The organism is Streptomyces sp. ADI95-16 (genome assembly GCF_003721495.1).
Classification (GTDB): domain Bacteria; phylum Actinomycetota; class Actinomycetes; order Streptomycetales; family Streptomycetaceae; genus Streptomyces; species Streptomyces goshikiensis.
The window spans coordinates 2,908,300-2,964,269 of record NZ_CP033581.1; the positions used below are offsets into that span (position 1 = coordinate 2,908,300).

Here is a 55,970-nt window from a genome sequence, read left to right on the forward strand (position 1 = left end):
ACGAAGAACAGCCCGCCCATGAACGCGAAGGCCATCAGCACCATCAGCACGGTGCCCGCGGACAGCGGCAGCGAGCGGAACATGCCGAGCGGGATCAGGGGTTCGCCGACGCGGGTCTCCCAGAAAGCGAAGAGCGCGAAGCACAGCACGGACAGGGCGAGGAAGAGCACCGTCCTGGAGTCGCCCCAGCCCCATTCGGCGGCCTTGATGAGCGCCCAGATCAGGGAGAACATCGCCCCGGACAGCAGGAGGACGCCGAGGATGTCGAAGGAGCGCGGGGCGTTCTCGGCGCGGTGGTCGACGAGGATCACCAGGCCGAAGACGAGCGCGATGACACCGACGGGCACGTTGATGAAGAAGACGGACTGCCAGCTGACGTGCTCGACGAGCAGGCCGCCGACGATCGGCCCGGCGGCGGTCGAGGCGCCGATGACCATGCCCCAGATGCCGATGGCCATGTTGAGCTTCTCGGCGGGGAAGGTGGCGCGCAGCAGGCCGAGGGCGGCGGGCATCAGCAGCGCGCCGAAGAGGCCCTGCGCGACGCGGAAGCCGATGACGAGCTCGACGCTGCCGGAGATGCCGATGGCGGCGGAGGAGGCGGCGAAGCCGGCGATGCCGATGAGGAAGGTCTGGCGGTGCCCGAAGCGGTCGCCGAGCTTGCCTGCGGTGATCAGGGAGACCGCGAGGGCGAGGAGGTAGCCGTTGGTGATCCACTGGACGTCGGCGAGGGAGGCGCCGAGGTCCTTTTGGATCGCCGGGTTGGCGACGGCGACGATCGTGCCGTCGAGGGTGACCATCATGACGCCGATCGCCACGGCGAAGAGGGTCAGCCACGGATGGCCACGCAGCCCGGAGGCCGGCGCCGGCGCCGGGCCTGATTCCTTGCTGAGCGACGTGCTGCCGACGGTGGTCTGACTAGTCATGCGAACAGGCTAGTGACAGCCGCTGACACTTCACAAACGGCTTAACGGGACAGCTGCTGTCACGTCGGTCACAGGTACCCTGACCGCTTGCCCAGCGCTTACCCAGCGTCAGAATTCAGCGTCAAAGGGGACCTCGCGGTGATGACCGACCAGCGGCCCGCACCGGCTGCGCCGGCGGCCGGGCTGCGCGAGCGCAAGAAGCGGCGCACCCGTGACGCGCTGCTGCGCGCCGCTCTCCTGCTGTTCGTCTCGCAGGGCTACGAGAAGACGACCGTCGACGAGATCACCGACGCCGTGGACGTGTCCCAGCGCACCTTCTTCCGCTACTTCGCGAACAAGGAGGAGGTCGCCTTCGCCGTCCAGGACCTGGTGGAGTCGCACTTCGTGGCGGCGCTGCGGGCCCGGCCGGGCGCCGAGGGGCCGCTGGAGGCCATGCGGAACGCGGTGCTCGCGTCCTGGGACACCATCGGCGAGGCGATCGCCGAGGTGGTCCCCGTCGACCTCTACATGCGCACCTACCGGCTCATCGAGTCGACCCCGGCCCTGCTCGCCGTCCACCTGCGCCGCTCCACCGAGCTGGAGGAGCGGATCTCCCTGCTGATCGCCGCCCGCGAGGGCCTGGACGTGGACGCCGATCCGCGCCCCCGCGTCGCGGTCGCCGCGTTCTCCGGGGTGATGAGGGTCACCGGCCGGCTCTGGGGGCAGGGCGAGGACGCCAGCGTGGCCGCCATCCGGCGGATGACCGAGGCCTACCTCGACCAGATCGGCCCGGCCCTGGCCTCCGACTGGCGGTGACTCCCGTCACGCGGAGCGCCATGGCCCGAAAGGGTCTCTTACGCTGGTCCCAGTGAACGTGCCCGGCCTCGCCCAACTCCCCCCCGCGCCCAGCCGCGCCCCGGCCCTCACCGCCCTGCGCATGCTGCTCGCGCTGGCGGTGGTGTTCGTGATGCTGGCGATCACCGGCTGGACCGCCGTGCACCGGCCCGAGGCCGGTGTCGCCCCGCGGCGCGCCGCCCTGGCCTCCTGGGCCGCCGCCCGGATCGACGGTCACCCGCTGCCCCCGGCCGATGCGCCCGTCCGTACGGTGAAGCGTTTCTTCGCCGGTCTCGACGGAGCCCAGCGAGCCCGGCTCGCCGATGGCTACCCCCTCGTCGTGGGCAACCTCGACGGGGCCCCCGCCACCACCCGCTACCGGGCCAACCTGCGCTCCCTCGCACAGGCCCAGCAGGTCGAGGAGGCCCGCGCCGCCGATGTCGCGCTGACCCCCGCCGACCGCGCCACGGCCCTGCGGCGCGCCCACCGCTTCGCCTCGCTCGCGGAGCCCGGCCGCCAGATCCTCTCCTTCGACCCCACCGGCGGCGGCCTCGTCTCCGAGGTCTTCGGCGACCTCGACCGGGCCCGCCGGGTCTCGGTGGTCGTCCCGGGCGTCGATTCCGACCTGCTCACCTTCGAGCGCTCGCAGCGCCGCTTCACCGCGCCGGTCGGCATGGCCGGCTCGCTGTACGAGGCGGAGCGCGCGGCCGCGCCGGGCACCCCGACCGCCGTCATCGCCTGGGCCGGCTACACCTCGCCCACCGGGGTCGGCGTGGACGCCGCCACCGGGCGGCTGGCCGTGGAGGGCGCCGAACGCCTGGAGTCGCTGACGGCCGCCCTGCCCGGGGACGCCGGCGTCGCCCTGTTCTGCCACAGCTACGGATCGGTGGTCTGCGGGGTCGCCGCGCACGACCTGCCGCGCCGGGTGACCGACCTGGTCGTGGCCGGCAGCCCGGGCATGCGCGTCGAGAACGCCGCCGAGCTGAACACCTCGGCGCGCGTGTGGGCGATGCGGGACTCCGGCGACTGGATCGCGGACGTACCGCACATGGAGCTCGGCGGAGTGGGCCACGGGGCGGACCCGGTGGCGCCGGAGTTCGGCGCGCGGCTGCTGTCCTCGGCCGGAGCCAAGACCCACACCGGCTACTTCCAGCCAGGTACGGGTTCCCTGGACAACTTCGCCAAAATCGGAACCGGCGCGTTCGGTTCGATCGTGTGCGCCACCGGCAACGATGCCTGCCGCCGCGGAATTTCCGGGACGGGCGGGGCCTGACACGTGTAGAGGTCCGGAGAACGGGCTTCGTGTCGAGGAGGACGCATCGGGGCGGATCCCTTTACGATGGGCCGTATGGGTGACGTACTGGCCGGAAACCATGCCGTCTGGGAGTTCGACTCGGACTCGGTGCTCATCCGCTTCGCACGGGGGATGCGAACTCCACGCCTCTGGCAGGCCCTTGGGTCGCGCCGCATCCCCCTCGAAGCGCTGTCCGAGGTGACCGTGACCGCCGGCAAGCGGAACACGGTGATCCTGCGTGCCGTCCCGAGACCCGGCGCGGATCCCCTGATGGAGGCCGCCGCCGGGCAGCTTCGCGAGGCCCGCGACCCGTACCGGCTGGTGCTGCCGGGCGAGCGGAACCCGCTGGCGAACGCCTTCGCGGACGCCGTTCGGGGGCAGTTGGGGCCCGATGCCGCCGAGCCGGCGCCGGGCTTCCTGGTGGACGTGCCCGAACCGCAGCGGAACCTGAAGGCCTCCGACGCCCGGGTGGGCTTCGACGGCTCGGCCGTCACCTTCCACTGGTCCCGCACGGGCGCCACCGGCACCAAGTGGAAGGCCGGCGACCAGCGTTACCCGCTCTGCGAACTCGTCGGCGTCGAATGGCGCTCCCCCGAGGGACCGGGCGACGGCCACCTGCGGCTGCTGCCCCTGGTCCCCCGGGACGGCGGCCACGAGACCCGGGCCGACCACGACCTCGCGGCCGCCGTCCTCGGCACCGGGCACGGGGCCGTCCACGAGTCGCTGCCGCTCGCAGCCGCCGTGCTCGCCGCCCTGCCGCGCGGCCGCCGCCTGACCTCCGCCCGGGGCCTGCTCCCCGCACCGCCGTCCCCGCACTGAACACAACGGGGGCCGGCCGGGCCCCGGCTCACTCCTCGCGGGCCACCGCCGTGAAGGTCATGTCCGGGTAGCGGTCCCCCGCGACCCGCGCGGCGATCGGCTCCAGCAGGGCCAGCTCCGCCTCGCTCAGCGTGATCCGCGCCGCCGCCGCGTTCTCCTCGACGCGGCCCGGCCTGCGCGTGCCCGGGATCGGAACCACCGTCAGGCCGTGCACCGCAGCCCGCCGGTGCACCCAGGCCAGCGCGATCTGCGCCGGGCTGGCCCCGTGGGCCCGCGCGATCTCCCGTACCGGCGCGAGCAGTTCCGCGTTGGCCCTGGCGTTGTCCCCGGTGAAGCGCGGCTGGTCCTTGCGGTAGTCCCCGGCCTCCAGGTCCTTGCCCGCGTCGGCGAACGCGCCGGTCAGGAACCCGCGCCCCAGCGGGGAGTACGGCACGAAGGCCACTCCCAGTTCGGCCGCCGCGCCCACCGCGCTGTCCTCCACGTCCCGGCTGAACAGGGACCACTCCGACTGGAGCGCCGCGATCGGGTGCACCGCGTACGCCTCGCGCAGCTCCGCGCCCGTGACCTCACTGAGCCCCAAGTGGCGCACCTTGCCCTCGCGCACCAGCTCCGCCATGGCGCCCACCGACTCCGCCAGCGGCACGGCCGGGTCGCGCCGGTGCATGTAGTAGAGGTCGATCACCTCGGTGCCGAGCCGCCGCAGGCTGTCCTCCACGGCCCGCCGGATGTACGGCGGGTCGTTGCGGATGCCCCGGTGGCGCGGGTCGTCGCCGCGTTCGAGCGCGAACTTCGTGGCGAGGGTGATCTCGTCCCGGTGCGCGGCCACGAACGGGGCCAGGAACTCCTCGTTCGCGCCGCGCCCGTAGGCGTCCGCCGTGTCGAAGAGCGTGACCCCGGCGGCCAGCGCCGCGTCGAGGGTCGCGCGGGCGGCGCTCTCGTCCGTCTCCCCGTAGAACTCGCTCATGCCCATGCATCCCAGGCCCTGGACGCCGACGACCGGTCCGCCCCTGCCGAGTTCCACCCGCTCCAACGTTCCGTGTCCGCTCACTGCTCCGCCTTCCCCGCGACCGTGCTCATCGCATACGTTCCGATCTTGAAGTCCAGTACGGCGAGCGCGTCCGTCAGCTCCGCGATCCGCGAACGCACCTCGTGACGGGTGCGTTCCAGCAGTTCCCGGCGCTCGTCGAAGGTGCCCTCGCCCGCGCGGACCAGTTCCGCGTACCGGACCATGTCCGCCACCGACATCCCGGTGGTGCGCAGTTTGCCCACGAAGGCCAGCCAGTCGAGGTCCCGTTCGCTGAACCGCCGCTGCCCCGAATGGGAGCGGTCCACGTGCGGCATCAGGCCGATCCGCTCGTACCAGCGCAGTGTGTGCTGGGTCAGACCGGTCCGGGCCTCGACCTCGCTGATCGTGTAGCGCGTCTCCGTCAGGCTCATGACGACCACGCTAAAACCTTGGAGTGCACTCCAGGCAAGTAGGCTCGGCCGCATGGAGAGCGTCGAGGGTACGGAGAGCGTGAACACCATGGACAGCCTGCGGATCATCGAGAGCTGGCCCGCGGCGACCGCCGCCGCGGCCGTCGTGCGCGCCGACGGGAGCCTCGCCGGCTCCCACGGGCCCGTCGACCACCGCTTCCCGCTCGCCTCGGTCACCAAGCCGCTCGCCGCGTACGCCGCTCTCGTCGCTTACGAGGAAGGGGCGATCGAGCTGGACGAGCCCGCCGGACCGGAGGGTTCCACCGTCCGCCACCTGCTCGCGCACACCAGCGGCCTCGCCTTCGACGACCACCGCCCGACCGCTCCGCCCGGGACCCGCCGGCTGTACTCCAACGCCGGTTTCGAGGTCCTCGGCGACCACATCGCCAAGGCCACCGGGATCCCCTTCGCGGACTACCTGCACCAGGCCGTCTTCGAGCCGCTGGGCATGACCTCCTCCGCCCTCCTCGGCTCGCCCGCCAAGGACGGCGTCTCCACCGTCCGCGACCTGGTCCGGTTCGCCGCCGAGCTGCAGGCGCCCCGGCTGCTCGACGTCCGGACCGTCGCCGAGGCCGTCACCGTCGTCCAGCCGGGCCTGGGGGGCGTCCTGCCGGGCTTCGGCCACCAGGCGCCCAACGACTGGGGCCTCGGCCTGGAGATCCGCGACGGGAAGTCCCCGCACTGGACGGGCTCCGCGTCCTCCCCGCGCACCTACGGGCACTTCGGGCAGTCCGGCACCTTCCTGTGGGTGGACCCGGACGCGCGCGCCGCCTGCGTGGCGCTGACGGACCGCGCCTTCGGCCCGTGGGCCGTGGCGGCCTGGCCCCCGTTCACCGACGCGGTCCTCGCCGAGCTCGCCGCCCGCTGAGGTCGGCGCCCCGCGCCGCGCCGGGCTACGGCAGCTCCCAGAGCAGCAGCTCCCCGGGCGACCCGGCGACGATCTCCAGGTCCGGCTCCCCGGTGATCCGCGCCGAGTCCCCGGGCCCGAGTTCCTCGCCGTCGAGCCGCAGGTCACCGCGGACGACGTGCAGGTAGACCCGCTCCGCCGCCGGTACGGGGATCCGCTCGCCGGCGCCCGGCCGCAGGACCCGCAGGACGGCCCCGGCCGCGGGGACCTCGTACGGCCTGCCGTTCCCGATCCCCCGGACGAGTTCGTACGAGGGATCCCCGCCGGAGGTCAGCGGCGCGAGCCACATCTGCACGAAGCGCAGCGGCTCGGCGGAGTCGTTGCGCTCCACATGCCGCGCCCCGGAGCCGGCGCCGAGCCGCTGCAGGTCCCCGGGGCGGACCACGGAGGTCTCGCCGGTGGTGCTGCCCTTGTGGGTGAGCTCGCCCTCCACCACCCAGGTGACGATCTCGGTCTGGCTGTGCGGGTGCTCGTCGAACCCGGCTCCGGGGGCGAGCCGCTCCTCGTTGCAGGCCAGCAGCGGGCCGAAACGGATGTTGTCCGGGTCGTAGAACTGCCCGAAGGAGAAGGCGTGCCGGGTGGTGATCCCGGCGGCCCGGTCCCCGCCCTCGTAACGGTCGGCGGCACGGCGTACATCAATCATGGGGGCCACGGTAGACCCCGCGTGCGAGACCGGAGTCCGCGGCGGCGCCCTGATAAGGCAGTCTTGTCCCGTGTCCGAACCCGAACGTGAGCAGTCCCCCGCGACCCATCCCGCTCATCCCGCCCATCCGCACGCCGCGACGCTGCGCCGACTGGAGAAGTCCTCCGGCCGGCTCGCCGCCAACGCGATCACGCGGATGGACGAGACCCTGCCGTGGTACCGGGCGATGCCTCCGGAGAACCGGTCCTGGATCGGCCTGGTGGCCCAGGCCGGCATCGCCGCGTTCACGGAGTGGTTCCGGCATCCCGAGACCCCGCAGGCGATCTCCACCGACGTGTTCGGGACGGCTCCGCGCGAGCTGACCCGGGCGATCACGCTGCGCCAGACGGTCGAAATGGTCCGGACCACGATCGAGGTCATGGAGACCGCGATCGAGGAGGTGGCGGCCCCGGGCGACGAGTCGATCCTGCGCGAGGCGCTGCTGGTGTACGCCCGGGAGATCGCCTTCGCGACCGCCCAGGTGTACGCGCAGGCCGCCGAGGCGCGCGGGGCGTGGGACGCCCGCCTGGAGTCCCTCGTCGTCAACGCGGTGCTGTCCGGCGAGGCGGACGAGGGCGCGCTGTCGCGGGCCGCGGCGCTGGGCTGGAACTCCCCGGAGCACGTGTGCGTGGTGCTCGGCACGGCCCCGGACGGGGACAGCGAGCTGACGGTCGAGGCGATCCGGCGGGCCGCCCGGCACCACAAGCTCCAGGTCCTGACGGGGGTGCTCGGCGACCGCCTGGTCGTGATCGCGGGCGGCAGCGACAATCCCCTCCAGGTCGCGAAGTCCCTGATCGGCCCGTTCGCGGCCGGTGCGGTGGTGGCGGGTCCGGTGGTCTCGGACCTGCTGAACGCGACCAAGTCCGCGCAGGCGGCGGCCGCCGGCCTGAAGGCCTGTACGGCCTGGCAGGACGCCCCGCGGCCGGTCCTGGCGGACGATCTCCTGCCGGAGCGCGCGATCGCCTCGGACCCTTCCGCGCGCGAGCAGTTGGTGGAGGAGATCTACAGACCGCTGGAGGAGGCGGGGTCGGCGCTGCTGGAGACGCTGAGCGTCTATCTGGAGCAGGCGAGCAGCCTGGAAGGCGCGGCGCGGATGCTGTTCGTTCACCCCAACACGGTGCGCTACCGGCTCCGACGTGTGACCGACGTCACCGGCTGGTCACCCTCTGATGTCCGTTCGGCGTTCACGCTGCGAATCGCCCTGATTCTGGGACGTCTGGCCGACGGCGATCTTCAGTCCTAGACTTTTGTCGGACATCAACAATTACCCCGACGGTTCTTGGTCCCTGTCCCCACGGGCGGCGGGGACCCACCACAAGAGAGAGTGTGAGGGTGCTCGTACTCGTCGCTCCCGGCCAAGGCGCACAGACGCCCGGCTTCTTGACTCCCTGGCTCGACCTCCCCGGCGCCGCCGACCGCGTCGGCGCGTGGTCGGACGCCATCGAGCTCGATCTTGCCCACTACGGCACGAAGGCCGACGCGGACGAGATCCGCGACACGGCCGTGGCCCAGCCGCTGCTCGTCGCCGCGGGGCTCCTGTCGGCTTCCGCGCTGGCCACGACCCAGGCGAACGGCCGTACGGCCTTCGGTGCCGTCGCGGGCCACAGCGTCGGCGAGATCACCGCCGCCGCGTACGCCGGCGTGATCTCCGAGGCCGAGGCGCTGTCGTTCGTACGGACGCGCGGGCTCGCGATGGCCGAGGCCTCCGCCGTCACCGAGACCGGCATGGCCGCGGTCCTGGGCGGCGAGACCGACGTGGTCGTCGCCCACCTGGAGAAGCTGGGCCTGACCCCGGCCAACATCAACGGCGCGGGCCAGATCGTGGCCGCCGGCACCATGGAGCAGATCGCCGCTCTGGCGGCCGAGAAGCCCGAGGGTTCCATGAAGGTCGTCGCCCTCAAGGTCGCGGGCGCCTTCCACACGCACCACATGACTCCCGCGGTCGCCACGCTCGCGAAGGCCGCGCAGGCCCTCACCCCGGCCGACCCGGAGCTGAAGTACGTCTCGAACAAGGACGGCCTCGTCGTCGCCACGGGCGCCGACGTCGTCGCCCGCCTGGTCGGCCAGGTCGCGAACCCGGTCCGCTGGGACCTGTGCATGGAGACGTTCGCCGAACTGGGCGTCACGGGGATCATCGAGCTCTGCCCCGGCGGCACCCTGACGGGTCTGGCCAAGCGCGCGCTGAAGGGCGTACCGAGCGTGGCCCTGAAGACCCCGGACGATCTCGAAAAGGCCGCCGCGCTCATCGCCGAGCACGCGGCCTGAGAGAAGGAGCCCACACAGCATGTCGAAGATCAAGCCTGCCAAGGGCTCCCCGTACGCCCGCATCCTCGGGGTGGGCGGCTACCGCCCGACCCGCGTGGTGCCCAACGAGGTCATCCTGGAGACGATCGACTCGTCCGACGAGTGGATCCGCTCGCGCTCCGGCATCGCGACCCGGCACTGGGCCTCGCCGCAGGAGACGGTCGCGGCGATGTCGGTGGAGGCCTCGGGCAAGGCGCTCGCCGACGCCGGGATCGCCCCGGAGCAGGTCGGCGCCGTGATCGTCTCGACGGTCTCGCACTTCAAGCAGACCCCGGCGATCGCGACCGAGATCGCGCACCGGATCGGCGCGGGCAAGCCCGCCGCGTTCGACATCTCCGCGGGCTGCGCCGGCTTCGGCTACGGCCTGACGCTCGCCAAGGGTCTGGTGGTGGAAGGTTCCGCCGAGTACGTCCTCGTCATCGGCGTGGAGCGGCTCTCGGACCTGACCGACCTGGAGGACCGCGCGACGGCCTTCCTGTTCGGTGACGGCGCCGGCGCCGTCGTCGTCGGTCCCTCGAACGTTCCGGCCATCGGCCCCACGGTGTGGGGTTCGGAGGGCGACAAGTCCGAGACCATCAAGCAGACCGTGCCGTGGGACGAGTACCTCGGCAAGGACGGCGGCGAGAAGTTCCCGGCCATCACCCAGGAGGGTCAGGCGGTCTTCCGCTGGGCCGTCTTCGAGATGGCCAAGGTGGCCCAGCAGGCGCTCGACGCGGCCGGGATCACCCCTGAGGACCTGGACGTCTTCATTCCGCACCAGGCGAATATGCGGATCATCGATTCGATGGTGAAGACTCTGAAGCTGCCGGAACACGTCACGGTCGCCCGTGACATCGAGACCACCGGCAACACCTCGGCCGCCTCGATCCCGCTCGCTATGGAGCGGCTCCTGGCGACCGGAGCGGCGAAGAGCGGCGACACCGCGCTCGTCATCGGCTTCGGGGCGGGACTCGTCTACGCCGCGACGGTCGTTACCCTCCCCTAGGGCCGGGACACACGTCCCGCCCCGATCCATCAGTTAGCTACAGAAGGAGCGCCACATGGCCGCCACGCAGGAAGAGATCGTCGAGGGTCTCGCGGAGATCGTCAACGAGATCGCCGGCATCCCCACCGAGGACGTCGAGATCCACAAGTCCTTCACGGACGACCTGGACGTCGACTCGCTGTCCATGGTCGAGGTCGTCGTCGCCGCCGAAGAGCGCTTCGACGTCAAGATCCCCGACGAGGACGTCAAGAACCTCAAGACGGTCGGCGACGCCGCTGACTACATCCTGAAGCACCAGGCCTGAGCCTGACGAGCGTTTGTCGCCACCTGGCGGTGGCGCCGTGACAATTCAGCACCCCCTTACACGTGGAGAAAGAATTCCTGTGAGCCCGACCAATCGCACCGTGGTCGTCACCGGTATCGGCGCAACCACTCCGCTGGGTGGCGACAGCGCTTCGACCTGGGAAGGTCTGCTTGCCGGCCGTTCCGGCGTCAAGCCCCTGGAGGGCGAGCGCTTCGCCGAACTCCCGGTTCGCATCGCCGCCCCGGTCGCTGTCGACCCGAGCGAGGTCCTGCCCCGGCCGCTGGCCCGCAAGCTGGACCGCTCGGCGCAGTTCGCCATCATCGCCGCCCGCGAGGCCTGGGCCGACGCCGGCTACACGGCGCCCGCGGGCGAGGACGAGTCCATCGTTCCCGAGCGTCTGGGCACCGTCATCGCCTCCGGCATCGGTGGTGTCACCACGCTGCTGGACCAGTACGACGTCCTCAAGGAGAAGGGTGTGCGCCGCGTCTCGCCGCACACCGTCCCCATGCTCATGCCGAACGGCCCCTCGGCCAACGTCGGCCTTGAGGTCAACGCCCGCGCGGGTGTGCACACCCCGGTCAGCGCCTGCGCGTCCGGCGCCGAGGCCATCGGCTACGCCGTCGAGATGATCCGTACCGGCCGTGCCGACGTGGTCGTCGCGGGCGGCACCGAGGCGGCGATCCACCCGCTGCCGATCGCCGCGTTCGCCAACATGATGGCGATGTCCAAGAACAACGAGAACCCCGAGCAGGCCTCGCGTCCGTACGACAAGGCCCGCGACGGCTTCGTCCTCGGCGAGGGCGCCGGCGTCGTGATCCTGGAGTCCGCCGAGCACGCCGCCGCGCGCGGCGCCCGGGTCTACTGCGAGGTGCTGGGCCAGGGCCTGTCCGCGGACAGCCACCACATCGCGCAGCCCGAGCCGACCGGCCGCGGTGTCGCTGCCGCCGTGCAGAACCTGCTCGACAACACGGGCCTGGACCCGGCCGAGCTGGTCCACCTGAACGCGCACGCCACGTCCACCCCGCAGGGTGACACGGCCGAGCTGAAGGCCCTGCGCAAGGTCCTGGGCGACGACCTCGACCACATCGCGATCTCCGCGACCAAGTCGATGACCGGCCACCTGCTGGGCGGCGCGGGCGGCATCGAGACCGTCGCGACCGTGCTCGCGCTCTACCACCGGATCGCCCCGGCGACGATCAACGTCGACGAGCTGGACGACGACATCGACGCGGACATCGTCGTCGGCGAGCCGCGCAAGCTGCCGGCCGACGGCCCTATCTCCGCGATCAACAACTCGTTCGGTTTCGGCGGCCACAACGTCACGCTGGCGTTCCGCACCGTCTAGCCGACGGCACTGCGTACGAAGGGGCCCGCCCGGCAGTCGCCGGGCGGGCCCCTTCGCGTCGTGCGGCCGGCCTCTTCGCGCGGCTCAGACCACCTGGTGGAGCCAGCGGACCGGGGCGCCCTCGCCCGCGTACCGGAAGGGCTCCAGCTCGTCGTCCCAGGGCTTGCCGAGCAGCCTGGCGATCTCCGCCTCCAGGTCGCTCTCGCCGTGCGCCGAGCGGGCCAGGGCGGCGCGCAGCCGGTCCTCGGGGATGAGGATGTCGCCGTGCATTCCGGTGACGGCGTGGAAGATGCCGAGCTCCGGGGTGGAGCTGTAGCGCTCGCCCTCGGCGGTGGCGCAGGGTTCCGCGGTCACTTCGAAACGCAGCAGGTGCCAGCCGCGCAGCGCGGAGGCGAGCTTCGAGGCGGTGCCCGCTTCGGCCTGCCAGGAGAACTCGGATCTCCAGGTGCCGGGGGAGGCGGGCTGCCTGATCCAGTCGAGGTTCACCCGCACCCCGAGCACCCCCGCAACAGCCCATTCCACGTGCGGGCAGAGCGCGCGCGGTGCGGAATGCACGTACAGAACTCCACGTGTCGTCACCGGGACCTCCAGTGTGGGACGAGGTCGGGAATAAACTCCAGAAAACGGACAGTATGTGACGTGATGTAATTTAGCGGAAATGATCTGACATTGCGTCGCGGGACCTGCGGCCGAAACGCCACGGGAAAAAGCTACCGTGCGCCAGGGGTCCTGGTGTGACGTACGGTCGCTCCAGGCCCGGTAAACGCGGAGCTTTCACTCAGCAGGACGCCCCCGAAGGACGCGGGGCGACGAAGGAGGGGACCCACCCGATGCGCACCACCACGCCGTACCGCCGCGCGCGTCGCTCCCTCGTGGGAGCGGTCGCGGCGGCAGCCGTCCTGGCCGGGACGGTGACGGGGTGCAGCTCGGGCGAGTCGAGCTCCGGGGGCGAGCGCGGGGCGCGGGCCGCGCCGCGCTGGAACACCGCCCCCACGTCGATCGCCGCTGTGGGTGACTCCATCACACGCGGTTTCGATGCCTGTTCGGTGCTGGCGGACTGCCCCGAGGTCTCCTGGGCCACCGGCGACGACCCGGAGGTGGACTCCCTGGCCACCCGGCTGCTCGGCGCGGCCCAGGCGCCGTCGCACAGCTGGAACTACGCGGTGACCGGCTCGCGGATGGCGGACCTGCCGGGACAGCTGGCCTCGGCCGCCGAACACAAGCCCGACCTGGTCACGGTGATGGTGGGCTCGAACGACGCCTGCCGGCCGTTGGCTTCGTCGATGACCCCGGTCGCCGATTTCCGGGCCGGTTTCGAACAGGCGCTCGCCGGGCTGCGGGCGGCCTCGCCCCATTCCCAGGTGTACGTGTCCTCCGTGCCCGACCTCCAGCGGCTGTGGGAGCAGGGCAAGGACAGCCCGATGGTGCGGCAGATCTGGAAGCTGGGCATCTGCCAGTCGATGCTGGCCGACCCGCTGTCGGCGATCGCCGGGTCGACGGCCCGGCGCGAGCAGGTGCGGGCGCGGGTGGTCGAGTACAACGAGGTGCTGCGCGAGGTCTGCGCGAAGGACGAACTGTGCCGCTACGACGGCGGCGCGGTGTTCCAGTACCCCTTCGCGGCGGATCAGTTGAGCCGCTGGGACTGGTTCCACCCGGGCAAGGACGGACAGGCCCGGCTGGCGGAGCTGGCGCACCGCCAGGTGACCTCGGTGCGGCCGCCGCGCTGAGCGCGGGCAGGAGCCGGGGCGGCGGCAGGGCCGCCCACGGCACGGTTCGCGGGTGATTTCCGGCCATTTCGCCGGCGCCGCCGATCCGGCGCCGGCCCGGGGCCTGACGGCCGGGCTCAGGCCGCGAGCAGCGGGTCGTGGACCGGGCAGCGCGGACGCCGGGCCGCCGAGGGCACGCGGTAGTACGCGCGGTCGCGCAGGCGGCCCGTCCAGGGGTCGGCCGCCGAGGCGCGCCTGACGAGCAGGTGGCGGCTGCTGCCGGTCCTCAGGTGGCCCCGGTACTCGTCGAGCAGCGGGTCCGCCTCGCCGAGGAAGTCCCGGATCTGGTCCTCCAGCAGGCAGAACGGGCAGTCCTGTCCGGGCAGGACGTGGAACTGCATGCCCTCGGGGTGCTCGTCGTCGGTGAAGGCGGTGAGCACGACGATTCCGCTGAACAGCACGCAGACGCCCATGACCTGCGGGCCCCGCGCGTCCGCCACCCGCCGCACCAGGGTGCGGAACACCGGGACGCCGATCCGCTGGATCCGTCCCATCGTGGTGCGTACGGCGGCGAGCAGGTTGTAGACCGCGGCCACCAGGGAGACGGCGCCCACCACCGGCAGCGACCAGGACGGCCCGTTCTTCCACACCACCCACAGCAGCAGCGCGTTCATCACGACCACATAGAGGACGGCGAGGCGCAGGCCGGCGCCGCTGACCCGGATCGACCGGGTGCACAGCACCACGGCCGCGGCCGCGAGGACGACAAAGAGCCAGTCGGGCATCGGGCCGCCTCCATCAACTCCCCTGAAAAAACGGGCAGTTGAAGCATCGCCCGGGGCGCACCGGTACGTCGACCCCCCTGCCCGGACGGCCCCGGCGGCCGGGCTGGCATCCTGAGCCGGTGAAGATCGCCGCAGCCCAGCTGACCTGTGTCCCGGCCGATGTCCCCGCGAACACCGCGCTGGCGGCCGCCCTGGCCGGCCGGGCCCGCGAGCAGGGCGCCGAACTGGTCGTGTTCCCCGAGCTCACGCTCACCGGGTACGAGCTGGAGGCGCTGACGGCCGACCCCGGCCTGTGGATCGCCGGCGCCGACGACCCGCGCCTCGACCCGCTCCGCTCGGCCGGCATCGCCACCGCCGTGAACGTCGCCCTGCGCACCGGGGGCCCGAGCCCCGCCATCGCGACGCTGGTCTACGGGGCGGACGGCGCGCATGTGACCACGTACGCGAAACGGCACCTCTTCCGCCACGAGCGGGGCGCCTTCGCGGCCGGTGACACCGACGGCCGCTTCGAACTCGGCGGGATCCGCTTCTCCCTGGGCGTCTGCTACGACAACCACTTCCCCGCGCTGACCGGCCGGGCCGCGGCGGACGGCTGCCGGGTCCACCTGGCGAGCTCGCTCTACGGGACGGGCGAGGGGATCGGGGAGCGGGCCACCGTGTATCCCGGGATCGCGCGGGAGCAGGGGCTGTACGTCGTCCTCGCCAACCACGTGGGCCCGGCGGGCCCGTGGACGGGCTGCGGGCGCGCCGCGGTATGGGCCCCGGGCGGGGCGCCGCTCGCCGAGGCGGACGACCGTACGCCGTCGGTGGTGACGGCGGACGTCGGCTAGCCGGGCGCGCCCGCGGCACCCCGCCGCGGCCGCTACATGCGCGGCGGCGGCCCGAAACCCCCGCCGGCGGGCGGCTGGGACTGCTGGGGCTGCGGCTGGAACCGCTGCGGGCGCGCGCCATCGGCGTCCGGCCCGGCAGCCGCCTCATCCGCGCTGTCGTCCTCCCCCAGCAGCTCCCGCGCCATCAGCGTGGCCCCCGCCACCGCCCCCGGCATCAGGAACACCGCCACCAGCGGCACCAGGAACGCCAGCACCAGCGGCACCCCGAACCCGAGCACCAGCATCCGCCGCGACCGCAGCAGCACCAGCCGCTCGGCCAGCTCCGTCCTGCGCCGCTGGAGCGCGACGGCGGTGAGCTCCTCGGTGAGGAAGTACCCGGAGACGCAGAACCCGATGGCCGGGACCACCGTCTGCCCGACGACCGGGATGAACCCGAGGGCGAACAGCAGGATCCCGTACAGGGCCACCCGGCCGAGCACCTTCAGGCTGTCCCGGGCCGAGATCCACAGCTCCCGTCCCAGCGAGAGCCCGGACTCGGGGACCGCGCCGCCCTCGGTGCGGTCGACCTGCTCCGAGAGGGACTCGTAGAAGGGCTGGCCGATGAGCAGGGTCACCGCGGTGAAGGTGATCACCGCGAGGAAGAGGCCGAGGCAGAAGACCAGGCCGGTCAGGAAGCCCCGGAAGAGCCCGAGCCACGGCGCGGACCAGCCGTCGGCGAAGGGCGTGGCCCAGGCGGTGAGGTCGTCGGCGCCGTAGCCGAGCCCGATGAGGGCGCCCGTGTACAGCACCAGCGACACCAGCCCCGGCAGCAGGCCGAAGCCCAGCCAGCGGCCGTGCCGGAACACCCATCGCTGACCGGCCAGCAGATGGCCGAATCCTCCCGCAAGATCACGCATGGGTCCAGCTTAAGACCGCGTACGGCGCAGGCCGCACCCCGGTGCGGGGTGCGGCCTGCGGCGGGCGAGGTGCCGGATCAGACGGCGAGCTCGACGGTGATGTTGCCACGGGTCGCCTTGGAGTACGGGCAGACCTGGTGGGCCTTCCCGATGAGGTCCTTGGCGGTGGCGGCGTCCACGTTCGGGATCGAGGCCGTGATCTTGACGATCAGGCCGAAGCCGTCGTCGTTCTTGCCGATGCCGACCTCGGCGGTGACGGTGGAACCGGAGACGTCCGCGTTCTCGTTGCGCGCGACGACGCCGAGCGCGCCCTGGAAGCAGGCGCTGTAGCCGGCGGCGAACAGCTGCTCCGGGTTGGTGCCGGCGCCACTGCCACCCATCTGCTTGGGCGGGTTCACCACGACGTCGAGCTGACCGTCGCTGGTCGCGACGCGACCGTCACGGCCGTTCTCGGCGGTGGCGACGGCGGTGTACAGAACGTCGGACTGCTGGATGGACATGTAAGGGGATCCTCCTGGTGTTCGCCGCGACTCGCGCCCACGATCGCGACGGTGTGGAGTGAGCCTAGCCGGTGAAAGAAACGATCATCTTTCCGGTGTTGTCCCCGCGCAGCATTCCGAGGAACGCGTCGGTCGCGTTCTCCACGCCCTCGACGACCGTCTCGTCGGCCACGAGCTCGCCCGAGCGCAGCCAGCCGGCCACGTCCTGGACGAACTGCTCCTGGATGCCGGCGTGGTCGCTGACCAGTACGCCCTGGAGGCGCAGCCGCTTGCCGATGACCTGCATCAGGTTGCGCGGGCCGGGGGCGGCCTCGGTGTCGTTGTAGTGGGCGATGGCCCCGCACAGGGTGGCGCGGCCGTGCACCTTCATCGAGGAGATGGCGGCCTCCAGGTGGTCACCGCCGACGTTGTCGAAGTAGACGTCGATGCCCTCGGGGGCGGCCTCGGGCAGTTGCTGCGCGACGGGGCCGCTCTTGTAGTTGAAGGCGGCGTCGAAGCCGTACTTCTCCGTGAGGAGCTTCACCTTCTCGTCCGAGCCGGCGGAGCCGATCACCCGGGAGGCGCCCTTGATCCTGGCGAACTGGCCGACGAGGCTGCCGACGGCACCGGCGGCGCCGGAGACGAAGACGGAGTCGCCCTCCTTGAAGGAGGCGACCTCGAAGAGGCCGGCGTAGGCGGTCAGGCCCGGCATGCCGAGGACGCCGAGGTAGGCGGAGAGCGGGGCGAGGGCGGCGTCGACCTTGGTGGCGTGCGCGGCGTCGAGCTCCGCGTACTCGCGCCAGCCGAGGTGGTGCAGGACGTGGTCACCGACCGCGAAGCGCTCGTCGGCGGAGGCGACGACCTCGCCGACCGCCCCGCCCTGCATGGGCTCGTCCAGCTGGAACGGCGGGACGTAGGACTTCGCGTCGTTCATCCGGCCGCGCATGTAGGGGTCCACGGACATGTGGAGGTTGCGCACGAGGATCCGGCCGGCGGCGGGCTCGGCGTTCACCGGGGCCTCGCGCAGGGCGAAGTCCTCGGCGACGGGCCAGCCCTGCGGGCGACGGACGAGGTGCCACTCACGGCTGACGGCGGGGATCTCGAAAGACATGCGGAGCTCCTGAGGAAGGAAGGCGGACCGGCGAAGAAATACTTCACTAGGTGAAACAACCATGCGCCTGGATATTTCATGTTGTCAAGTAAATGGGTACGCTGGCTCCATGCCCAGTCGTCGCGCAGACCCCCTGACCCTTGAGGTCGTCGAACTCATCGGCGATGTCGTGGCCCGCTACCACGTGGAGTACGAGCACGCGGCCGGCCGGCACCAGCTCACCGGAGCCCAGGCCAGGGTGCTGACCATGCTGTCGCTGGAGCCCACGCCCATGCCGATGCGCAAGATCGCGCAGAAGCTGCGGTGCGAGCCCTCGAACATCACCGGCATCGTGGACCGGCTGGAGACCCGCGGGCTGGTGGAGCGGCTGCCGGATCCGGCCGACCGCAGGGTGAAGCTGGCCGCGCCGACGGAGGAGGGCCTGCAGACGGCGGACCGGCTGCGCGAGTCGCTGGACTTCGCGCGGGAGCCGCTGGGCGGGCTGTCGACGGCCGAGCGGACGGCGCTGCGGGACCTGCTCAGGCGGATGCTGGGCTGATCCGGCGGGCCCGGCCGGACCGGCGGGCCCGGCCGGACGCGCCGGGCCTCAGCAGAAGATCCAGAGCACGCAGCCCTTGGTCTTGGTCGGGCTCGGCTGCGGGGAGGGCGTAGCGGGCCCCGGGGTGGGCGCGGTCGCGCTCGTGCTCGTACTCGTGCTCGCGGAACCGCTCGGCGACGGCTGTCCGGACCTCGACGGCTTTACGTTGGACCCGCCCCCGGCGGCGCCCTGCGACGGCCCCGGCTGCCCGGAGGCGGAGGCGCTTCCACCCGGCCCGGGCTGCGCGCCGCCGTCCGGGGACTGCCCCGGGGAGGCCGGCTTCGAAGCCCCGGCGGCGGCCTTCGAGGCCGCGTGGCCCTTCGCCGACGGCAGCGCCGAGGGCGCGGCGGGCGCCCGGCTCGGCAGCGGAGCCGGCTGGTCCGGCCCGGCGTCGTCGGTCAGCATCACCTTGGAGGCCCGGTCGGAACCCTCCGCGTCGGTCGCCATCCGGGCCACCGCCACCGAGCCCCCGACGGCCAGCACCAGGCCGAGCCCGATGCTCATCCCGGTCCGGCCGCGCCGGCGGTTCGCGCTCCGGCGGCGGGCCCCCGGGCGGCGCTCGTTCGCCGCCGACAGCGTGACGACCCAGTCCCCCTCGGGCTCACCCCCGGGCGGCACCGGCCCGGCGGACGCGGCGTCGTACCCGGTCGGGGCGTCGTACCCGTTGCGGGCAGCCTCGTACCCGGTCGGGGCCTCGTACCCGGTCGGCGCGGCCTCGTACCCCGTCGGAGCGGCGTACCCCGGCGGAATTCCGGGCGCGGCGGGGGCGCCCGGGGCGGCGGGTGTCAGGTACTCGGCCGGGGTTCCGCACCCGGCGCACGCCAGTGCGCCGTTGAGGTGCCTCCGGCAGGCGTGGCAGTAGTTCATGGCGCCCGCAGGCTACGTGGTCCCGCACAACATCCATGTCGCGGGAACGTAAGGATCCTGTGTGGAATCGTGGCCTCCATGACAGCGTCACCTCCCCCGGGCCGCTTCGGGCCGGGCTCCTTCCAGCTGGTTCTGCTGCGCCGGATGGCCGACTTCCGGCCCGAACTCGCGGAGGCGGCCCGGCTGCGGCTGGGCGCCTCCCTCGCCAAGCAGCGGGAGGCCAACAAGCGCTGGCAGGCGATGGTCCGCTCACGGCGTTCGCGCGGGGCGCTGGCCCGCTACCGCTCGGTGCTCGGCCCGCCGGAGTCGGTGTCCGCCCGCACCATCGGGGACCTGGAGTGCGAGGCCCTGCTGTGGCCGGTGCCGCTCTGGCCGGACCTGCGCTTCGAGGTGCTGGCCGGGCCGGACGGCGCCGTCTGGAACGAGTGGCTGGTGCGGGCCCCGGGCGCGCCGGGACCCGTACTGGAGGGGCCGCAGGACCTGCGGCCCTGGTCGGCCACGGTGGACGAGGTGGCCCGCGCCTTCGCTCCCGTACGCCCCATGGAGGGCACCGCGCCGACCCGGTGGCGGCTGGCGTTCGCCGCGCGCGGGCGGCCGTGCGTGGCGGAGTTCACGTACGGCCTGCTCCAGCGGGTCCTCGTCGACGGGGTGGAGGCGGACCCGCCGGGATCGCCCGGCGGGTCCTAGGCCCTGTCGTCAAAGTGGCGCCGGGCCCGCGACGCCCGGCGCCACTTTGACGACAGGGCCTAGGAGGCGAGGAAGGCGCGGACGCCGGCCGAGGTGGCTTCGTCGCCGAGCAGGTCGTTGTGCTTCAGGCAGCCGACCGGTGTGTTGACGGCCCCGGTGAGGGGGACGCTGGCGTCCGGGTTGACGACCTCGTCGCAGTTCGACCAGAAGGTCGCGTACTTGACCGCGCCGGGGGTCTCGTCCCCGCCCGCCAGGCTCTTCACCACGTACGAACCGGGGGTCATGTCCCGGCACGCCTGGTCCCACAGGGCGCACGCCCAGGCGGTGGAGGTGCCGTGGTTGGGTCCGGCCAGCGAGACCAGGTGGTTCACGGTCGCCGTGCCGCCGCCGAAGCCGACGTACCAGCGGCCGACGAGGGAGCCGAACGAGTGCGCCACGATGTCGACCCGGGCGGCGCCGGTCCGCCGGCGGACCTGCTCGACGTACGCGCCGAGCTGCCCGGCGAGCACCTCGTTGACGGACCGGTGGGTGTCGTAACCCCATGAGAAGAGCTCCGAGTCGGCGTACCCGGCGGCCTTCAGGTCCTCGCGCAGGGCGCCCCAGACGCCCGGGTCGGCGTTGTACCCGTGCACAAGGACCACCGGAACGCGGAGCGCGGCCCGCCCGGGGGCTTGGGCGGCCGACCAGTGCGGGGTCCGGCCCGCCGCCTGGGCCGGGAAGGGCGCGAGCAGGGCCAGGCAGAGCGTCAGGAGCGCCAGGATTCGCTGGCGGGGCGTCAGCATCGGGTCCCCTTTACCTTGTTACGCGCGAGTAGCGCGGGCGGTGTGCGCATGCTGCTGCCTGTCGGTACAGAAATCCACCCCCGTGCAGCACCGGAGCCACCCCCTCGGCGCACCCGACCGGAGCACCACAACGGGCGAGATGACCGAATAACCCGAGAAGATATGAATTACGACCGGCATTCACCGGTCTTCTTGCGCCAGCGCTCTCGGGAGGATCTGCCGTGACCGTCAGTCTTGAGCAGTTGCGTCGCTGCCACGTCGCCGTCGACCTGGGCGCGGCCAGGACCCGCGTGTACGTCAAGGGCGCCGGCCTCGTCGTCGACGAGCCCAGCGTCGCCGCGGTGAATACCCGCACCGGCGCGCTCATCGCCGTCGGGAGCTTCGCCGAGCGGATGACCGGCCGCACGCCCGACTACATCCGGGTCGTACGCCCCGTCTCCGGCGGCACCGTCGTCGACATCGAGATGGCCCAGCGGATGCTGCGTCACCTCCTCGGCGAGAAGCTGCGGCGCGCCCTGCGCCGCAAGCCCCGGCTGCGGGCCGCCGCCTGCACCCCGCACGACGCCGACCCGCTCGCGCAGCGCGCGACCGTGGAGACGATGGTCGGGCTCGGCGCCCGGCGCGTCGAGCTGGTCGACACCCTGATCGCGGCGGCCGTCGGCTGCGGCCTGCCCGTGGAGCAGCCGACCGCGACGATGATCATGGTGTGCGGGGCGGCGGCCACCCAGGTTGCGGTGCTCTCGCTCGGCTCGATCGTCACGGCCGAGCGGATCCCGGTCGGCGGCGAGGCCATCGACCACGCCGTCGTCCAGCACCTGCGCCACGCGCACGAGCTGATGCTGCCCAGCCAGGCCGTCCGGCCGCTCCAGCTGGCCCTGCACGGCAACGGCCTCACCGCCGAGGGCCCGGCGTCCACCCTGATCCACGGCCGCGACGTGGCCACCGGACTGGCGCGCTCCGTCCACGTGGACACCGCGGCCGTACGGGACGCCATCCACACCCCGCTGACGGCCGTCCTCGACGGCATCGGCAAGGTGCTGCGCGACTGCCCGCCCGACCTGGTCGCCGACCTGACGGACCGGGGGATCATGATGGTGGGAGGCAGCGCCCTGCTGCCGGGGCTCGACCAGATGCTGCGGGACGCCACCGGAATGCCCGTCGCCATCGCGGAACGCCCCGACGTGTGCGCCGTCCTCGGGCTCGGCGCGATGCTCGAAGGGAAGATCTCCCCCATGGTCCTCAACCCGCTGGCCGAATGACGCTCGCCGATCCGGAGCCCGGCCGGCCGTCCACCCTCCCCTACCTGCTGGAGGCGGTCCTCAGCGTCGGCTCCGAGCTGGAGCTGAACACCACCCTCCAGCACATCGTGGATTCGGCGGCCGAGCTCTGCGAGGCCCGCTACGGCGCGCTCGGGGTCATCGACCCCGAGCGCGTCCGGCTGACCGCGCTCATCACCACCGGGTTCACCGAGGAGGAGCGGGCCGCGATCCCCTGGCCTCCCGACGGACACACCGGCGTGCTCGGCGCGCTCGTCTCCGACGGCCGCCCGCTGCTGCTGGACGATCTGACGGCGGACCCTCGCTTCGAGGGCTTCCCGCCCGGCCACCCGCGGATGCGCAGCTTCCTCGGCGTCCCCATCCGGGTGCACACCGAGGTGTTCGGGAACCTCTACCTGACCGAGAAGCGCGGCGGCGAGGGCTTCACGGAGGAGGACCTCGCGCTGCTGCGGGTCCTCGCCTCGCAGGCGGGCATAGCGATCGGCAACGCCCGGCTGTACGAGACCGCGCGCCGCCGGGAGCGCTGGATCGAGGGCGCCGCCGCCGTGACCACCGCCCTGCTGGCCGGGCGCCCGGCGGCGGACGCCCTGAGGTGCGTGGCCGAACGGGCCCGGCTGCTGGCGGACGCGGCGGCCGGGGTGGTCCTCCAGCCGACCCCCGAGGGCGGCATGGAGATCGTGGCCGCCTCCGCCCAGGGGGACCCCGGGGACCTGGTCGGCACGTCCATCGCCCCGGGTTCGGCGGTCCTGGAGCAGCTGCTCGGCGGCGAGCCCGTCTTCATCGAGGACTCGGCGACGGACCCCCGGATGACGACCCACGTGCGGGAACGTTTCGGCCCGAGCATGATGCTGCCGCTCCAGAGCGGCGGCCAGCTGATCGGCACCCTCGCCCTGCCGCGCCACCGGGGCGGGCCCCCGTACGACGCGGTGGACCGGCTGCTCGCCTCCCAGTTCGCCTCGCAGGCCGCGCTGGCCCTCGTCCTGGCGGACGCCCAGCACGACCGGGAACAGCTCGCGGTGTACGAGGACCGCGACCGGATCGCGCGGGACCTGCACGACCTGGTGGTCCAGCGGCTGTTCGCGACGGAGATGATGCTGGAGAGCACCCGGCGCCGCTCCTCGAACGCGCCCGTCCGGGACACGGTCGAGGACGAACTCGGCCGCGCGGTCGACGAACTGGACTCCACGATCCAGGAGGTCCGCACCGCCATCTTCGCCCTCCAGCAGCCCCCGACGGACGCCCCGACGACCTTCCGGGGCCGGGTCCTGCGCGAGACGGGCGGCGCGGCGGTGCTGCTGGGCTTCCAGCCGTCGGTCCACTTCACGGGGGCCGTGGACGCGCTGCTCCCGGAGCCGGTCGCGGCCGATCTGCTGGCGGCGCTGCGCGGCGCGCTGGCGGCGGCCCACCGGCGCAGCAGCGTCACCTCGATCGAGGTCGGGGTCGACGCGAACCCGGCCCGGGCCCGCCTGACCGTCTCCGACGACGGCCGCGCGGAATCGGGCACCCGGGGCACGACGGTGACGTGGGAGTCGCCGCTGTAGGAACCGGCCGCCTCGGGGCCCTCCGGGCCGCTACGGCCGTACGGACCCGGGCCGGGTGGCGGCCCGCAGGGCGATGCGGGTGCTGGACTGGGCCACTCCGGCCTCCCGCTTGAGCCGGCGCAGCAGCGCGTCGAGGGCGGCCGGGTCGGCGGCCCGGGCCCGTACGAGGTAGTCGTACTCCCCCGTGACGTGCACGACCTCCGTGATCCCGGGCAGGTGGGCGACCCGCCGCTCGAACTCCTCGTTGGTGGTGTCCTGGCGCAGCGTGAGGTCGATGAAGACGACCAGCCCGCCGCGCGTGTCGGCCGCCGGGTCCACGAGGACGGTGAACCCGCGGATCACCCCGTCCCGGCGCATCCGCCGCACCCGGTCGGCGGACGCGTTGGCGCTGAGGCCGACCCGGACGCCGAGATCGCGGTACGAGATCCGCGCATCCTCCCGCAGGATGCCGAGGATTTCCCTGTCGAGGCGGTCCATGCCGCGATTCTCGCAGCCGGAGCCGGTATGCGCCGCCGCGTTCCGGGGCGGACCGCGCAGGCTCGCCGGCATGAGCGAACTGTTGGCGCCGGCCCTGTCGGGTGCGGCGGCGGGCCTGGGCGTGGCGATGCCGATGGGTGCGATGAGCGTGCTGCTGCTCCAGGAGGCGGTCCGGGAGCGCCGCGCGGCGGTGGCGGCGGCCGCTGGGGTCGCGGCCGTCGACCTCGGCTACGCGGCCCTGGCCACCGCGCTCGGCCCCTGGGTCGCCGCGCACGTCACCCCGGCGGAAGCCTGGATCCGCCTCGCCGCGTCCGCGATCCTCCTGACCATCGCAACCCGAGGCCTGCTGCCCACCCGCCCGGCGCCCCCGCCCACGAACGCGTCCCCGGGCGCAGGCGCGAGCGCGGGCCCGGCCACGGAGCTGGGCACAGAACCAGGGCCGAGCGCAGGCGCGAGACCAGAGCCGGGGCCCGGCTCGGGCGCGAGCGCGGGGCCGAGCACAGGTGCGGGCGCGGGGGCGGGGCGGACTTTTGCGCGGTACGTCGGTCTGACCGCCGTGAACCCCACCACCGCGCTGTACTTCGCCGCGCTCACCACCGCCCAGGGGGCCGCCCTCAGGGCGGGGGCGGCGGGGGCGGCGTTCGTCACCGGCGTCGCGCTCGCCTCGCTCCTGTGGCAGCAGGCCCTCGTCGCCCTCGGCGCCCTCGCCGGCAGCCGGATCTCCCCGGCGGCCCGGACCTGGACCTTCCGGCTCGGCTACGGCCTGGTGGCGGCGTACGCCGTGAAGATCGCCTTCCCCCTGCCGTAGACCTGCCGCAGCCGCGGGGGCGGCCAAGGGAGCGCCTAGGGTGGAGGCGTGACGACCCGTCTCCCGGCCCGCGCGGCCATCGCCTCCGTGACCGACACCGGCAGCTTCGCGGAACTCCCCGCGCCCCACCGGGATTCACCCCCCGACGGCCCGCTCGGCTGGGCCGGGTACGACGAATCCCGCGCCCGCGCCGCACGGCGGACCGGCGAGGAGGAGTCCGTCGTCATCGGCACGGCCCGCGTCGGCGGCCGCGAAGCCGTCCTGGTCTCCTTCGAGTTCGGCTTCCTCGGCGGGTCCCTCGGCGAACGCACCGGGGACCGGCTCGAAGCCGCCTACGCCCACGCCCGCGCGCACCGGCTGCCCCTCGTCTCCCTCATCGCCACCGGCGGCTCGCGGATGCAGGAGGGCATGCTCGCCCTGACGCAGCTCCAGCGCGTGGCCCGGCAGTCCGTGCTCACCCGGGCCGCCGGGCTCCCGCAGATCGCCGTCCTGCGCGACCCCACCACCGGCGGCGGCTGGGCCACCCTCGGGGCGGGGGCCGACGTCGTCCTCGCGCTGCCCGGGGCGCAGGTCGGCTTCGCCGGCTCACGGGTGCGCCCGGCGGACGCGGATCCGGCGGCCTACACCGCCGAGGGCCAGTACGCCGCCGGGCAGGTCGACGCCGTCGTCGCGGCCGCGGAGTTCCCCGGGGTGCTGGCGGACTGGCTCCGGCTGCTGGCCGGGCCCCGCGCCGGAGGGCCGGTCGAGCCGGCCGACCCCCCGGCGGCGCTGGGCTCCGCGGGCGACGGGCGGGCCCCGGAGACGGGCTGGGAGGCCGTCTCCCAGGCCCGCCACCCGGACCGCCCGCGGGCCGACGCGTACCTCGACGCGTACTTCGACCTGCGCCGCCCGCTCTCCGGCGACCGGGCCGGCGGCACGGACCCCGGGATGCTGTGCGGGTTCGGGCTGCGGGAGGGGCGGGCGATCGCGTACGCCGCCCAGTGCGGCACCGCGACCCGCCCGGCGGGCTACCGTACGGCCGCCCGCGTCATCCGGCTCGCGGACCGGCTCGGCATCCCGGTGCTCACCCTGGTGGACACCCCGGGCGCGGCCAACGACGCCGCGGCGGAACACGCGGGCGCCGGCGCGGCCATCGCGGACACCTTCGCGGCCGTCGCGGCGGCCGGGGTGCCGGTGACGACGCTCCTGATCGGCGAGGGCGGCTCCGGCGGGGCCCTCGCGCTGGCCGCGCCCGGGAACACGTGGGTCACGCCGGACAGCTACTTCTCGGTGATCGCCCCGGAGCTGGCGGCGGCCATCTTGAAGCGCCCCCCGTCGGACGCCCCCGCCACGGCGGACCAGCTCCGCATCCGCCCCCAGGACCTGGTGGCCCTGGGCGTGGCCCGCGGCGTCGTCGCCCCCCACCGCCCCGGTCCGGCCCGATGAGCCGCCGCCCTCGCGGAGACGGCCCGCGCGGCTTCCGGTAGGTACCGCCAGGACCCGCCTGGCGGCCCGTCCCCGGAGCCGTCCATGTCACGCACCGCCCACCACATCCGCTCCCGCCGCGGACCGGCGCCCGACGCCGCGCTCCGCGACGAGCACGTCCGCGCCGAGCTCGTCCACACCGTGCTCGTCCGCGACTTGCGGTTCAGCACCCGCTGCCTCGCCGAGGCCTCGCGGGCCGGCCGCCGCGCCCGGCCGCAGGCCCTCCGGCGCCACGTCACGGTCCGCCGGCTGCCGCGCTACCTCCGCGACTCCTCGGTGGCCGTCATGGCCGCGCAGGCGGAGCGCCGCGCCCGGCAGCGGCTGCGCGCGGACGTCCGCTCCGTTCTGCTCCTCGGCCGTGCCGAGGACGCGGACGTCCTGCCCGCACGTCACCGGCACGGTGCGCTCTGGCTCGCCTGAGCGCCGCCCCGTCCCGGCGCCGCCTCACGCCTCCGGCGACCTCGCGTCGTACCGCGCGAAGCCCCGCCACCGCAGCGCGAGCAGCACCAGGACCAGCACGCACGCCAGCCCCCCGCCCGTGATCGCCACGCGCGGGGAGGTCAGGTCGGCCGCGGTGCCGGCGAGGAAGTCGCCGAGCCGGGGTCCGCCCGCGACGACCACGATGAACACGCCCTGGAGCCGTCCCCGCATCTCGTCCGGGGTCGCGGCCTGGAGCATGGTGGTGCGGAACACCATCGAGACGGTGTCGGCGCAGCCCGCCAGGGCCAGGAAGAACAGCCCGAGCCACAGGTTCCGGGTCACCCCGAAGACGGCCACGGCCAGCCCCCAGCCCGCCACCGACAGCAGGATCGCCAGCCCGTGGCGGCGGATGCGCCCCTGCCAGCCGGAGAACAGGCCGCCCAGCAGCGCCCCGAAGGCGGGCGCGGCCATCATCAGGCCGACGGTCTTGGCGTCGCCGCCGTACCAGAGCCCGGCGACGGCCGGGAACAGCGCCCTCGGGTGGGCCAGCACCATCGCGGCCAGGTCGGAGAAGAAGGTCATCCGGATGTTGGGGCGGGTGCCGAGGAAGCGCAGCCCGTCGAGGACGGAGGCCCTGCCCCGCTTGCCCTCCGCGCGGTCCGGCTTCATCGAGGGCAGCCGCCACATCGCGTAGAGCGCGGCCGCGAAGGTCACGGCGTCGATCAGGTACGCCGCCTGGTAGCTCCACCAGCCGACGATGACCCCGCCGAGCACCGGGCCGAGCATGGTCCCGGAGGTCATGGTGACGGAGTTCAGCGCGTTCGCGGCGGGCAGCTGCTCGGGCGGCAGCAGGCGCGGGATCATCGCGGACCGGGCCGGTCCGTTGAGCGCCCCGCAGACCGCCTGGAGCGCGACGACCCCGTACAGCAGCCAGACCCGGTGGTAGTCCATGAGCGCGGCCCCGGCCAGCACGACCGACAAGGCGGCGAGGCCGGTGGAGCTGTAGAGGCCGAGCTTGCGCCGGTCCACGGTGTCGGCGATCGCCCCGCCGTACAGCCCGAAGGCGACGAGCGGGACGAGCGAGAAGAGGCCGACCAGTCCGACGGAGAAGCTGGAGCCGGTGATCTCGTAGACCTGGAGCGAGACCGCGAGGGCGGTCATCGCCTGGCCCATCCAGGAGATGGTGCCGCCGAACCACAGCCGCCGGTAGTGCGGCGAGGAACGGAGCGGGGTCAGGTCCGCGAATATGCGCGGCCTGGGGCGGGGTTCCGTGGAGGTACCAGTCACAACGGATGATAACCAGCGGCCCGTCCGGGCCCGGGCCCGGCCCGGTCCCCGTTCACGCACCCGCAACAGCCGACCCTCGCGGACCGGCGGCCCCAGCGCGGCGAGCCGCTTGCCGCTAACTCGCCATTATCACCTGACATTTGACTGAATCGACGTGCGCTCCTCGCCTCCCGATCAGCTCATGATGAAAAGACTCGTATGTCCAGGGAGGCGCAGTGATCGAACCTGGCACCAGCACCACGAGCACCAGCACCACGACCGGTACGGGCCCCCTCACCGTCGGGGTCGAGGAGGAGTTCCTCCTCATCGACACCCGCACCCTCCGGGTGGTCCCGGCCGCCCCGCTCGTCCTCGACACGGCCGCCGGGCTCCCGCACGAGCTGCACCCCGAGGGCACCCGCTACCAGGTGGAGATCTCCACGCCGGTGGCCCACTCGGCGGTCACCCTGCGCGCGGAGCTCGCCGCCCTGCGGCGCACCCTCGCCCGGGCGGCCCGCGCGCACGGCTGCCGGCTGCTGGCCGCCCCCTCGCCGGTGGTGGCCCTGGAGGGGCCGCTGCACCTGACCGACGACGAGCCGCGCCAGCGCGAACAGCACCGGCGGTTCGGCGCGCTCACCGACACCCTGGTCAGCTGCGGCCGGCACATCCACATCGGCACCCTCGACGTGGACACGGCGGTGGCGGTGTCCAACCGGGTCAGACCGTGGCTGCCCACGCTGATCGCGCTGGCCGCCAACTCCCCCTTCTGGGGCGGACGCGACACGGGCCACGCCAGCTGGCGGGCGATGGCCTGGGCGGGCTGGCCCTCGGCGGGACTGCCCCCGCACTTCACCTCCACGGCCCACTTCCGGCGCTCGGTGCAGAACCTGCTCGGCTCCGGGGCGGCCCTCGACACCAAGATGGTCTACTGGGACCTGCGGCCGTCCGGGCACTGGCCCACGCTGGAGATCCGGGCGCCGGACATGTCCCCGGACCTCGACACGGCCATCCTCCAGGCCGAGTTGGCCCGGGCCCTGGTGGCCAAGGCGCTCCAGGAGATCTCCGAGCACCGCCCGGAACCGGCGATACGGGACGACGTGCTCCGCCTCGCCCGGTGGCGGGCCGCCCACGACGGGCTGGAGGGCTTCGGCCTGGACCCGTACACGGGCGCGGAACTCCCGGCGGCCGACCTCGCGGAGGCCCTGCTCGACCACGTCGCCGCGGACCTGGCCGTCGCCGGTGACCTCGATCACGCGGCCAAGACCATGGCCGGCCTGCTCCGCGACGGTTCGGGCGCCCACCGCCAACGCGCGGCCTACGCCCGCCGCCAGGACCTCACGGACGTCCTGCGCCACCTGGCGGACGAAACGGAGAACTTCTAGCCACCGCGGCCCCGGAAACGCGACGGTGCCCCGCCGATCCAACCGAGCGGGGCACCGGACCGGCCGGCCGCAACGTTTCTGCTGACCAGCTCTGGAGTGGGGCGGGTGGGACTCGAACCCACGGCCGACGGATTATGAGTCCGCTGCTCTAACCGGCTGAGCTACCGCCCCTTTACGGCGTGGCGCGTACATGTGTGCGCGCCGTCTGCCGCAGCATAGCCGCTCATACGATCTCCTGCCTCGGATGCCTCGCATGATCGGCTTCGCCTGTTCAGAGAGACCGCGCCGAGGGCTGCCCGGTTCCGTGCCAGGGGCAAAAAAAGAAGAGGACCCACCCGGGGCCCTCTTCTTCCACGCTCCCCCGGCTGGACTCGAACCAGCAACCCTCCGGTTAACAGCCGAATGCTCTGCCAATTGAGCTACAGGGGACTGCGCTCCCCCGACTGGACTCGAACCAGTAACCTGCCGGTTAACAGCCGGCTGCTCTGCCAATTGAGCTACAGGGGATTGCTGCGGTGCACCGAACAGCCCACCTCCGGCCATTCCCGGGGGGCGAGCGCTCGCTGCGAGTCATAGATTAGCGCAAGCAGGGGGGTGCTCCGCCAATCGGTATCGGAAGCAGGCCGGGCACCACACGACGAAGGGTGGCAGGCATGCGGTACAAGATCGCTTTCGCGCTCGGACTGGGCGTGGGATACGTGCTCGGGACCCGGGCGGGGCGCGAGCGGTACGAGCAGCTGCGGAAGTCCGCGCGGCAGGTCGCGCAGAACCCCGCGGTGCGCAACGCGGCCGAGAGCGCCGGGCAGACCGGCCGGCAGTTCGCCGGGAAGGCCTTCGCCGCCGTGAGCGACAAGGTCGGCGACGCGGTGCCGGATTCGCTGGCCGGACGGGTGCGCGGGCTGCGGGACCGGGTCGGCGGCGGCGCCGGCGCGGCCGAGGACGACTGGGGTACGAGCAACACCTGAGGCACCGGGCTCCGCCGGCACCCGCGGGCCCGAGGTGCCGGTGGAGCCCGTCGCCCCGTGCGGCAGAATTCTCCGCATGGGGATAGTCGCCGGGCTGGACAGTTCTTCCGCCTTCACTCGCATCGTCGTCTGTGACACCGACACGGGTGCCGTGCTGCGCCAGGGCTACGCGCCCCACCCGCAGCCCGCGGGGGAACCGGAGGGCGCGCACCCACACGACACCGATCCGCAGGCGTGGCTGCTCTCCCTCGGCGAGGCCGCCGGCGGCGGGCTCCTCGAAGGGGTGCAGGCCATCGGGGTCTCCGCCCAGCAGCACGGCGTGCTGCCGCTGGACGCGCAGGGCGCCCTGGTGCGTCCCGCCCTGGTCGGCAACGACAAGCGCGGGCAGGTCGCCGCCGTCGACCTGGTCGACGCGCTCGGCGGTCGCAGCGCCTGGGCCGAGGCCGTCGGGTCGGTCCCGCACTCCGCGCAGCCCCTGGCGAAGCTGGCCTGGCTGGCGCGCGCCGAGCCGGACGCCGCGCGGCGGGTGGCCGTGCTGATGTCCCCGCACGACTGGCTGGTGTGGCAGCTGCTGGGCCGGCCGGCCCGGCGGACGACCGACCGGGGCGGCGCCTCCGGCACCGGCTACTGGTCCCCGGCCACCGGCTCCTACCGCCCCGACCTGGTCGAGCTGGCGCTCGGGCACATGGCCCTGCTGCCCGAGGTGCTCGGCCCGGCCGACGCCGCCGGGACCACCCCGGAGGGACTGCTGATCTCCGCCGGCACCGGCGAGACCATGGCCGCGGCCCTCGGGCTCGGCCTCGGCCCCGGCGACGCGGTGGTCTCGCTGGGCGCCTCCGGTTCCGTGATGGCCGTCCACCACGAGGCCCTCTCCGAGCCCGGCGGGCTGATCACCTCCCTCGCCGACGCCAGCGGCATGCACCTGCCGGTGGTGAACACCTCCAACGCGGTACGGGCCCTGCGCGGCACCGCCGAGCTGCTGGGCACCGATCTGGAGGGGCTGTCCGAGCTCGCGCTGAAGTCGACCCCGGGCGCGCACGGCCTCGTACTCCTGCCGTACCTGGAGGGCGAGCGGACGCCGAACCTGCCGCACACCGCCGGGACCCTGTCCGGGCTGCGGCGGGACTCGATGAAGCCCGAGCACCTGGCCCGGGCCTCGTTCGAGGGCATGCTGTGCGGGCTGGTGGACGCGCTCGACGTGCTGCGCTCGCGCGGCGTCGAGATCCGCCGGGTGTTCCTGCTGGGCGCGGCGGCCGGGCTGCCCGCCGTACAGGCCTTCGCGCCCGGGCTGTTCGGGACGCAGATCGTGGTGCCGGCGCCGGCCGACTACGCGGCGCTGGGCGCGGCGCGGCAGGCCGCGTGGGCGCTCGGGGCGCAGCAGGGCACGCTGGCCCCGCACGCCCCGCCGGTGTGGCCGGCGCCGGCGGCGCAGGTCTTCGAGCCGGGCGAGGACTACCCGGCCTGGCGGGCGGTGCGCCAGCAGTACGTCACCACGCGGGAGCAGATCCACCCCGGGGCGTTCTAGAAGCGGCGAGGTCCGGAACTCGCGGCTTAGGACTGCCGGCGGGCGGGTACTCCTTTTGACCGGCCTTTGCGAAAAGGGTTGAGGATCGGGCCTCGCGGTGGCTCAAGATGGACTGAACCCCCTCGATCTTGCCGACCGGAGCCTGCGCGTGCTCATACGACTTCTGCGGACCCATCTGGGTCCGTACCGGAAACCGATCGCCCTCCTGGTCCTGCTCCAGCTTCTGCAGACCAGCGCGACCCTCTACCTCCCGACGCTGAACGCCGACATCATCGACAAGGGTGTGGTCAACGGCGACACCGGCTACATCCTGCGCTTCGGCGCTCTCATGCTCGGTGTCTCGCTCGTCCAGCTCGGCTGCAACATCGGCGCCGTCTACTTCGGCGCCCGCACCGCGGCGGCCGTCGGCCGGGACGTCCGCGCCGCCGTCTTCGACCGGGTGCAGAGCTTCTCCGCCCGGGAGCTGGGCCACTTCGGCGCCCCGTCGCTGATCACCCGTACGACGAACGACGTCCAACAGGTCCAGATGCTGGTCCTGATGACCTTCACCCTGATGGTCTCCGCGCCGATCATGTGCGTCGGCGGCATCGCCATGGCGCTCTCCCTCGACGTGCGGCTGTCGGGCGTGCTGCTCGCGGTCGTGCCCGTGCTCGGCGTCTCGGTCGGCGCGATCGTCTTCAGGACGCGGCCGCTGTTCCGGCAGATGCAGGAACGCCTGGACACCGTGAACCGGGTGCTGCGCGAGCAGATCACCGGCAACCGGGTGATCCGCGCCTTCGTCCGCGACGAGTACGAGAAGGACCGCTTCCGGGAGGCCAACGCCGACCTCACGGGCGTCTCGCTGGCCGCCGGCAAGCTGCTGGCCCTGATGTTCCCCACCGTGATCGTGGTCGTGAACATCTCCAGCGTCGCCGTCATCTGGTTCGGCGCGATGCGCATCGACAGCGGCGGCATGGAGATCGGCCAGCTGACGGCCTTCCTCGCGTACCTGATGCAGATCGTGATGGCCGTGATGATGGCCACCTTCATGTTCATGATGGTGCCGCGCGCCGAGGTCTGCGCCGAGCGCATCCAGGAGGTCCTGGACACCGAGTCCAGCGTGGTCCCGCCCGCCGACCCGGTCACGAAGCTCCTGCGCCGAGGCAGCCTGGAGCTGCGCGGCGCCGACTTCCGTTACCCGGGCGCCGAGGCCCCGGTGCTGCGCGGGGTGGACCTGGTGGCCCGCCCCGGCGAGACCACCGCGGTGATCGGCTCCACCGGCAGCGGCAAGTCCACGCTGCTCGGCCTGGTGCCCCGGCTGTTCGACGCGACCGGCGGCGAGGTGCTGGTCGACGGGGAGGACGTACGCCGCCTGGACCCGGAGCTGCTGGCGAAGACGGTCGGCATGGTCCCGCAGAAGCCGTACCTGTTCTCCGGAACCGTCGCGTCCAACCTGCGCTACGGGCGTCCGGACGCCTCGGACGAGGAGCTGTGGCAGGCGCTGGAGGTGGCGCAGGCGAAGGACTTCGTGTCCGAGCTGGAGGGCGGCCTCGACGCACCCGTCACCCAGGGCGGAACCAATGTCTCCGGCGGCCAGCGCCAGCGGCTGGCGATCGCCCGCACGCTCGTGCAGCGCCCGGAGATCTACCTCTTCGACGACTCCTTCTCGGCCCTGGACTACGCGACGGACGCGGCGCTGCGCGCGGCGCTGGCCCGCGAGACCGAGAACGCGACGGTGGTCATCGTCGCGCAGCGGGTCTCCACGATCCGTGACGCCGACCGGATCATCGTCCTGGACGAGGGCGAGGTCGTGGGCGAGGGGCGCCATCACGAGCTGATGGCCGGCAATGAGACCTACCGGGAGATCGTGCTCTCCCAGCTGACGGAGGCGGAGGCCGCATGAGCGGGCCCGGAGGACGGATGATGATGGGGCCGAACGAGCGGTCCCTGGACTTCAAGGGTTCGGGCCAACGGCTGCTGAAGCAGCTCACGCAGGACCGGGCCAAGCTGTGGGGCATGGTCGTGGCGGTCGTCGGCAGCGTCGGCTGCGCGGTCGTCGGGCCGAAGATCCTCGGGCAGGCGACCGACCTGGTGTTCGCGGGGATCGTGGGGCGGCAGATGCCGGCCGGCGTCACCAAGCAGGAGGCGCTGGACAAGCTGCGCGCGGACGGTCACGGCGGGATGGCGGACATGCTGTCCGGCACCGACTTCACCCCGGGCCGGGGCATCGACTTCGGGGCCGTCGGGGTCGTGGCGATCTGGGCGCTGGTGGTCTTCACGCTGGCGGGTCTGCTGATGCTGGTGGCGACGCGGCTGTCGAACCACGTCATGAACGGCACCGTGTACCGGATGCGCGAGGAGCTCCAGGGGAAGCTGTCGCGGCTGCCGCTGTCGTACTTCGACCAGCAAAAGCGGGGCGAGGTCCTGAGCCGGGCCACGAACGACATCGACAACATCGGGCAGACGCTCCAGCAGACGATGGGTCAGCTGCTGAACTCGCTGCTGACGATCGTCGGCGTGCTGGCGATGATGTTCTGGATCTCGCCGCTGCTGGCGCTGGTCGCGCTGGTGACGGTGCCGGTGTCGGTGTTCGTCGCGGCGAAGATCGGCAAGAAGTCGCAGCCGCAGTTCGTGGCGCAGTGGAAGACCACCGGCACGCTGAACGCGCACATCGAGGAGATGTACTCGGGCCACAACCTGGTCAAGGTCTTCGGCCGGCAGAAGGAGTCCGCGGCGGTCTTCGCCGAGCAGAACGAGGAGCTGTACCGGGCCTCGTTCAAGGCGCAGCTGGTCAGCGGGATAATGCAGCCGGTGATGTTCTTCATCTCGAACATCAACTACGTGCTGATCGCGGTGGTCGGCGGTCTGCGGGTGGCCTCGGGCACCCTGTCGATCGGTGACGTGCAGGCCTTCATCCAGTACTCGCGCCAGTTCTCGATGCCGCTGACGCAGGTCGCCTCGATGGCGAACCTGGTGCAGTCCGGCGTCGCCTCGGCGGAGCGGGTGTACGAGCTGCTGGACGCGCGGGAGCAGGAGCCGGACGTCGACGTCCCGGAGCGCCCGGAGCGGCTGCGCGGGCAGGTCACCCTCGACAAGGTGGCGTTCCGCTACGAGCCGGACAAGCCGCTGATCGAGAACCTGTCGCTGACGGTCGAGCCGGGCCAGACGGTCGCGATCGTCGGCCCGACGGGCGCCGGCAAGACCACGCTCGTCAACCTCTTGATGCGGTTCTACGAGGTCACGGGCGGCCGGATCGCCCTGGACGGGGTGGACATCGCGAAGATGACCCGCGAGGAACTGCGCACGGGCATCGGCATGGTGCTCCAGGACACCTGGCTGTTCGGCGGCACGATCGCGGAGAACATCGCCTACGGGGCGTCGCGCGAGGTCACGCGCGCCGAGATCGAGGAGGCGGCGCGCGCCGCGCACGCCGACCGGTTCGTCCGCACCCTGCCGGACGGTTACGACACCGTGCTGGACGACGAGGGCGCGGGCGTCAGCGCCGGCGAGAAGCAGCTGATCACCATCGCCCGGGCGTTCCTGTCGGACCCGGTGATCCTGGTGCTCGACGAGGCGACGAGTTCGGTGGACACCCGTACCGAGGTGCTGATCCAGAAGGCGATGGCGCGCCTCGCGCACGGCCGTACGTCGTTCGTGATCGCGCACCGGCTGTCCACGATCCGCGACGCGGACGTGATCCTGGTGATGGAGAACGGCTCGATCGTGGAGCAGGGCTCGCACGAGGAGCTGCTGGCCGCGGACGGCGCCTACGCGCGCCTGTACACGGCGCAGTTCGCGCAGGCGGTGGCCGAGGTCGACTAGGCGGCGGCGCGGCCGCACGCGCGGCCCGCTGACCGCACCGCTGGGGGTGCCCTCGTACGGGGGCACCCCTTCCGCGTGTGCGGCGGCCGCCGTCGTCAGTCCAGGTAGCCGCGGAGCTGGTCGGCGAAGGCGTGGTCGCGCAGCTTGTTGAGGGTCTTGGACTCGATCTGCCGGATGCGCTCGCGGGTGACGCCGAAGATGCGTCCGATCTCCTCCAGCGTGCGCGGGCGGCCGTCGGCGAGCCCGTACCGGAGCTGGACGACCTTGCGCTCCCGCTCGCCGAGCGTGGACAGCACGGCTTCCAGGTGTTCGCGCAGCAGGAAGAACGCGGCGGACTCCACGGGCGAGGCGGCGTCGCCGTCCTCGATGAGGTCGCCGAGGGCGACGTCGTCCTCCTCGCCGACGGGTGCGTGCAGCGAGACCGGCTCCTGGGCGAGGCGCAGTACCTCAAGGACCCGCTCGGGGGTCAGTTCCAGGTGGACGGCGACCTCTTCGGCGGTGGGCTCATACCCGCGTTCCTGGAGCATGCGGCGCTGGACGCGGACGACGCGGTTGATCAGCTCGACGACATGCACGGGCACGCGGATGGTCCGGGCCTGGTCGGCGAGGGCCCGGGACATGGCCTGGCGGATCCACCAGGTCGCGTACGTGGAGAACTTGTAGCCGCGCGCGTAGTCGAACTTCTCAACGGCCCTGATCAGCCCGAGGTTCCCCTCCTGGACCAGGTCGAGCATGGTGAGGCCGCGGCCGACGTAGCGTTTCGCGACGGAGACCACGAGCCGCAGGTTCGACTCGATGAGGCGGCGTTTGGCCATCCGGCCCATGACGACGAGCTTGTCCAGGTCGAGCGTGAGCTGTAAGTCGAGATCGGTGTGGCCGGCGAGCTTCTCCTCGGCGAACAGTCCGGCTTCGACGCGCCGCGCGAGCTCGACCTCTTCCGCCGCGGTGAGCAGCGGGATCCTGCCTATCTCGCGCAGGTACTGCCGGAAGAGGTCGGCGGAGGGCCCCGATCCGCTCCCGCTGTCGGCGGTGCGCTTGCGCTGCTGCGGCACCTGCTCGATCAGCTCCAGGGGCTCCGGCTCGTCTTCCACGGCCTCGGCCTCGGCCTCGGGCTCGTCCGCCTCGGCGCCGCCGGCGCCGTGGACGGGCCCGCTCAGGTTCACGGTCAGGGTCTGGGTCTGCACGGGGGCGACCTCCAGGGCTCCGAGGACTCAAGCACCGCACCTCAGTGTGGGGTACGGCACATCACCGCCACGAGGGGCGTGCGAGCACTTTCTGAGTCCGGTGCGTGACCGGATGGTTACCCCCCGCCGGAAGGCCCGATGCCTACCGGACGCATGTCCGAGCAGACTTTCGGGGCCGGACTCCGGGGCCCGGCCGACAGCGGCGTCAGTCCGCCAGAGCGGCCAGTACCCGCGACACCCCTTCCTCCTTCGGTCCCATGAACCGCGGCTCCGGCTCGAACACCGCGTCCAGCACCGCCTTTCCGGCGGCGAAGACCTCGCGCGTGCCGCCGTAGTACCAGGTCACGTCGTGCGCGTCGGCCACCCCGACCCCGTACGAGTCCACGCCCGCCGCCTCGCACAGGGCGACGGCCCGGTGGATGTGGAAGCCCTGGCTGATCAGCACCGCCCGGTGCACGCCGAAGATCTCCTTGGCGCGGACGCAGGAGTCCCAGGTGTCGAAGCCGGCGAAGTCGCTGACGATCCGCTCCCCCGGCACCCCGTGTGCGGTCAGGTACGTCCGCATCGCGTCGGGCTCGTCGTATTCGGTACGGCTGTTGTCCCCGCTGACCAGCACGACCTTGACCTTGCCCGCGCGGTACAGCTCGGCGGCCGCGTCGAGCCGGGCCGCCAGGTACGGGGTGGGCCGCCCGTTCCACAGGCCCGCCCCGAACACCACGGCCACCTCGGCCGACGGGGCCCCGGCGGTGGTGCGCAGCCGGTCGGCGGCCACCACGTGCGTCCACGCGGAGGGCAGCAGCGCCAGCACGCACCCGGCCATCACCGCCCGTACGGCCCGCCGCCGGGCCCGCACGGTGCGCGGCAGCAGCTTCCGCGCCCGGCGCGCTGTCTCGGTCAGGCGCGGTGCGCGCATGTCCCTTTCCCCCTGGGTGTGATGGCCGTGCCGGCGGTCCTGGCCGGTGGTCCGGCGGTCCGGTCGTCCGGTGATCCGCTGGTCAGGACGCCAGGGGGGAGCGCGCGGTTTCAGCCGCGCGCCGGGGCCGCCGTGAGCGGGTGGAAAAGACCCGTCATCCCGGCGCAACGCCACGGCAACCTCGAACCCCCAGGATCGGTTCATGACGGAGCCGGTGCACCCTCCCGAGTCATTGACCCTCCCCCTTCCCCCCGCCACCACCGCGGAGCTGCTGGGCCGGATCACCGCCCAGCTCGGCACGCAGCTCAGCGGCCTGCGCCCGCGGCACAGGACGGCGGACCGGCACCCCGGAGTCCATGTATGCAGCCCACCCTCGTCGCCGTGGCCCACGGAAGCCGGGACCCGCGCGCACCGCACGCCGTCGAAGCCCTCCTCGACCGGGTCCGGGAGCTCCGGCCCCGCCTCGATGTCCGCCTCGGGCACATCGAGCTGAACCGGCCGTTGCTCGGCGACGCCCTGCGGGAGGTCTCCGGTTCGGCGGTGCTGGTGCCGCTGCTGCTCGGGCGCGGGCACCACGTCAAACGGGACCTGCCCGCGAGCGCCGCCCGGGCCGCGCACCTGCGGACCCGGATCGCCGCCCCGCTGGGCCCGCACCCGCTGCTCGTGGAGGCCCTGTACGACCGGCTGCTGGAGGCAGGGTGGACCCCGGGGGCCGCCGTGGTGCTGGCCGCGGCCGGATCCCGCGACCCGGACTCCGCCGCCGACACCCGGCGCAGCGCCGCCCTGCTGTCGGAGCGGCTCGGCGGGGTCGCGGTGGTGGCGGCCTACGCCTGCGCCGCCGCCCCGACCGTGCCCGACGCGGTGCGGGCGCTGGCCGCGCGGGGTCACCACCGGGTCGCGGTGGCCTCGTACTTCACCGCGCCCGGGAGGTTCGCCACCCAGTGCGCGGCGGCCGCGCCCGGTCCGGCGGCCGCGCCGCTGGGGGCCCATCCGGCGCTGGCCCGGCTGGTCCTGCGGCGCTATGACGCCGCGCTGGCGGCGGCCGTGGCCGGGGACCAGCGGGAACTGGCCACCGCCTGAGGGTCCCGCCGGGACGGATTGCTCCGATTGTCGGTGTCTGCGGTTACCGTCTGAGGCATGGAAGGCCCGGAAGCAACCACCGCACCCCACCGACCCGACGGCCCCACCGGCGTGTACGGCCCGTCGGACACCGAGCGCTGGGCCGCCGAGCCCGACAAACGCCCGGGCCGCACCGCCTTCCAGCGCGACCGCGCGCGGGTGCTGCACTCCGGCGCGCTGCGCCGCCTCGCCGGGAAGACCCAGGTCGTCACCCCCGGCACCCGCTCCTACGACTGGGACGCGAGCCCGCGCACCCGCCTGACGCACTCCCTGGAGTGCGCCCAGGTCGGCCGTGAGCTCGGCGCGGCGCTCGGCTGTGACCCCGATCTGGTCGAGGCGGCCTGCCTCTCGCACGACATGGGCCACCCGCCCTTCGGCCACAACGGCGAGGAGGCGCTCAACGAGTTCGCCGAGGACTGCGGCGGCTTCGAGGGCAACGCCCAGTCGCTGCGGCTGCTGACCCGGCTGGAGCCCAAGCACTTCGTGCCCGATCCGGGGACGGGCGAGCTCGTCAGCGTCGGCCTCAACCTGACCCGGGCCTCGCTGGACGCGGCCACCAAGTACCCGTGGGCGCGCGGCGGTCACCCCACGGACCCCGGCTCGGTCAAGTTCGGCGCGTACGAGGACGACCTGCCGGTCTTCGAGTGGCTGCGCCGGGGCGCGCCCGCGGACCGCAAGTGCTTCGAGGCCCAGGTGATGGACTGGGCGGACGACGTGGCGTACTCCGTCCACGACTTCGAGGACGGCCTGCACGCGGGCCACCTCGATCCCAACCTGCTCTTCGCCGAGCCCGAGCGGACCGCGATCTGGCGGGTCGCCATCGGGCGCTACGTCCCGGCCGACACCGACCCGGAGGAGCTGCGCGAGGCCCTGGACCGGCTGATGGAGGAGGAGTGGTGGCCGCACGGGTACGACGGCTCGGCCGTCGCCCAGGCCCGTCTGAAGGACGCCACCAGCCAGCTCATCGGCCGTTTCTGCCTGGCCGCCGAGGGCGCCACGCGCGCGGCGTACGGCTCCGGCCGGCTCACCCGGTACGCGGCGGAGCTGGTCGTCCCGCGCGCGGCGCGCAACGAGTGCGCGGTGCTGAAGGCGGTCGCCGATCTGTACGTGATGCAGCGCGACGAGCAGGAGCGGATCCGCGCCGACCAGCGCGTCGTCCTGGCCGAACTCGCTGAGGCGCTCAGCGCCCGCGCGCCCGAGGGGCTGGACCCCCAGTTCCGGGCGGTCTTCGACACCGCGGCGGACGACAAGGCCCGCAAACGCGCGGTCATCGACCAGATCGCCTCCCTCACCGACGCCGCCGCGCGCTCCCTGCACGACCGCCTCACGCGCCGCACTCGACGCGCCGACGGGTGAGCCGATCGGGCCACTGCCCCTTCACGCGGCAGGCTCAGTGCGGGACGCTCGCATGTGGTCGCACATGGCGGTGAGGTTATGAGGAGGCATCAGGTGGTCGACGCACACCGGACATTTGTCATCGTCGGCGCGGGGCTCGCGGGGGCGAAGGCGGCCGAGACGCTGCGGGCCGAGGGGTTCACGGGCCGGGTGATCCTGGTCGGGGACGAGCGCGACCATCCCTACGAACGGCCCCCGCTGTCCAAGGGCTACCTGACGGGCAAGGAGGAGCGCGAGAGCGTCTTCGTGCACGAGGCGTCCTGGTACGCGCGCTCCGACATCGAGCTGCACCTCGGCCAGCCCGCGGTCCACCTGGTCCGGGAGGAGAAGAAGGTCGTCCTCGGCGACGGCACCGCGCTGCACTACGACAAGCTGCTGCTGGCGACCGGCGCCGAGCCGCGCCGCCTGGACATCCCGGGCACGGGCCTGGCCGGGGTCTACCACCTGCGCCGGCTGGCGCACGCCGAACGGCTGCGCAACGCGCTGTCGCGGCTCGGCCGGGACAACGGGCACCTGCTGGTCGCGGGCGCCGGGTGGATCGGCCTGGAGGTCGCCGCCGCGGCGCGCGGGTACGGGGCGGAGGTCACGGTGGTCGAGCCGGAGCCCACCCCGCTGCACGCGGTGCTCGGCCCGGAGATCGGCCGGCTCTTCGGAGACCTGCACGAGGACCACGGGGTCCGCTTCCACTTCGGGGCCCGGCTGACGGAGATCATCGGCCAGGACGGCATGGTGCTGGCGGCCCGTACGGACGACGGGGAGGAGCACCCGGCGCACGCGGTGCTCGCGGCGATCGGGGCCGCGCCGCGCACCGCGCTCGCCGAGACCTCCGGGCTGGCCCTGGTGGACCGGGAGCACGGCGGCGGGATCGCGGTGGACGCCTCGCTGCGCACGTCCGACCCGGACGTCTTCGCCGTGGGGGACGTGGCGGCCGCCCACCATCCGGTGCTCGGGACCCGGCTGCGGGTGGAGCACTGGGCGAACGCGCTGAACGGTGGCCCGGCGGCGGCGCGGGCGATGCTGGGGCAGGAGGTGTCGTACGACCGGGTGCCGTACTTCTTCTCGGACCAGTACGACGTGGGCCTGGAGTACTCGGGGTACGCGCCGCCGGGGGGCTACGACCAGGTGCTGATCCGCGGGGACGTGGCCAAGCGGGAGTTCATCGCCTTCTGGCTGTCGGAGGGGCGGGTGCTCGCCGGGATGAACGTGAATGTGTGGGATGTCACGGATCAGATCCAGGCCCTGATCAGGTCCAAGTCCCCGGTCAATCGCGAGGCGCTGGCGGACCCGTCGGTTCCGCTGAGCTCCCTGCCGCAGGCGCAGGGGGCCTGACGGGTTTGCCCCCGCCCGGCCGTAGACTTCACGCGTGGCAGGACGGATCAACGACGACGACGTGAAGGCGGTACGGGACGCGGTCCCGATCGACGCCGTGGTCTCCGACTACCTCCAGCTCCGCAACGCGGGCGGCGGCAACCTCAAGGGCCTCTGCCCCTTCCACGACGAGAAGTCCCCGTCCTTCCAGGTCAGCCCCGGCAAGGGTCTCTACCACTGCTTCGGCTGCCAGGCGGGCGGGGACACCCTCGACTTCATCATGAAGATCGACCACCTCTCCTTCTCGGAGGCGGTCGAGCGGCTGGCGGGCCAGGCCGGCATCACCCTGCGGTACGAGGAGGGCGGCTACACCGCCGGCACCAGCGGCCGCGGTGAGCGCATCCGCCTCGTCGAGGCGCACAAGGCCGCCGCGCAGTTCTACGTGGACCAGCTGGGCGGCGCCGAGGCCGAGATCGGCCGCAAGTTCCTCGCGGAGCGCGGCTTCGACCAGGCCGCCGCCGAGCACTTCAGCGTCGGCTACAGCCCGGCCGGCTGGGACCACCTCACCCGCTTCCTGCGCGGCAAGGGCTTCACCGACAAGGAACTGATCACTTCGGGCCTGGCCCAGGACAGCCGCAGCGGCAAGCCCATCGACCGCTTCCGCGGCCGGCTGATGTGGCCCATCCGCGACATCAGCGGCGAGGTGGTGGGCTTCGGCGCGCGCAAGCTGCGCGACGACGACAACGGCCCCAAGTACCTGAACACGCCGGAGACGGCGATCTACAAGAAGTCCCAGGTGCTCTACGGCATCGACCTGGCCAAGAAGGAGATCGCCAAGACCTCCCGGGCCGTGGTCGTCGAGGGCTACACCGACGTCATGGCCTGCCACATGGCCGGGGTCACCACCGCGATCGCGACCTGTGGCACGGCGTTCGGCGGGGACCACATCAAGATCCTGCGCCGCCTGCTGATGGACAACGCGACCGCCGAGGTGATCTTCACCTTCGACGGCGACGCGGCCGGGCAGAAGGCGGCCCTGCGGGCCTTCGAGGACGACCAGAAGTTCGCCGCCGAGACCTCGATCACCATCGCCCCCGGGGGCATGGACCCCTGCGACCTGCGCCTCGCGCAGGGCGACGCGGCGGTGTCCGGGCTCGTGGAGGCCCGTACCCCGCTGTTCGAGTTCGCGCTGCGGCACATCGTGGCCCGGCACAACCTGGAGAACCCGGCGGGCCGGGCGGCCGCGCTCGACGAGGCCGCGCCCGTCGTCGCCAACATCAAGAACATCGCGATCCAGCACGAGTCGGCGGTCCAGCTGGCGGGCATGCTCGGCATCCGCGACGAGCAGTTCGTGGTCAAGCGGGTGGCGCAGCTGGCCCGCTGGGCCCGTGAGCGGGGCGGCCAGCAGCAGCCGCCCTCCCGCGGCCGCGCCTCCTCCGGTTACGAGGGCGCCGCCCAGGCACCCGCCGCCCCCGCGGGCGGTCCCGCGCTGAACCTGCGCAGCCCGGCCCACCGCACCGAGCGCGAGCTGCTGAAGCTGGCGCTCCAGCGGCCCGCGCTGGTCTCCCCGGCCTTCGACGCGTACGGGATGGACGAGTTCACCGCACCGCCCTACGCCGCCGTCCGCCAGGCCATCCTCGACGCGGGCGGCGCGTCGCAGGGCACGGACGACTACCTGGCCCGGGTCCGCGCGGCCGCCCCGAACGACACCGTCCGGGCCCTGGTGACGGAGCTCGCGGTCGAGGCGATCCACGCGAAGACGGTGGACGAGATCTACGCCGGGGTCCAGCTGGTCCAGGTCCGCCTGCGCGCGGTGGACCGCCGGGTACACGAGATCCAGGGCACGATGTCCCGCCTGGGTCCGCACGCCCCGGCGGAGCAACTGGCCGCGGTCCAGGAGGAGCTGTGGGTCCTCCAGCAGTACGGCCAGCGCCTGCGCAACCGAGGCGCGGAAGGGCTCTGACCTAGCGCCGGAACCAGTCCCCGCCCGGTATCTCGGTACCGGACTCGCGCAGCCGCCGCTCCAGCAGCGGGGCCGCCAGATAGACCCAGGCGGGAACCCTGGTCCCGTCCGGGCGGACCGCCTCCCTGCGAACCCGGTCGTAGACGTTCAGCGGCCGGCCGGGCCCGTGGTACTCCTCCAGCCGGTCCAGCTCGGCCAGCAGCCTCCCGTACGCCCCCGGGGCGGCGGTGATCAGCTCGCCCACGATCTCCGACCCCGCGTGCGGAACGGCGTACGGATACCCGGGGCCGTCGTAGAGCAGCGCGCCGGGCAGCCGCGCGGCCTCCTCGGCGGCGGTACGGCCCTTGAGGAACAGGTCGTGGTTCACCTCACCGGGCCGCAGCGTCCCGTAGACGAAGAACGGCAGCTCCTCGCCCATCTCCTCACCACCCGATGCCATAAGCCGCCCCCACTCCTCGCGCCGCATCGAACACACCCCAGTCTCCCCGCCCGCGGGGGCCGGGGGTGGGGTGGGGTGGGGTGTTGTCCGGGACGTAAAACGTGATTTGTGGCGTGAAGGGGAGCCGCAAGGCGACAGCACCCGACCAGCCGCCATAAATCATGCAGTCCCGGACAACACCCCACCCCGCCCCCGGCCCCCGCGGGCCCACCCAAACGGCCGTCCCACTCCGAACACCCCCTCAACCCCCCTGACCTGCGCCAACACAAATCGGCCCACAAATCTGACGCAACCTCAGCAGGCGCGAACCCCGCACCCCGGTTTATCTCGGAACACGACCCCGCGTCACCCAGGAGCCCCCCATGCGCCGACGCACCGCCCACGTGCTCACCGCCTCCGCGCTGACCGTCGTCGCCTTCGCCGGCCCGGTCGCCGGAGCGGTCGCCGCGGCCGAACTCGGCGTGCCCGGCCTGACCGGTTTCGCGCCCGGCGACTTCGCCTCCCTGGAGGTCTGGCCCAAGTCCGCAGCCCCCGGCGGCACCGTCACCGCGAACACCTCCGCCTGCGGCAACGGCAGCCACGCCGATGGCGACGCCAGCACCATCGGCGGCGGCCGCTTCAAGCTGGTCCCGGGCACGCACAAGGAAGTGGTCGTGGGTCAGTTCCAGGTCGCCCGCGACACCCCTCCCGGCACCTACGAGATCGGCGCGACCTGCGCCAACGGCAAGTTCGCCACCGGCGACCTCGTCGTCACCGAGCGCGGCCCGCAGGGCCACGTGAAGACCGGGGTCGGCGGTGGGACGACCACCACCACCGACCCCGCCAAGATCGCGGCGGGAGTGGCCGTCCTGGCCGCGGCCGCCGCCGGCGGTACCTGGCTCCTGCGTCGCCGGGCGAGCGGCACGCGGAGCTGACGGGCGCCCACCGCGGCTTCGGCCGCGGTCCGACCGGTACCGTCCCCCGTTGCCCGCCCCGCGAGGTCCCCCCCGTTCGCGGGGCCGGGCGACGGCCAGTCGTACGCACACCCCAGGGGGCAGGCATGGGCACCTCCGGCTACGCCGGACCCGCCGGACCCGGCGGACCCGGCAGACCCGGCGGCCGCACCGGCCGCGGCGGGCTCCTCGCGCTCGCCGCCTGCGTCGGCATCTGGCTCGTCGGCAGCGGGTCCAGCGAACCGGTCCGGCCCCCGCAGCCCTCCCCCGCCGACTCCCTCAGCGCCCGCGCGGCCGACTACGGCCCGAGCATCGCGCCGCTCCCCGGTTCCCCGCCCACCCGGATCCGGATCCCCTCCATCCGCGTGGACGCCCCGCTGACCGGGCTCGGCCTGGCCCCCGACGGCAGCCTCGAAGTGCCCCCTCCGGCCCGCCGGGACCTCGCGGGCTGGTACCGCGACGGCACCACCCCCGGTGCCACCGGAACGGCCGTCATCGCCGGGCACGTGGACCACGCCACCGGCCCGGCCGTCTTCTACAACCTCGGCGCGCTGCGCCGGGGCGCCGCCATCGAGGTGCCGCGCGCCGACGGCCGGACGGCCGTCTTCACCGTCCACGCGATCGAGGTCTACGACGCCGACGCCTTCCCCGACTCCCGTGTCTACGGGCCCTCGCCGCGCGCCGAGCTCCGGGTGATCACCTGTGGCGGCGGCTTCTCGCACCGCACCGGCTACCGGGGGAACGTGGTCGTCTTCGCCCACCTCACGGCGACGTACTGAGCCTCAGCCCCACTGCTCGAAGCCCAGCTTGATCACCAGCGCGGACACCACCGTCAGCAGCACGCCCCGCACGAACCCGCTGCCCTTCTTGAGCGCCATCCGCGCGCCGACCATGCTTCCGGCCAGGTTGAACACGGCCATCAGCGCGGCCAGCTGCCACAGCACCATGCCCTGGTAGGCGAACATCGCGAGCGCCCCGGCGTTGGTGCAGCAGTTGACGATCTTCGCGGTGGCGGAGGCGGTGACCAGGTCGAGGTGGAGCAGCGCGGTCAGGGCGAGGACCAGGAAGGTACCGGTGCCGGGACCGATCAGACCGTCGTAGAAGCCGATGCCGAGCCCCGCGAGCCCGATGGCGAGCAGCACGCGCCGCCGGCTGACGGGCGTGGCGCCGGGGGCGGTGCCGAAGGCCGGGCGGAAGATCACGAAGCCGGCGACCACCACCAGCACCAGCATGATCAGCGGGCGGAGCGCGTCCTTGCTGATGCCGCCGGCGAGCGCGGCGCCGCCCATCGAGCCGGCGAGCGCGGCCAGTCCGATCCGGACGGCGAGCTTCACGTCCACCGGCGCCTTGCGCGCGTACGTCACGGCCGCGCCCGCGGTGCCCACGATGGCCACGGCCTTGTTGGTGCCGAGCACGGTGGCGGGGTGGGCGTTCGGCAGTCCGAGCAGCAGGGCGGGCAGGAGCAGCAGTCCGCCGCCGCCCACCACCGCGTCGATCCAGCCGGCCGCCGCGGCGGCCACGCACAGCACGATGATCATGGTCGTTGATATGTCAGGCACGTCCTGACCCTACGAAGCCGATGGGTGCACCACTCATCAATCCCCGGAAACTTGCGCAAAGGTTGAGGTTTCCCGGGCCGGCACCCGGTCCGGGGCCACCGGAGCCGCCGGGTCCACGGCCGCCGTCAGCACGGTCGCGGCCAGCACGCTGGCCAGCCCCAGCCCGGCCGCCAGCCGCCGCCCGGGCGGTACGGAGGCCAGCGCGGCCACCCCTGCCCGCAGGGCGGACGGCCCGCGCGGCTTGCGGTGCCGAGCCCCGGGCACGCCTGCGGGCGCGGCCACGGTCGCAGGCACAGACAACGGAGCATGCAGCGGGTGACGCATGACGCGGTATGCCCTCTCGCGGACGGACGGACAGGCGGACAGGCGGACGGGGGGGAAGGATCAGAAGCTGAAGCACTCGGAATGGACCCGCCCGGCCGGCACCCCGGCCCGCAGCAGCGCGGACCGGGTGGCCTCCGCCATCCCCGGCGGCCCGCACAGGTACACGTCGTGCTCCACCAGGTCCGGTACCAGCGCGGCCAGCGCCTGCGGGGCCAGCGGATCGTACGCGGCGCCGGACGGCCCGAGCAGGTAGTGCAGCCCGGCCTGCCGCTCGGCGGCGATGGCCTCCAGCTCGCCGCGCAGCACGAGTTGCTCCTCGGCCCCGGCCCGGTAGAGCAGGGTCAGGTCCCCGGGCCCGCCGGGCAGCGTCTCGAACAGGGCCCGCATCGGGGTGATCCCGACGCCACCGGCGATGAGCAGCACCTTGGGCCGGGTCCGCCGGGCGGCGGTGAGCGCCCCGAACGGTCCGGTGGCGATGACCCGGGTCCCGGGCCGCAGCCGCCGGATCCGGCGGGAGTGGCCGCCGAGCGCCTTCACCGTGATCCGCAGGGTGCCCCCGCCGGCCGGCGCGGAGAGCGAGAACGGCAGGGCGGTGTGCCAGAGCCTGCGCTGGAGGAACCGCCAGCGCAGGAACTGCCCGGGCTCGGCGCGCAGTTCCGCCAGGTGCGTCCCGTACATGACGACGGACACCACCCCGGGCCCCTCGGCCCGTACCTCGCCCACCCGCAGCGTGTGCCGCAGGGCCTGCCGTACGGGGACCACGGCGCGGTACCAGACCAGCAGCACGGCGACGGTGGCGTGGGCGAGGGCCCAGAACCAGGCGGCGACCGCGAGGTCGGGCCCGGCGAGCTGGTGGCCGAAAGCGAGCGCCGCGGCGAGGTAGACCAGCAGGTGTACGCCGCGCCAGGTTTCGTGCGGGACGCGGCGGCGTACGGCGCGGGCGGAGCTGACTCCGACGGCGGCCAGCAGCCCCGTACCGGCCGCCGCGGCGGCGACGGCCGGGTAGCCGAGCAGGTCCCGGACGGCGGAGACCACGTCGGCGTCCTGGTGCACGGCGTAGCCGAGGAGGGCGAGGAGGCCGTGTCCGAAACAGAGCAGCAGCACGTACCGGCCGCCGAGCGCGTGCCAGCGGGCGAGCCGGTCGGCGCCGACCCCGTGCTCGACGGCGGGCACCCGGGCCATCAGGAACAGCAGCACCAGCACCCCGTACCCGGCGAGCAGCCCGGTCAGGTGGGCGGCGGTGGCGAAGAGCGCGTCGAGCCGGGCGGAGGGCCGCACCTGCGCCGCCCACAGCAGGGCCACCACCCCCGCCCCGCCCAGCATCCCGCCCCTGACCCGCACCGCCGCATCTCGCATGGCGCTCACGCTAGGGGCCCGCCCGGGGCGCGAGGAGCCGCTCCGGGCCCCGCGGATGATCCTTAAGCCGGCCTTGAGGAACGCCTCACGGGCGCTTAATCCGCGCGCTGAGGTCAGCGTTCCGCTCGGGTAACCCCGGCGATGTGGCGGGGAAACAGCGGCGGCGCACGCTCGTGCCATGCCCTCGGAACCCGGGTGCGGCCGTGGCCGGCGCCGGTCCCTCGGCACCCGCGGGCCGCGCCCGCCGCACCTACCGCAGGAGGTTCCTGATCATGGCCGCAGCCACGCCCACTCCCGCCATCGTGCTCATCGGCCACGGCATGGTCGGCCAGCGCTACCTGGAGGCCCTCGCCGAGCGCGGTGCGACCGCCACGCACCGGATCACCGTGCTCTGCGAGGAGCCCCGGCCCGCCTACGACCGCGTGCACCTGACCTCGTACTTCTCCGGCAGCACGCCCGAGGACCTGTCGCTGACCCCGCCGGGGTTCATGGCCGAGCACGGCATCGAGCTGCACCTCGGCGACCCCGCCGAGGCCGTGGACCGCGAGGCCCGCACCGTCACCTCCCGCTCGGGCCGGGTGTTCCCGTACGACGTGCTCGTCCTCGCGACCGGCAGCCACCCCTTCGTCCCGCCCGTCCCCGGCAAGGACGCGCCCGGCTGCTTCGTCTACCGCACCATCGAGGACCTCCTGGAGATCGAGGAGTACGCCAGGACCCGCACCAGCGGCTCCGTGGTCGGCGGCGGCCTCCTCGGCCTGGAAGCCGCGGGCGCCCTCCAGGGCCTCGGACTCACCACCCGCATCGTCGAGTTCGCCCCGCGCCTGATGCCCGTCCAGATCGACGAGGGCGGCGGCACGGCCCTGCTGCGCACCATCGAGAACATGGGGCTCACCGTCCACACGGGGGTCGGCACCCAGGAGATCATCACCGGCGAGGACGGATCGGTCGCCGGCATGCGGCTCTCCGACGGCTCCACCGTCGCCACCGACCTCGTGGTCTTCTCCGCCGGCGTCCGCCCCCGCGACCAGCTCGCCCGCGCCGCGGGCCTCACCGTCGGCGAACGCGGCGGCATCGGCATCGACGCCCGCTGCCGCACCTCCGACCCGCGCGTCTACGCGATCGGCGAGTGCGCCCTCGCCGCCGACGGCCGCGTCTACGGCCTGGTCGCCCCCGGCTACGAGATGGCCGAGACCGCCGCCGAGGACCTGCTCGGCCGCGACAAGGAGTTCACCGGGGCCGACCTCTCCACCAAGCTCAAACTGCTCGGCGTGGACGTGGCCTCCTTCGGCGACGCCCACGGCGCGGCCTCCGGCAGCCTGGCCGTCGTCTACTCGGACTCCCGCTCCGGCGTCTACAAGAAGCTGGTCGTCTCCCCCGACGGCGTCCTCCTCGGCGGCGTCCTGGTCGGCGACGCCGACTCGTACGGGCTGCTGCGCCCGCTCACCGGCAGCGTCCCGCCCGTCGCGCCCGAACAGCTGGTGCTCCCCGCCGGCCTCGGCGCGCCCGTCACGCTCGGCGCGTCGGCGCTCCCCGACAGCGCGGTGATCTGCTCCTGCCACAACGTCACGAAGAAGGCCATCACCGCCTGCGCCGACCTCGCCGAGGTCAAGAAGTGCACCAAGGCCGGTACCGGCTGCGGCAGCTGCGTCAAGGTGATCGGCCGGCTGCTGCCGAGCGCCGCCGACAAGGGGCTGTGCCGCTGCTTCCCCTTCAGCCGCGCCGAGCTCTACGAGATCGTCCGCACCCGCCGCCTCACCTCGTACGAGCGGCTCCTCGACGGCCACGGCCGCCCGGAGGCGCGCGGCGGCGAGGGCTGTGAGGTCTGCAAGCCGGCCGTCGGCTCGATCATCGCCTCGCTGGCGCCCACCCTCGGCGCGAGCGGCTACGTCCTCGACGGGGAGCAGGCCGCCCTCCAGGACACCAACGACCACTTCCTCGCCAACCTCCAGCGCAACGGCTCGTACTCGGTCGTCCCCCGCATCCCCGGCGGCGAGATCACCCCGGACAAGCTGATCGTGATCGGCGAGGTGGCCCGCGACTTCGGCCTCTACGCGAAGATCACCGGCGGGCAGCGCATCGACCTGTTCGGCGCCGGCGTGGAGCAGCTCCCCCGCATCTGGGCGCGGCTCGTCGACGCCGGGTTCGAGTCCGGGCACGCGTACGGGAAGGCGCTGCGGACGGTGAAGTCCTGCGTCGGGCAGACCTGGTGCCGCTTCGGGGTCCAGGACAGCGTGCGGATGGCCATCGACCTGGAGCTGCGCTACCGGGGCCTGCGCGCGCCGCACAAGCTCAAGTCGGCGGTGTCCGGCTGCGCCCGCGAGTGCGCGGAGGCGCAGAGCAAGGACTTCGGGGTCATCGCGACGGCGAGCGGCTGGAACCTGTACGTCGGCGGCAACGGCGGGGCCACCCCGCGCCACGCCGATCTGCTCGCCCAGGACCTGTCGGACGCCGAGCTGGTCCGGCTCATCGACCGGTTCCTGATGTTCTACATCCGCACCGCCGAGCAGCTGGAGCGGACCTCCACCTGGCTGGACCGGCTGGAGGGCGGCCTGGAGCACCTGCGGGACGTGATCGTGCGCGACTCGCTGGGGCTGTGCGCGGAGCTGGAGTCCCTGATGGCCGATCACGTGGCGCACTACCGCGACGAATGGGCCGAAACGCTCCAGGACCCGGAGCGGCTGCGCCGGTTCGTGTCGTTCGTCAACGCGCCCGGCGCCCCCGATCCGACCGTGCGGTTCGTTCCCGAGCGCGATCAGGTCAAGCCCGACCTGACCGCCTTGACCCTTCTTCCCGTGGGAGGCCCCCGATGACCGTGGAACTGCGTGTGCCCGAAGGCTGGCTGACGGTGTGCGAGCTGTCGGCGCTCATCCCCGGACGCGGGGTGGCGGCCCTGCTGCCCGACGGGAGCCAGGCCGCGGTCTTCGTCGACCGCGCGGGGCGCCCGTACGCCATCGCCAACCAGGACCCCTTCACGGGGGCCCAGGTGCTCTCGCGGGGGCTCGTGGGGACGGTGGCGGGGCGGGCCTTCGTGGCCTCCCCGCTGCTGAAGCAGCGCTTCGACCTGGAGTCGGGGCGCTGCCTGGACCACGACGAGGTGGCGGTCCGGACGTACCCGGTACGGACCGCCGCGACCTCCGCCGCCCGCTGAGGCCCAGGGGTCTCAGCGGGCTCAGGGGGCTCAGGGGGGCTCAGCTCTCGATCATGGCCGGGTCCATCCACATGATCTCCCAGGTGTGGCCGTCGAGGTCCTCGAAGGCGCGGCCGTACATGGTGCCGTAGTCCTGGGCGGGACGCGGCTCGGTGGCACCGGCGCCGACGGCCGCGTCGACGAGCTCGTCGACGGCGGTGCGGCTCTCGGAGCTCAGACAGAGCAGCGCCTCGGTGCTGGTGGAGGTGTCGGTGATGGCCTTGTGGGTGAAGTCCTTGAACCGGGCCTCGGTCAGCAGCATCGCGACGATGGTGTCGCTGATGACCATCGAGGCGCAGTTCTCGTCGGTGAACTGGGCGTTGAAGGAGTAGCCGAGCTTGCCCCAGAAGGCCTTGCTGGCGTCGAGGTCCTTGACCGGCAGGTTGACGAAGATCATGGTGGCGGACATCTCGGTCTCTCTTCTCTCGGGCTTCGCGTCTCTCGCGTGTCGTTCGAGGGGTAGACCGGGGGCTCCGGCAGAACTCATCGCTGCCCGGAGAACTTTTTCGAGATTTCTTCGAAGCGGTCGCCGCCGGGCGGAGGGCCCCCGGGGCCCTCCGCCCGCCGCGCTCCCGCCCCACGGGCCCGGGAGCCCGCGCGGCCCCCTACGAGGCGACCGCGCCGCCCTTGAGCAGCGCGGCCCCCAGCGGGGTCACCGTGTGCAGCACCGCGTTCCCCCGGCGCAGGGTGGTCACCAGCCCCGCCTCCCGCATCACACAGGCGTGCTGGCTCGCCGAGGCCAGCGAGACCCCGGCCCGGCGGGCCAGCTCGCTGGTGGTGGCGCCGTCGCCGATGGCCCGCAGCACCACCGACCGGGTGTGGCCGACGAGTTTGCCCAGGGTGCGCTGGCGCTGCTCCTCCACGGGCCGCCCGGCGCCGCCCTCGCACCCGGCCGGGGCCGACGCCAGCTGCGCCGCCGCCGGGTAGACCAGCACCGGCGGCAGCTCCGGGTCGTGCAGCGTCACCGCCGTGCGCCGGCAGAAGAACGACGGCTGGAGCAGCAGCCCGCGCCCCCGCAGCCGTACGTCCCGGTCCACCGGGTAGTCGCACTCCAGCACGGGGGCCCGCCAGCGCAGCATCGGCGGCAGCGAGGCCAGCAGCTCGTCCGCGCCGCCGTCCAGCAGGGCCCGGCCCCGCGCGGCCCGCTCGGCCTCGATCTGGGCCTGGATATGGGTCCAGTACGGCTCCACGGCGGCGCGGTGGTACCCGCGCAGCTCGCCCATCAGACGCGGCAGGTGCTGGGTCCCGGCGTCCAGGAACTCCCGTATGCGGGGCGACGACGGCGCCGTCCCGGCACCGAGCAGCGTCAGCTCTTGCCGCAGCCGGTCGGGGCGGATCCCGCGCAGCGCGTCGAGGGCCACGTCCCACCCGTACTGGCCCTCGACCGGAGTCAGGAAATCCGGGAAATAGCCCCGACTCGGTATGAGCGCTCCGAGCAGACGTGTTTCACTATTCAACCGGCTCCGGGCTTCAGTACGCCATTCACCGAACAACCGGGCATCGCGCCGGTCTCTTAAACGGTGAAAACTAAGAATCGTTTCCCACAACGCATCGGGACGCCCTGCCATCCGTACGCGTGCCAGGTCCACTCCAGTGAAATGGATACGAAGCACCGAACCCCCACCTGTGCAACCGCAATCCCCCCGCCTCATGAGTATGCATGCCGTCACACGTTGTCACCACGCCCTTTCGGCCACAGTTGAAACCCCTTTCGGCAGGGGCGTGACAACCGAAATCCTGTACTCCGCCAGGCACACTCCGGCGCGACCGAAACGCTCCGCGAAGGCCGTGGGGGGCTTTGCGGGGCCTGGCGGTCGGTCGCACCGGGAAGCGCCGACGTGCTTGGCGGATTGGCGGCAGGCGGTGGACGGGTGGGGATCCGTCCACCGCCTTGCCGTAAAGATTTGTTGAATGCGCGTCGCACAAACAAGACCGCGCCCGCCACCGGTGGTCAGGGATCCCGGGGCAGGCGCGGTCAGGGGGACCGAATAACGGTCCTGGGGCCGGGCCGCCGTTCGTGCGACGGCCCGGCAGCGGCCCGAGGGCCGCGTCAAGGGGGGCCCGGCGAGCGCGCCGGAGCCCTTCGGCTCAGCGGCTGTCGGAGCCCTTCGACTCGGCGGCCGCGCGACCGGCCTCCAGACGCGCCACCGGAATCCGGAACGGCGAGCAGGAGACGTAGTCGAGGCCGACCTCGTGGAAGAAGTGGACGGACTCGGGGTCACCGCCGTGCTCGCCGCAGATGCCGAGCTTGAGGTCGGGGCGGGTGGCCCGGCCGGCCTGGACCGCGCTGCGGACCAGCGCGCCGACGCCGTCCTTGTCGATGGTCTCGAACGGGGAGACCCCGAAGATGCCCTTCTCCAGGTACGCGGTGAAGAAGCTGGCCTCGACGTCGTCGCGGGAGAAGCCCCACACCGTCTGGGTCAGGTCGTTCGTACCGAAGGAGAAGAACTGCGCGGCCTCGGCGATCTGGCCGGCGGTCAGGGCGGCGCGGGGCAGCTCGATCATCGTGCCGATGGCCAGCTTGAGGCTGGTGTCGGTGGCGGCCTCGACCTCGGCGATGACCTGGTCGGCCTCCTCGCGGACGATCTCCAGCTCCTGGACGGTGCCCACGAGCGGGACCATGATCTCCGCCCGCGGGTCGCCCTTGGCGTTCTTGCGCTCGGCGGCGGCCTCGGCGATCGCCCGGACCTGCATCTTGAACAGACCCGGGATGACCAGGCCGAGGCGGACACCGCGCAGACCCAGCATCGGGTTCTGCTCGTGCAGCTTGTGCACGGCCTGGAGCAGGCGCAGGTCGTTCTCGTTGGCGTCCTTGCGGGACTCGGCGAGGGCGACGCGCACCGACAGCTCGGTGATGTCGGGCAGGAACTCGTGCAGCGGCGGGTCGAGGAGGCGGACGGTGACGGGCAGCCCGTCCATCGCCTCGAACAGCTCGACGAAGTCCTTCTTCTGCAGCGGCAGGAGGGCACTCAGTGCCTCCTCCCGCTCCTTGTCGGTGTCCGCGAGGATCAGGTGCTCGACCAGCTCGCGGCGCTCACCGAGGAACATGTGCTCGGTGCGGCACAGGCCGATGCCCTGGGCGCCGAACCGGCGGGCGCGCAGCGCGTCCTCGGCGTTGTCGGCGTTGGCACGGACGCGCAGGCGCCGCACGCGGTCCGCGTAGGCCATGATCCGGTGCACGGCGGCGACGAGCTCGTCGGCGTCGTCGGCGCCGGCGTGCATGCGGCCCTCGAAGTACTCGACGACCGGGGAGGGTACGACGGGTACCTCACCGAGGTAGACCTTGCCGGTGGAGCCGTCGATGGAGACGACGTCGCCTTCCTCGACGACCTTGCCGCCGACCGTCATCCGGCGGCGCTTGGTGTCGACCTCCAGGTCCTCGGCGCCGCAGACACAGGTCTTGCCCATGCCGCGGGCCACCACGGCGGCGTGCGAGGTCTTGCCGCCGCGGGAGGTCAGGATGCCCTCGGCGGCGATCATGCCGTCCAGGTCGTCCGGGTTGGTCTCACGGCGGATCAGAATGACCTTCTCGCCGGACCGGGACCACTTGACGGCGGTGTACGAGTCGAAGACGGCCTTGCCGACGGCCGCGCCCGGGGAGGCGGCGATGCCGCGGCCGAGCAGTTCGGTCTTGGCGTCCTCGTCGAAGCGCGGGAACATCAGCTGCGCCAGCTGGGCGCCGTTGACGCGCTGGAGCGCCTCGGCCTCGTCGATGAGGCCCTGGTCCACGAGCTGGGTGGCGATGCGGAAGGCGGCGCCGGCGGTGCGCTTGCCGACGCGGGTCTGCAGCATCCACAGCTGACCGCGCTCGATGGTGAACTCGATGTCGCAGAGATCCTTGTAGTGGGTCTCCAGCGTCGTCATGATCGTCATGAGCTGGTCGTACGAGTTCTTGTCGATCTGCTCCAGATCGGCGAGCGGGACGGTGTTGCGGATGCCCGCGACCACGTCCTCGCCCTGGGCGTTCTGGAGGTAGTCGCCGTAGACGCCTTGGTGGCCGCTGGCCGGGTCGCGGGTGAAGGCGACGCCGGTGCCGGAGTCGGGGCCGAGGTTGCCGAAGACCATGGAGCAGATGTTGACCGCGGTGCCCAGGTCGCTCGGGATGCGCTCCTGGCGCCGGTAGAGCTTGGCGCGGTCGGTGTTCCAGGAGTTGAAGACCGCCTCGACGGCGAGGTCCATCTGCTCGCGGGCGTCCTGCGGGAACTCGCGGCCGGCCTCCTTCGCGACGATCTTCTTGAAGGCCTTGACCAGCTTCTTCAGGTCGGCGGCGTCGAGGTCGGTGTCGACGGTGACCTTCTTGGCGGCCTTGGCCTCCTCGAGGGCGTCCTCGAAGAGCTCGCCCTCGACGTCGAGGACGGTCTTGCCGAACATCTGGATCAGGCGGCGGTACGAGTCCCAGGCGAAGCGCTCGTCACCGGACTGGGCCGTGAGGCCCTTGACCGACTCGTCGGACAGGCCGATGTTGAGGACCGTGTCCATCATGCCGGGCATCGAGAACTTGGCACCCGAGCGTACGGAGACCAGCAGCGGGTCGTCCGACTGGCCGAGCTTCTTGCCCATCGTCGCTTCGAGGGCGGCAAGGTGGGCGCTGACCTCGTCGCGCAGCGCGGCCGGGGCCTCACCGCTTTCGAGGTAGACCTTGCAGGCCTCGGTGGTGATGGTGAAGCCGGGAGGGACGGGAAGACCCAGGTTGGTCATCTCGGCGAGGTTGGCTCCCTTGCCGCCGAGAAGGTCCTTGAGGTCCCGGTTCCCCTCGGTGAAGTCGTAGACGAACTTCTGATCTTTGTTTTCCG

Annotated in this window: 53 protein-coding genes, 3 tRNA genes and 1 pseudogene (2 of these 57 only partly in view); 31 read left to right on the forward strand and 26 right to left on the reverse strand. The window is 73.0% G+C overall.

Translation table 11 applies throughout. The features are described from left to right. A protein-coding gene (locus EES41_RS12680; protein ID WP_123078130.1) for an MFS transporter crosses the window boundary here: on the reverse strand, positions 1–923 show its 5' portion. The gene continues 688 nt to the left of window position 1, outside the view; the window shows 923 of its 1,611 coding nt (coding positions 1–923); the start codon lies at positions 921–923; the stop codon falls past the left edge of the window. A gap of 141 nt (positions 924–1,064) precedes the next feature. Between EES41_RS12680 and EES41_RS12685 the strand changes: the two genes are divergently transcribed. The 3 genes from EES41_RS12685 (at position 1,065) to EES41_RS12695 (ending at position 3,849) form a co-directional block, all read left to right on the forward strand. Beyond that, the gene (locus tag EES41_RS12685; protein WP_123078132.1) at positions 1,065–1,718 is read left to right on the forward strand and encodes a TetR/AcrR family transcriptional regulator; all 654 of its coding nucleotides are present in this window, start codon (positions 1,065–1,067) and stop codon (positions 1,716–1,718) included. A gap of 121 nt (positions 1,719–1,839) precedes the next feature. Further along, entirely contained in the window at positions 1,840–3,009 is a 1,170-nt protein-coding gene (locus tag EES41_RS12690) for an alpha/beta hydrolase (protein ID WP_123082420.1), read from the forward strand. Positions 3,010–3,084: 75 nt separating this feature from the next. Next, positions 3,085–3,849 (forward strand): DUF4429 domain-containing protein, encoded by a 765-nt coding sequence (locus EES41_RS12695; RefSeq protein ID WP_250568810.1) that lies wholly within the window; start codon positions 3,085–3,087, stop codon positions 3,847–3,849. Positions 3,850–3,877: 28 nt separating this feature from the next. On the opposite strand, the gene EES41_RS12700 is transcribed toward EES41_RS12695, so the two are convergent. Both EES41_RS12700 and EES41_RS12705 read right to left on the reverse strand, forming a co-directional pair. Further along, positions 3,878–4,897: an aldo/keto reductase gene (locus EES41_RS12700; protein ID WP_123078136.1), complete on the reverse strand. Its 1,020-nt coding sequence runs from the start codon at positions 4,895–4,897 to the stop codon at positions 3,878–3,880. Beyond that, entirely contained in the window at positions 4,894–5,286 is a 393-nt protein-coding gene (locus EES41_RS12705; RefSeq protein WP_229895423.1) for a MerR family transcriptional regulator, read from the reverse strand. Before EES41_RS12705 ends, EES41_RS12700 begins: the two co-directional genes overlap by 4 nt. A gap of 88 nt (positions 5,287–5,374) precedes the next feature. Here EES41_RS12705 and EES41_RS12710 point away from each other — a divergent pair, with 88 nt between their 5' ends. After that, positions 5,375–6,193, forward strand: coding sequence for a serine hydrolase (locus EES41_RS12710; protein ID WP_174261807.1), 819 nt, complete (start codon positions 5,375–5,377; stop codon positions 6,191–6,193). 25 nt (positions 6,194–6,218) lie between these two features. Here EES41_RS12710 and EES41_RS12715 read toward each other — a convergent pair whose 3' ends face one another. Then, complete coding sequence (locus EES41_RS12715) at positions 6,219–6,875, reverse strand: pirin family protein (protein ID WP_123078140.1); 657 nt, start codon at positions 6,873–6,875, stop codon at positions 6,219–6,221. A 70-nt stretch (positions 6,876–6,945) separates the two neighbouring features. On the opposite strand from EES41_RS12715, the gene EES41_RS12720 reads away from it, so the two are divergent. From EES41_RS12720 to fabF, 5 genes are all read left to right on the forward strand, one after another. Further along, positions 6,946–8,157: a CdaR family transcriptional regulator gene (locus tag EES41_RS12720; protein ID WP_123078142.1), complete on the forward strand. Its 1,212-nt coding sequence runs from the start codon at positions 6,946–6,948 to the stop codon at positions 8,155–8,157. Between the two features lie 89 nt (positions 8,158–8,246). After that, positions 8,247–9,179 carry an ACP S-malonyltransferase gene (locus tag EES41_RS12725; protein WP_123078144.1) on the forward strand — a complete coding sequence of 311 codons (933 nt, stop codon included), beginning with the start codon at positions 8,247–8,249 and terminating at the stop codon, positions 9,177–9,179. A 19-nt stretch (positions 9,180–9,198) separates the two neighbouring features. Beyond that, the gene (locus EES41_RS12730) at positions 9,199–10,203 is read left to right on the forward strand and encodes a ketoacyl-ACP synthase III (protein WP_008739147.1); all 1,005 of its coding nucleotides are present in this window, start codon (positions 9,199–9,201) and stop codon (positions 10,201–10,203) included. 55 nt (positions 10,204–10,258) lie between these two features. After that, positions 10,259–10,507 carry an acyl carrier protein gene (locus EES41_RS12735; protein WP_008739148.1) on the forward strand — a complete coding sequence of 83 codons (249 nt, stop codon included), beginning with the start codon at positions 10,259–10,261 and terminating at the stop codon, positions 10,505–10,507. 79 nt (positions 10,508–10,586) lie between these two features. Next, on the forward strand, positions 10,587–11,852 hold the full coding sequence (gene fabF / locus EES41_RS12740; protein ID WP_008739149.1) for a beta-ketoacyl-ACP synthase II: 1,266 nt from the start codon (positions 10,587–10,589) through the stop codon (positions 11,850–11,852). Positions 11,853–11,936: 84 nt separating this feature from the next. Here fabF and EES41_RS12745 read toward each other — a convergent pair whose 3' ends face one another. Next, positions 11,937–12,431: a DUF3145 domain-containing protein gene (locus EES41_RS12745; protein ID WP_008739150.1), complete on the reverse strand. Its 495-nt coding sequence runs from the start codon at positions 12,429–12,431 to the stop codon at positions 11,937–11,939. Between the two features lie 251 nt (positions 12,432–12,682). Here EES41_RS12745 and EES41_RS12750 point away from each other — a divergent pair, with 251 nt between their 5' ends. Continuing rightward, positions 12,683–13,579: an SGNH/GDSL hydrolase family protein gene (locus EES41_RS12750; protein ID WP_123078146.1), complete on the forward strand. Its 897-nt coding sequence runs from the start codon at positions 12,683–12,685 to the stop codon at positions 13,577–13,579. A gap of 116 nt (positions 13,580–13,695) precedes the next feature. Here EES41_RS12750 and EES41_RS12755 read toward each other — a convergent pair whose 3' ends face one another. Continuing rightward, positions 13,696–14,343: a hypothetical protein gene (locus tag EES41_RS12755; RefSeq protein ID WP_123078148.1), complete on the reverse strand. Its 648-nt coding sequence runs from the start codon at positions 14,341–14,343 to the stop codon at positions 13,696–13,698. Between the two features lie 119 nt (positions 14,344–14,462). On the opposite strand from EES41_RS12755, the gene EES41_RS12760 reads away from it, so the two are divergent. Continuing rightward, positions 14,463–15,173: a carbon-nitrogen hydrolase family protein gene (locus EES41_RS12760; protein ID WP_123078150.1), complete on the forward strand. Its 711-nt coding sequence runs from the start codon at positions 14,463–14,465 to the stop codon at positions 15,171–15,173. 32 nt (positions 15,174–15,205) lie between these two features. Here the strand turns inward: EES41_RS12760 and EES41_RS12765 are convergent, their stop codons facing one another. From EES41_RS12765 to EES41_RS12775, 3 genes are all read right to left on the reverse strand, one after another. Further along, positions 15,206–16,069, reverse strand: coding sequence for an EI24 domain-containing protein (locus EES41_RS12765; RefSeq protein WP_123078152.1), 864 nt, complete (start codon positions 16,067–16,069; stop codon positions 15,206–15,208). Between the two features lie 77 nt (positions 16,070–16,146). Next, positions 16,147–16,569: an organic hydroperoxide resistance protein gene (locus EES41_RS12770; protein WP_123078154.1), complete on the reverse strand. Its 423-nt coding sequence runs from the start codon at positions 16,567–16,569 to the stop codon at positions 16,147–16,149. A 64-nt stretch (positions 16,570–16,633) separates the two neighbouring features. After that, positions 16,634–17,659 (reverse strand): NADP-dependent oxidoreductase, encoded by a 1,026-nt coding sequence (locus EES41_RS12775; RefSeq protein ID WP_123078156.1) that lies wholly within the window; start codon positions 17,657–17,659, stop codon positions 16,634–16,636. A gap of 109 nt (positions 17,660–17,768) precedes the next feature. Here EES41_RS12775 and EES41_RS12780 point away from each other — a divergent pair, with 109 nt between their 5' ends. Further along, positions 17,769–18,197: a MarR family winged helix-turn-helix transcriptional regulator gene (locus EES41_RS12780; RefSeq protein WP_123078158.1), complete on the forward strand. Its 429-nt coding sequence runs from the start codon at positions 17,769–17,771 to the stop codon at positions 18,195–18,197. Positions 18,198–18,245: 48 nt separating this feature from the next. Here EES41_RS12780 and EES41_RS12785 read toward each other — a convergent pair whose 3' ends face one another. Further along, entirely contained in the window at positions 18,246–19,103 is an 858-nt protein-coding gene (locus EES41_RS12785) for a hypothetical protein (protein WP_123078160.1), read from the reverse strand. Positions 19,104–19,181: 78 nt separating this feature from the next. On the opposite strand from EES41_RS12785, the gene EES41_RS12790 reads away from it, so the two are divergent. Beyond that, positions 19,182–19,790 (forward strand): hypothetical protein, encoded by a 609-nt coding sequence (locus EES41_RS12790; RefSeq protein ID WP_123082422.1) that lies wholly within the window; start codon positions 19,182–19,184, stop codon positions 19,788–19,790. A gap of 59 nt (positions 19,791–19,849) precedes the next feature. Here EES41_RS12790 and EES41_RS12795 read toward each other — a convergent pair whose 3' ends face one another. After that, positions 19,850–20,572, reverse strand: a complete 723-nt coding sequence (locus tag EES41_RS12795; protein WP_123078162.1) for a triacylglycerol lipase — start codon at positions 20,570–20,572, stop codon at positions 19,850–19,852. A gap of 221 nt (positions 20,573–20,793) precedes the next feature. On the opposite strand from EES41_RS12795, the gene EES41_RS12800 reads away from it, so the two are divergent. Continuing rightward, a complete protein-coding gene (locus EES41_RS12800) occupies positions 20,794–21,831 on the forward strand; it encodes a rod shape-determining protein (protein WP_037797568.1) in 1,038 nt (345 codons plus the stop codon). After that, on the forward strand, positions 21,828–23,390 hold the full coding sequence (locus EES41_RS12805) for a GAF domain-containing protein (protein WP_123078164.1): 1,563 nt from the start codon (positions 21,828–21,830) through the stop codon (positions 23,388–23,390). Before EES41_RS12800 ends, EES41_RS12805 begins: the two co-directional genes overlap by 4 nt. A 30-nt stretch (positions 23,391–23,420) precedes the next feature. On the opposite strand, the gene EES41_RS12810 is transcribed toward EES41_RS12805, so the two are convergent. Further along, positions 23,421–23,867, reverse strand: coding sequence for an Lrp/AsnC family transcriptional regulator (locus EES41_RS12810; RefSeq protein WP_123078166.1), 447 nt, complete (start codon positions 23,865–23,867; stop codon positions 23,421–23,423). Positions 23,868–23,937: 70 nt separating this feature from the next. On the opposite strand from EES41_RS12810, the gene EES41_RS12815 reads away from it, so the two are divergent. The 3 genes from EES41_RS12815 to EES41_RS12825 all read left to right on the forward strand — a co-directional run bounded on the left by EES41_RS12815 (position 23,938) and on the right by EES41_RS12825 (position 26,559). Continuing rightward, positions 23,938–24,675, forward strand: coding sequence for a hypothetical protein (locus EES41_RS12815; protein WP_164495819.1), 738 nt, complete (start codon positions 23,938–23,940; stop codon positions 24,673–24,675). Positions 24,676–24,723: 48 nt separating this feature from the next. Continuing rightward, entirely contained in the window at positions 24,724–26,100 is a 1,377-nt protein-coding gene (locus EES41_RS12820; protein ID WP_174261681.1) for a carboxyl transferase domain-containing protein, read from the forward strand. A gap of 84 nt (positions 26,101–26,184) precedes the next feature. After that, the gene (locus tag EES41_RS12825) at positions 26,185–26,559 is read left to right on the forward strand and encodes a hypothetical protein (protein ID WP_254211422.1); all 375 of its coding nucleotides are present in this window, start codon (positions 26,185–26,187) and stop codon (positions 26,557–26,559) included. Between the two features lie 24 nt (positions 26,560–26,583). Here EES41_RS12825 and EES41_RS12830 read toward each other — a convergent pair whose 3' ends face one another. After that, positions 26,584–27,846 carry an MFS transporter gene (locus EES41_RS12830; RefSeq protein ID WP_123078170.1) on the reverse strand — a complete coding sequence of 421 codons (1,263 nt, stop codon included), beginning with the start codon at positions 27,844–27,846 and terminating at the stop codon, positions 26,584–26,586. A 215-nt stretch (positions 27,847–28,061) separates the two neighbouring features. On the opposite strand from EES41_RS12830, the gene EES41_RS12835 reads away from it, so the two are divergent. Next, on the forward strand, positions 28,062–29,207 hold the full coding sequence (locus EES41_RS12835; RefSeq protein WP_123078172.1) for a glutamate--cysteine ligase: 1,146 nt from the start codon (positions 28,062–28,064) through the stop codon (positions 29,205–29,207). A 97-nt stretch (positions 29,208–29,304) separates the two neighbouring features. Here EES41_RS12835 and EES41_RS12840 read toward each other — a convergent pair. From EES41_RS12840 to EES41_RS12850, 3 genes are all read right to left on the reverse strand, one after another. Then, positions 29,305–29,378, reverse strand: a tRNA-Ile gene (locus EES41_RS12840). Between the two features lie 185 nt (positions 29,379–29,563). Then, positions 29,564–29,636, reverse strand: a tRNA-Asn gene (locus EES41_RS12845). A 5-nt stretch (positions 29,637–29,641) separates the two neighbouring features. After that, positions 29,642–29,714 (reverse strand) — tRNA-Asn (locus EES41_RS12850). 146 nt (positions 29,715–29,860) lie between these two features. On the opposite strand from EES41_RS12850, the gene EES41_RS12855 reads away from it, so the two are divergent. From EES41_RS12855 to EES41_RS12870, 4 genes are all read left to right on the forward strand, one after another. Then, entirely contained in the window at positions 29,861–30,172 is a 312-nt protein-coding gene (locus EES41_RS12855) for a YtxH domain-containing protein (RefSeq protein WP_123078174.1), read from the forward strand. A gap of 76 nt (positions 30,173–30,248) precedes the next feature. After that, on the forward strand, positions 30,249–31,697 hold the full coding sequence (locus EES41_RS12860) for an FGGY family carbohydrate kinase (RefSeq protein ID WP_123078176.1): 1,449 nt from the start codon (positions 30,249–30,251) through the stop codon (positions 31,695–31,697). Between the two features lie 148 nt (positions 31,698–31,845). Next, positions 31,846–33,579: an ABC transporter ATP-binding protein gene (locus EES41_RS12865; RefSeq protein ID WP_123078178.1), complete on the forward strand. Its 1,734-nt coding sequence runs from the start codon at positions 31,846–31,848 to the stop codon at positions 33,577–33,579. Continuing rightward, a complete protein-coding gene (locus EES41_RS12870) occupies positions 33,576–35,498 on the forward strand; it encodes an ABC transporter ATP-binding protein (protein ID WP_123078180.1) in 1,923 nt (640 codons plus the stop codon). Before EES41_RS12865 ends, EES41_RS12870 begins: the two co-directional genes overlap by 4 nt. Positions 35,499–35,593: 95 nt before the next feature. Here the strand turns inward: EES41_RS12870 and EES41_RS12875 are convergent, their stop codons facing one another. Further along, complete coding sequence (locus tag EES41_RS12875; protein WP_123078182.1) at positions 35,594–36,682, reverse strand: RNA polymerase sigma factor; 1,089 nt, start codon at positions 36,680–36,682, stop codon at positions 35,594–35,596. A gap of 205 nt (positions 36,683–36,887) precedes the next feature. Next, entirely contained in the window at positions 36,888–37,595 is a 708-nt protein-coding gene (locus EES41_RS12880; RefSeq protein ID WP_123078184.1) for a vancomycin high temperature exclusion protein, read from the reverse strand. Between the two features lie 360 nt (positions 37,596–37,955). On the opposite strand from EES41_RS12880, the gene EES41_RS12885 reads away from it, so the two are divergent. From EES41_RS12885 to dnaG, 4 genes are all read left to right on the forward strand, one after another. Continuing rightward, positions 37,956–38,675: a sirohydrochlorin chelatase gene (locus tag EES41_RS12885; RefSeq protein ID WP_123078186.1), complete on the forward strand. Its 720-nt coding sequence runs from the start codon at positions 37,956–37,958 to the stop codon at positions 38,673–38,675. Between the two features lie 57 nt (positions 38,676–38,732). Next, on the forward strand, positions 38,733–40,070 hold the full coding sequence (locus EES41_RS12890; RefSeq protein WP_123078188.1) for a deoxyguanosinetriphosphate triphosphohydrolase: 1,338 nt from the start codon (positions 38,733–38,735) through the stop codon (positions 40,068–40,070). Positions 40,071–40,163: 93 nt separating this feature from the next. Then, on the forward strand, positions 40,164–41,438 hold the full coding sequence (locus EES41_RS12895) for an NAD(P)/FAD-dependent oxidoreductase (protein ID WP_008739246.1): 1,275 nt from the start codon (positions 40,164–40,166) through the stop codon (positions 41,436–41,438). Positions 41,439–41,472: 34 nt separating this feature from the next. Next, positions 41,473–43,380, forward strand: a complete 1,908-nt coding sequence (gene dnaG / locus EES41_RS12900; RefSeq protein ID WP_123078190.1) for a DNA primase — start codon at positions 41,473–41,475, stop codon at positions 43,378–43,380. A gap of 1 nt (position 43,381) precedes the next feature. On the opposite strand, the gene EES41_RS12905 is transcribed toward dnaG, so the two are convergent. Beyond that, positions 43,382–43,819, reverse strand: coding sequence for a gamma-glutamylcyclotransferase family protein (locus tag EES41_RS12905; RefSeq protein ID WP_164495820.1), 438 nt, complete (start codon positions 43,817–43,819; stop codon positions 43,382–43,384). A 362-nt stretch (positions 43,820–44,181) separates the two neighbouring features. On the opposite strand from EES41_RS12905, the gene EES41_RS12910 reads away from it, so the two are divergent. Beyond that, positions 44,182–44,733 carry a hypothetical protein gene (locus EES41_RS12910; RefSeq protein ID WP_254211423.1) on the forward strand — a complete coding sequence of 184 codons (552 nt, stop codon included), beginning with the start codon at positions 44,182–44,184 and terminating at the stop codon, positions 44,731–44,733. A gap of 125 nt (positions 44,734–44,858) precedes the next feature. Beyond that, positions 44,859–45,530, forward strand: coding sequence for a class F sortase (locus EES41_RS12915; protein ID WP_123078194.1), 672 nt, complete (start codon positions 44,859–44,861; stop codon positions 45,528–45,530). Between the two features lie 3 nt (positions 45,531–45,533). Here EES41_RS12915 and EES41_RS12920 read toward each other — a convergent pair whose 3' ends face one another. The 4 genes and pseudogenes from EES41_RS12920 to EES41_RS12930 all read right to left on the reverse strand — a co-directional run bounded on the left by EES41_RS12920 (position 45,534) and on the right by EES41_RS12930 (position 47,990). Beyond that, positions 45,534–46,310 (reverse strand): TSUP family transporter, encoded by a 777-nt coding sequence (locus EES41_RS12920; RefSeq protein ID WP_123078196.1) that lies wholly within the window; start codon positions 46,308–46,310, stop codon positions 45,534–45,536. Continuing rightward, positions 46,286–46,387 (reverse strand): annotated as a pseudogene (locus EES41_RS44165) (hypothetical protein); the annotation flags it as partial. The pseudogene EES41_RS44165 and the gene EES41_RS12920, both read right to left, overlap by 25 nt. Then, a complete protein-coding gene (locus EES41_RS41390) occupies positions 46,347–46,604 on the reverse strand; it encodes a hypothetical protein (protein ID WP_164495821.1) in 258 nt (85 codons plus the stop codon). The gene EES41_RS41390 and the pseudogene EES41_RS44165, both read right to left, overlap by 41 nt. Positions 46,605–46,694: 90 nt before the next feature. Beyond that, positions 46,695–47,990 carry a ferric reductase-like transmembrane domain-containing protein gene (locus EES41_RS12930; protein ID WP_123078198.1) on the reverse strand — a complete coding sequence of 432 codons (1,296 nt, stop codon included), beginning with the start codon at positions 47,988–47,990 and terminating at the stop codon, positions 46,695–46,697. A 272-nt stretch (positions 47,991–48,262) separates the two neighbouring features. Here EES41_RS12930 and nirB point away from each other — a divergent pair, with 272 nt between their 5' ends. Continuing rightward, complete coding sequence (gene nirB, locus EES41_RS12935) at positions 48,263–50,800, forward strand: nitrite reductase large subunit NirB (protein WP_123082426.1); 2,538 nt, start codon at positions 48,263–48,265, stop codon at positions 50,798–50,800. Further along, positions 50,797–51,138 carry a nitrite reductase small subunit NirD gene (gene nirD, locus EES41_RS12940; protein WP_123078200.1) on the forward strand — a complete coding sequence of 114 codons (342 nt, stop codon included), beginning with the start codon at positions 50,797–50,799 and terminating at the stop codon, positions 51,136–51,138. The genes nirB and nirD overlap by 4 nt, the downstream gene beginning before the upstream one ends. Before the next feature lie 40 nt (positions 51,139–51,178). Here the strand turns inward: nirD and EES41_RS12945 are convergent, their stop codons facing one another. The 3 genes from EES41_RS12945 to ppdK form a co-directional block, all read right to left on the reverse strand. Further along, positions 51,179–51,586 carry a VOC family protein gene (locus EES41_RS12945; protein ID WP_008739268.1) on the reverse strand — a complete coding sequence of 136 codons (408 nt, stop codon included), beginning with the start codon at positions 51,584–51,586 and terminating at the stop codon, positions 51,179–51,181. Between the two features lie 196 nt (positions 51,587–51,782). Next, positions 51,783–52,790: a winged helix-turn-helix domain-containing protein gene (locus EES41_RS12955; protein ID WP_123078204.1), complete on the reverse strand. Its 1,008-nt coding sequence runs from the start codon at positions 52,788–52,790 to the stop codon at positions 51,783–51,785. A gap of 475 nt (positions 52,791–53,265) precedes the next feature. Continuing rightward, a protein-coding gene (ppdK, locus tag EES41_RS12960) for a pyruvate, phosphate dikinase (RefSeq protein WP_123078206.1) crosses the window boundary here: on the reverse strand, positions 53,266–55,970 show its 3' portion. It continues 4 nt past the right edge of the window; the window shows 2,705 of its 2,709 coding nt (coding positions 5–2,709); its start codon lies off the right edge, out of view; its stop codon occupies positions 53,266–53,268.

Bases quoted from the DNA above. Each gene is read 5' to 3' on its own strand.
- EES41_RS12685 (WP_123078132.1), top strand. From the start codon at position 1,065: ATGACCGACCAGCGGCCCGCACCGGCTGCGCCGGCGGCCGGGCTGCGC.
- EES41_RS12690 (WP_123082420.1), top strand. From the start codon at position 1,840: ATGCTGCTCGCGCTGGCGGTGGTGTTCGTGATGCTGGCGATCACCGGC.
- EES41_RS12695 (WP_250568810.1), top strand. From the start codon at position 3,085: ATGGGTGACGTACTGGCCGGAAACCATGCCGTCTGGGAGTTCGACTCG.
- EES41_RS12705 (WP_229895423.1), bottom strand. From the start codon at position 5,286: ATGAGCCTGACGGAGACGCGCTACACGATCAGCGAGGTCGAGGCCCGG.
- EES41_RS12710 (WP_174261807.1), top strand. From the start codon at position 5,375: ATGGACAGCCTGCGGATCATCGAGAGCTGGCCCGCGGCGACCGCCGCC.
- EES41_RS12715 (WP_123078140.1), bottom strand. From the start codon at position 6,875: ATGATTGATGTACGCCGTGCCGCCGACCGTTACGAGGGCGGGGACCGG.
- EES41_RS12730 (WP_008739147.1), top strand. From the start codon at position 9,199: ATGTCGAAGATCAAGCCTGCCAAGGGCTCCCCGTACGCCCGCATCCTC.
- EES41_RS12735 (WP_008739148.1), top strand. From the start codon at position 10,259: ATGGCCGCCACGCAGGAAGAGATCGTCGAGGGTCTCGCGGAGATCGTC.
- EES41_RS12750 (WP_123078146.1), top strand. From the start codon at position 12,683: ATGCGCACCACCACGCCGTACCGCCGCGCGCGTCGCTCCCTCGTGGGA.
- EES41_RS12755 (WP_123078148.1), bottom strand. From the start codon at position 14,343: ATGCCCGACTGGCTCTTTGTCGTCCTCGCGGCCGCGGCCGTGGTGCTG.
- EES41_RS12765 (WP_123078152.1), bottom strand. From the start codon at position 16,069: ATGCGTGATCTTGCGGGAGGATTCGGCCATCTGCTGGCCGGTCAGCGA.
- EES41_RS12770 (WP_123078154.1), bottom strand. From the start codon at position 16,569: ATGTCCATCCAGCAGTCCGACGTTCTGTACACCGCCGTCGCCACCGCC.
- EES41_RS12775 (WP_123078156.1), bottom strand. From the start codon at position 17,659: ATGTCTTTCGAGATCCCCGCCGTCAGCCGTGAGTGGCACCTCGTCCGT.
- EES41_RS12780 (WP_123078158.1), top strand. From the start codon at position 17,769: ATGCCCAGTCGTCGCGCAGACCCCCTGACCCTTGAGGTCGTCGAACTC.
- EES41_RS12785 (WP_123078160.1), bottom strand. From the start codon at position 19,103: ATGAACTACTGCCACGCCTGCCGGAGGCACCTCAACGGCGCACTGGCG.
- EES41_RS12790 (WP_123082422.1), top strand. From the start codon at position 19,182: ATGACAGCGTCACCTCCCCCGGGCCGCTTCGGGCCGGGCTCCTTCCAG.
- EES41_RS12795 (WP_123078162.1), bottom strand. From the start codon at position 20,572: ATGCTGACGCCCCGCCAGCGAATCCTGGCGCTCCTGACGCTCTGCCTG.
- EES41_RS12805 (WP_123078164.1), top strand. From the start codon at position 21,828: ATGACGCTCGCCGATCCGGAGCCCGGCCGGCCGTCCACCCTCCCCTAC.
- EES41_RS12810 (WP_123078166.1), bottom strand. From the start codon at position 23,867: ATGGACCGCCTCGACAGGGAAATCCTCGGCATCCTGCGGGAGGATGCG.
- EES41_RS12815 (WP_164495819.1), top strand. From the start codon at position 23,938: ATGAGCGAACTGTTGGCGCCGGCCCTGTCGGGTGCGGCGGCGGGCCTG.
- EES41_RS12825 (WP_254211422.1), top strand. From the start codon at position 26,185: ATGTCACGCACCGCCCACCACATCCGCTCCCGCCGCGGACCGGCGCCC.
- EES41_RS12855 (WP_123078174.1), top strand. From the start codon at position 29,861: ATGCGGTACAAGATCGCTTTCGCGCTCGGACTGGGCGTGGGATACGTG.
- EES41_RS12860 (WP_123078176.1), top strand. From the start codon at position 30,249: ATGGGGATAGTCGCCGGGCTGGACAGTTCTTCCGCCTTCACTCGCATC.
- EES41_RS12870 (WP_123078180.1), top strand. From the start codon at position 33,576: ATGAGCGGGCCCGGAGGACGGATGATGATGGGGCCGAACGAGCGGTCC.
- EES41_RS12880 (WP_123078184.1), bottom strand. From the start codon at position 37,595: ATGCGCGCACCGCGCCTGACCGAGACAGCGCGCCGGGCGCGGAAGCTG.
- EES41_RS12885 (WP_123078186.1), top strand. From the start codon at position 37,956: ATGCAGCCCACCCTCGTCGCCGTGGCCCACGGAAGCCGGGACCCGCGC.
- EES41_RS12890 (WP_123078188.1), top strand. From the start codon at position 38,733: ATGGAAGGCCCGGAAGCAACCACCGCACCCCACCGACCCGACGGCCCC.
- EES41_RS12905 (WP_164495820.1), bottom strand. From the start codon at position 43,819: ATGGCATCGGGTGGTGAGGAGATGGGCGAGGAGCTGCCGTTCTTCGTC.
- EES41_RS12910 (WP_254211423.1), top strand. From the start codon at position 44,182: ATGCGCCGACGCACCGCCCACGTGCTCACCGCCTCCGCGCTGACCGTC.
- EES41_RS12915 (WP_123078194.1), top strand. From the start codon at position 44,859: ATGGGCACCTCCGGCTACGCCGGACCCGCCGGACCCGGCGGACCCGGC.
- EES41_RS12930 (WP_123078198.1), bottom strand. From the start codon at position 47,990: ATGCGAGATGCGGCGGTGCGGGTCAGGGGCGGGATGCTGGGCGGGGCG.
- nirB (WP_123082426.1), top strand. From the start codon at position 48,263: ATGGCCGCAGCCACGCCCACTCCCGCCATCGTGCTCATCGGCCACGGC.
- nirD (WP_123078200.1), top strand. From the start codon at position 50,797: ATGACCGTGGAACTGCGTGTGCCCGAAGGCTGGCTGACGGTGTGCGAG.
- EES41_RS12945 (WP_008739268.1), bottom strand. From the start codon at position 51,586: ATGTCCGCCACCATGATCTTCGTCAACCTGCCGGTCAAGGACCTCGAC.